Source organism: Streptomyces sp. NPDC005070, assembly GCF_053600395.1.
Window position 1 is genome coordinate 1 of the sequence record NZ_JBSFZS010000011.1, and the last position, 57,324, is coordinate 57,324.

Below are 57,324 nucleotides of genomic sequence, written 5' to 3' on the forward strand. Positions count from 1 at the left end.
TCTGCCGAGAATCCGGAACCCGGACCCGACCCGTACCACCCGGCGTACGTCATCCACACCTCCGGATCGTCCGGCCGCCCCAAGGGGCCCCCGGCCCCCCGCTCCTCAATCGCCGGAGGGGCTGAATTTTTCCTGCCGGAGAGTTTCAGCCCGTCCGGCGATTGAGGACGAGGCCGTTCAGGCCGAAGCGGGGGTCTGGGGGCGGCAGCCCCCAGGTACGGGACGGGCAGGGGCGGAGGGGGCGAGGACTGTCTGTGCGCGGGGCCACCCGGTCGGTGGGGGACGTGTCACAGACGGAGGCGGTTCCCCCGGCCGGGGGCGGAGCCTATCGTCAAGGTCATGTTCGCTGCCTATGCCGCCCGAATCGACCGTGACCAGCCGCTGAACGGCCTGGAGTTGGGGGAGCGCCCGGCCCCCGAACAGAGGCCGGGCTGGACGACCGTGAACGTACGGGCCGCCTCCCTCAACCACCATGACCTGTGGTCGCTGCGCGGAGTCGGCCTCGCCGAGGACAAACTCCCGATGATCCTCGGCTGTGACGCCGCCGGCGTCGACGAGGACGGCAACGAGGTCGTCCTGCACTCCGTCATCGGCCAGAGCGGGCACGGGGTGGGCCCCGAGGAGCCCCGCTCCATCCTCACCGAGCGCTACCAGGGCACCTTCGCCGAGCAGGTCTCCGTACCGACGTGGAACGTGCTGCCGAAGCCCAGGGAACTGTCCTTCGCCGAGGCCGCCTGTCTGCCGACCGCGTGGCTGACGGCGTACCGCATGCTGTTCACCAACGCCGGGGTGCGGCCCGGCGATTCCGTCCTCGTCCAGGGGGCCGGCGGTGGCGTCGCCACCGCCGCGATCGTGCTCGGCAAGGCCGCCGGCCTGCGGGTCTTCGCGACCAGCCGGGACGAGGCCAAGCGCAAGCGGGCCCTCGAACTCGGTGCCGTCGAGGCGCTGGAGTCGGGGGCGCGGCTGCCGCAGCGGGTCGACGCGGTCATCGAGACGGTCGGCGCCGCCACCTGGTCGCACTCGGTCAAGTCGCTGCGTCCCGGCGGCACCGTCGTCATCTCGGGCGCCACCAGTGGTGACCGTCCCTCGCACGCCGAGCTGACGCGGATCTTCTTCCTCGAACTCAAGGTGGTCGGCTCCACCATGGGGACGAAGGACGAGCTGGAGGATCTGCTGGCCTTCTGCGCGGCCACCGGTGTGCGGCCCGTCGTCGACGAGGTGCTGCCGCTCGACCGGGCCCGCGAGGGCTTCGAACGACTGGAGTCCGGCGACCTGTTCGGCAAGATCGTGCTGACGGCGAGCTGAGGTTCGGGGCGTGGGAACACACGAACGGCGGGTCCGGGTTTCCGGGCCCGCCGTTTCGTTTGGCATGGACGTCCGGGCGTCGACGGTGTCAATTTTGATTGACAGAGGTGGAGTGTCAACGTAAGTTGACGTCATGACCGAAGCAACGGATCTTGCCGAGCGCGCGGGTGATCGCGATCCGCGGATCGGGCTGCGAGCGGTCTCCGCGCTGCGGAGGCTGCTGGAGCAGTTGGAGGCGGTACAGGTGCGCAGTGCGCGCCATCAGGGCTGGTCGTGGCAGGAGATCGCCGCGGAACTCGGAGTGAGCAGGCAGGCCGTGCACAAGAAGTACGGGAGGCAGTGATGTTCGAACGCTTCACCAAGGATGCGCGTGCCGTCGTCGAGGGCGCGGTGGCGCACTCCGAGCGGGTGGGCGCCGGGACGGTCGAGGAGGAGCACATGCTGCTGGCCCTCCTGGACCGGGAGGGCAGCCGAGCCTCCTTCGCCCTCTCCTCGCTAGGGGAATCCGGGTTCCGGGAGTCGCTGGAGCGGGACCTCGCCGAGGCGAGGCGCAGGGGCGGGCTCTCGCGCGCCGACGCGGACGCCCTCTCCGGGCTCGGTATCGACCTGTCCGAGATCGTCTCCCGGATCGAGGAGGCGCACGGAGAAGGGGCGCTGGAGTCGGGCGAGCGCGGCGCGAACGGCAGGCGGGCCCGCCGGCGGCCCTTCGGGCAGGAGGCGAAGGACGTGCTGGTACGAGCCCTGCGGATCGCCGCCGCCCGACGGGACCGGCACATCGGGGACGAGCACCTGCTCCTGGCGGTCACCCTGCGGGGCGGGGTCGCCGCCGAGGTACTGGCCGACCACAACGTCACCTACGCATCGGTGACACGCGTGCTGTACGGCGAGACCGGACCGGCCGGCGAGACCGGGGTGGCGGAGGCCGGATGAGCGCCGGCCGCGGACCGGCGTGATCGGTGACGGGGCCGGTGTGAGCCGTGCGGGCCCGCCCGCGTGACCTGAGGGCGCGGCGGGGCGGGTCCAGGCGCGAGCCGCTGAACGCGACTGGGCGACGGTCGGCGGCGCCGGGGCAACCAGGTCGGCGGGGCCGGGGGCAACCGGGTCGGCGAGGTCACGCAGGTGACCCCGCCGAGCCGGTCCTCGGCGCCGGGGACCTACAGCCGCTTGCTTCGCAGCGTCGAGCCGATGTGGGCCGCCGCCGCCGACAAATGGCGGCGGACGTCGCGGAGCTGGTCCTCCGTGATCCCGTGGTCGCGGGACGTGTCGCGGATGTCGTCACGGAAGCGGTCCAGCAGACGGTCCAGGTCCCGGGCGGGGTCGCCCGTGGAGTCCTCGTGGGCCCAGGCCGGTTCGTACGCGGCGGGGAAGTCCTCCGGCGTGGCCGAGTACTCCGCGTCCACGGACGCTCCGGAAGGCGTGCGGCCGAAGCCGAACTCCTTGCCGAGATCCTTCCCGAAGTCCTTGCCGAAGTTCTTCCCGAAGTCGCCGAACTCCTTGGCCAGTTCGGTCAGCCCCTCGCGCACGCCCGTCGGCCAGTCACCCCGCGCGAAATGATCCTGGACCTGGTCCTGGACGCGCTTGGCCATGCGCTGCATCTCCTCCTGAGCCTGCGCACGGGCCTTCTCCTGGGCCTCCTTGGCCTGGCGGCGGGCACGCTGCGCCTCGTCGCGGGCGCGGCGGCTCTCGTCCTTCGCGCGGCGGGCCTGTTCCTTCCACTCCTGGCGGACGCGCCGCATCTCCTCCTTCGCCGCCCGCCACGACTCCTTGTCCTGGAAGTCGTCGAGGCCGGACCCGCCCGCCGGATCGTCGTGCTGCTTCGGCCGGGCGCTCGCCCCGGAGCCGTGGCGGGCCTCGGTGGCCGCCGCCCGCATCTCGCGGCGCAGATCACCGGCCGCGCCCCGGACGTCCGCGCGGATCTCCGCCGCGAGCTCCGCGACCGACTCGCGGATCTCCAGCTCCAGATCGGCCAGCTCGCCGCTCCGGTCGGCCAGTTCGGCGCGGCCCGCGTCGGTGATCGCGTACACCTTGCGGCCGCCCTCGGAGGTGTGCGTGACGAGTCCCTCGGCCTCCAGCTTCGCCAGCCGGGGGTAGACGGTGCCCGCAGAGGGTGCGTACAAGCCCTGGAAGCGCTCCTCCAGGAGGCGGATCACCTCGTATCCGTGGCGCGGGGCCTCGTCCAGCAGCTTGAGGAGGTACAGGCGCAGTCGGCCGTGGGCGAAGACGGGGGCCATGTCAGAGCACCTTCTTGTCGGTCGAGTCGGCCGGCCGGCCCTCGGTGGCGTCGTCGCCCGGTGTGTCGTCCGCCGCGCCGCCCGCCGTGGCGGTGGCGGTGGCCGAGTCGCCGGCCAGGTCGTCGGTGCTGTCGGTCGCGGAACCGCTCTCGTCACCGGTGCTGCCGGTCGCGGGGCCGCTCGCCTTGTCGTCCGCCGCGCCGCCCGTCGAGCCAGTCGTCGAGCCGTTTGCGGCGGTGTCTGCGGTCGGGTCCGGGGCGGTGTCCGGGCCGGTCTGGCGGGCCGTGTCCCGGGGTTCGGGGACGTCCTCGTACGGCTCGTCCTCCGTCGGGGGCCGGCGCAGCAGGGCGATCGAGCCCGAGACCGTCATCGCCCTCAGTCTGCCGTTGCCCGCGCCGAGCCGGCCGGTGATCTTCTTGGCGCCCCACTGGCCGTTGACCCGCAGGTCCTCGAAGGCGCTGGAGACGCTGCCGCTCGCGGTGTTCGCCTCCACCTCGGCGTCCGCGGGGTGGGGGAGCCGGATGGCGATCTCGCCCGAGACGTTCGACAGCCTGACGTCGGTGGGGGAGCCCGTCGCGTCGAGGTCCACGATCATCGAACCGCTCACCGACTCGGCCCGCACGGAGGTGCCGGAGCCCTCGACGACGGTCAGGTCGCCGGAGACCGAGTTGAAGTGGAGGTCGCCGGTGACGGCCTGGGCCTCCAGGTTCCCCGAGACGGTCTCCACGCGCACGGGGCCGGCGACACGGACGAGCGTGGTGTCGCCGGTGACGCCCTTGACCTGGACCCGTCCGTCTGTCCCCGAGACCACGGCGGCGGCGCCGACCACGCCCACCTCGACGTGCGTGCGGGTCGGGACGGTCAGGGAGACCACGGCCGCACGGCGCCAGCCCTTGCGGTCGAGCCACTTCAGGAAGCCCTTCCACGGAAGGTCGTCATAGGCCACCGTGAGCGTGCCGCCCTCCTGGGTGACCTGGAGCGGGGGGCCGTCCAGCTCGGACACCTCAAGCCGCGCGGAACCCTCGTCGGTCCCCACGACGTTCACTGTTCCGTTGACGATGCGCACGTGCAGCGTCTGGACGGGGCCGTCGAAGGAGAGCTTCCTCGGCTCTGTCACGGACCACTCGGACATGGTGCAGACCTCCTCGACCGGACCGGACCCTCGTACGAGCCCGAGCTCGACGCGGCATATCGCGTCTTCCGCATTCACGATATATCGCGGATGCGCAAAGTCAAGACACCCGTTCTGGGGATCATGGGTGCATCGAAGCGGGCAATTCGCCCTAAAGTGGGGCTATGTCGACTCCCTTCGGCGTGTCCAGGGGCGGCCCTCCGGCCCCCGGCGCCCTGTTGCTGTGCCGGGCCCGTCCGGAGTCGGTCGGCCCCGCCGTCCAACTGCTGCGCGAGCGGATGCTGCTCGCCGGAGCGGGCCCCGACTGGAGCGTGCTGGTCCCCGAGGGCAAGCCCTGGCAGGACGGCGCGGAACCCGTCGACCGCGTGCTCACCGGCTGGGCCGCGGCGCTCGCCGTCGGCGCGCCCTGGCCCGTCCTCGCGCTGTGGTGGGACACCGACCGCAGCGGCTTCACCCTGGCCTCGGGCTTCCGGCGCACCGTGGGCTACGAATGGCTGGCGAACGGCACGCCGGTCGGCGAGGACGAGGCGATGCGCACCTTCTCCGCCCGTCTGGGCCTCGATCCGGTGCTCGACATGCAACTGCTGGAGCCGCTGACGCAGCCCGACCCCGTGGCCGACGCGCACGCCCGCGTGAGCGGGCTGCTCGCCGTCCTCACGCGCGCGGGGGTGATCCTCCCGGCCGGGGTCGACCCCGGAGAACCCGCGGAACGGCTGCGTGACGCGGTCCGGATCCTGCCGGACGCCGAGCAGATCGAATGGAACGGCTGGCGCGCCGCCGTGGGCGCCGAACTCGACGTCGTGGAGAGCGGCGGCCTCGGGCCCTGGCTGCGCGGCCCCAGGGCCCGCACCCTCGCCTCGGCCCAGCTCGCCGTGGGCCTTCCGCTCACCGCCTGGGGGATCCGGCGGCACAGCGGCGGCTGGATCGTCGTCGGCGCCGTCCTGACGCTCCGCGGTGCCCTCGGTCTGGCGTACGACCACCTGCGCGCCTACGACTGACGGGTCCACGCGCGAAGACGGTGCCCGGAGCTCCCGCTCCTACTCCTCGTCGTCCTCGTCGTCCAGGCGGGCCAGCCAGGTCGCCAGCCGCTCCACCGGTACCTCGAAGTCCGGGTTCAGGTCGACGAACGTACGCAACTGCTCGGCGAGCCACTCGAAGGTGACCTCTTCCTCGCCACGCCGCTTCTCAAGTTCCTCGATGCCGCGGTCGGTGAAGTACATGGATGGTGCTCCGTGGGTGAAAGGGAAGTGGAACGCTGGGAAAAGGATAGGCGGGGGCGAGGAACGGGCGGAGGGTCTCCGGGGGCGAGGAACGCCGGGAGGGCCTCTGTCGTGCGCGGGCCGCCGCCGCTAGCCTGCAAGGTCGGCTCGGACCACGGGGGCGTGGGGGAACGGGGGATGCCATGAGCGACGCGGTGACACGCATCGCACGGATCGAGATGCCCGACGGAACACCGGTGTGGGCGCGGATCTCGGGAGCGGACGAACTGGAGGATCCCGGCGGCGAGCTGTCGCTGACGGACGTCGGCTTCGCGGAGCGCGTCGAGGCGCAGGTCGAGTCCCTGCAGTCGCTGATCACCGGGGTCGCCCGCTCGCTCGCCGCCCCGCTGCGCGCGGTGCGGCCCGACGAGGTCAGCGTCGAGTTCGGCATCGAGCTGACCGCGAAGGCCGGCAAGGTGGTCGGGCTGCTCGCGGACGGCGAGGCCAAGGCGGGCATCACGGTGACGCTCACCTGGAACGGAGCCCCACCCGACCTGGAAGGGAGCGGAATCGCGGCCCCCCACGCGGGGTCACCCGACCCGGACGGGGCCGGGACCATCCCGCACGTGAGACCCCCCGGCCCGCAAGGGGCCGGAATCGCCGCCCCCCGCGCGGGGTCACCCGACCCGGAAGGGCTCGGAACCGCCGCCCCGGACGCGGGGCCACCTGACCCGCAAGGGACCGGGACCACCCCGCACGCGGGCGCGTCTCCCGGCGCCCCGGCGCACGGCGCGGCCACCGACCCCTCCGGCGGGGGCGGAGCATGACGGACGGGCACGCCCCGGGCGCACCGGGCGGCCCCGGGAACGCTCACCGTGCGCTGCGTGATCTCGTCATGGCCGCCACCGTACGCATCCATCGCGCGGGCTCCGGGTATGCCCTCGACGAACCCGGCACGTTCCTCGGGAGCGGCTTCTTCATCGCTCCGAACTGGGTTCTGACCTGCGCGCATGTGGTCCGGAGCGGGGAGGGGAACGAGGTGACGGTGGTGTACGAGAGGGGGCCGGGCCGCGGTACGTCCGCCGTCACCGGCGAGGTCGCGACGGTCCTCCCGGACCGCGCCGGGCTGCCGGCCCGCGGCACGTGGCCGTCCCCCGACCTCGCCCTGGTGCGGCTGCGCGAGCCGGTGGACCACGACTGCGCGTACGTCACCGAGCGCCCGGCCGCCTACTACGAGGAGGCCGTCGTCCTCTACTCCGGCTGGTCCGTGGTCGGCGGGGAGCTGCGCCGGCTGAGCGGCACCTGCACGGTCCAGGGCACGCTCGGCGGCTGGTCCGACGACGAGCAGATCCGCCTCGGCGGCGACGTGCTGCCGCCCGGCGTCTCGGGCGGCCCGGTCGTGGACCCCGTACGCGGTGAGGTCGTCGGCGTCCTGAAGTCGCGCACCGACCGAGGGCTCGGCGGGACCTGTACGGGCGTGGAGCAGTTACGGTCGCTCCCGGTGCCGGCCGAGGAGCCGTCCGCCGAGCACGACGACCCGTACCACGCCGTCTTCCACGCGCACGACCGCTACCACCGGGACCGGCAGCGCCACCCGGACACCGACCGCAGCACCTGGGCCGACGTCCAGAACCAGCTCGGCGCCCGGCCCGGTCGGGCTCTCAGCCCCGAGGAACGGACCCAACTCCTCGGCAGGCTCGCCGATCTGCCGCCGCCGGCCAGCACCCGCGCGCTGCTCGGCCTCCTCGAATCCCTGCTGGGCGACCATGCGGCGATCCCTCACCCGGCCCCGCGCGGCTGGCGCGACGGGCTCGGGGCGCTGTACGAGAGCTCGCGCCAGGACGCTGCCCTCGACCTCGTCCTCGACTACGCCATGCGGGCGATGTCCGCCGAACGCCCCTTCGTCACACCGGGCACACGGGCCGCCGAACGGGCGCTGTGGGAGTGGGTGCGGCAGACCGCCGAGGGCCGTCCGGGCCCCGCCTACCGGCGCCGTCTCGGTCAACAGTGGATCGAACGGCTCCAGTTGGCGCCCCACGGCCCCGCGGCGGCGGAAGCAGAGGCGGCGCACGCCACCGCGCGGAGCGCCGATCGTGCGCCCCGCCTCTTCGTCCTGCTCGAACTGGAGCAGCTCGGCTGGGAGCCGGGCCGCTGCGACTGGCACGTCTCCGTGGGCCGTCCGACCGGGGAGGTGGTGCGGCTGCGGGACGGCGAACGCACCCCGCTGGAGGAGCTGCCGGCCGTTCTCGCGGCGCCCCTGACGGAGGCCTTCCGCCAGTGCGACGAACCCGGACGGCCCGTGGACCTCCAGGTGGCGCTGCCCCATCTGCTGCTCGGACTCGACGTCGACGCCTGGCAGTTCGGGCCGGACGAGGCACCGCTCGGCGCCCAGCGGCCCGTCGTCGTGCGCTGCGCCGACCGGGAGCAGTTCCCCGAACCCGCCGACATGGCGGCCCACGCCGGAAAGCCGCTCCCCGCCGACGAGGAGCGGCACGAGCGCGAGGCCCGCTGGCGATGGATCCACGCGCACGGCGCACAGACCGAGGTCCTCGACTGCGAGGACGGTCTGCGGGTACCGGTACCGGCGGCGGAGTCGCTGCGCGGCCTGCCGCACAAGACCGTTCCGGTGCTCTGCCGCTACGGGGACCACCGTTTCGAGGACGACCCGGTCGCGCTCGTCCGGATCGTGCACGGCGGATACGGCGTCGCGCTGTGGCGGCGCTGGCGCGGACAGCCCGAAGCGGTCTGCGGCGAGTTCCACCGAAGAGCCGGCGACACGGTGGCGGGCGCGGGCGGCGCGGACCGGCTCCCCGCCCTGGTGCACGCCCTGCGGGCCGGCCTGCGCGAGGGCCGGCCGGAGACCTACTGGGCGCATGGGATCGCCCTGTTCTACGACGACCCGCGCCGGCCCCTGCCCGGGACCGGAGACCTGCTGGAGGCGCCATGACCGCATCGGTGGAGCCGTTGTCGCGCGATGCTCGAAAGAGGCCGAAGTGGGCTGCCACGAGCCCCTCTTGGGGCCTTACGGGGCCCTCCGTGGATCGATACGGTGAGGCGACGATCGACGGCTTCCGGGGTGGACGAGTGACGACGAGGACTGGGCAATGACCGATTCCAGCGAGTGGCTCATCTACCGAGGCGCAGGCGAACCCCACGACGGCCTGAACCGGCTGCCGGCCCCGCCGCCGTGGCGCGACTTCGCGAGCCGGGTCACCGCCGGCGGTGACGGCGACGGCTCCGAGGACCGCAGGCTGGGCGCGTACCGGCATCTGGCCGAACTGCACAGGCCCGGCGCCGAGGAACTCGAAATGATCAACGCGGCGCTCTATCTGCGCCGGCCCCTGCTGGTCACCGGCAGCCCCGGCGCGGGCAAGAGCACGCTCGCGCACTCGGTCGCGTACGAACTCGGTCTCGGCAACGTCCTGCGCTGGCCGATCGTCAGCCGCTCCACACTGCGGGACGGCCTCTACCACTACGACGCGATCGCACGGCTCCAGGACGTGCAGCTCGCCGCCCCGCACGGCGCGGACCCCGCCGCACCCGGCGCGCCCGGTTCGGTCGAGGGCATCGGCAGCTACATCCGGCTCGGCCCGCTCGGCACCGCGCTGCTGCCCTCCGAGACCCCGCGCGTGCTGCTCATCGACGAGCTGGACAAGAGCGACATCGACCTGCCCAACGACCTCCTGAACGTGCTGGAGGAAGGCGAGTTCGAGATTCCCGAACTGCAGCGCGTCGCCGACCGGCTGCCCGGCGGCGAGGCCGCGGTCCTCACCGCCGACGGCACCAAGGCGCGAGTGCGCGACGGCCGGGTACGCTGCCACGCCTTCCCCTTCGTGGTCCTCACCAGCAACGGCGAACGCGACTTCCCCGCCCCGCTCATGCGCCGCTGCATCCACCTCGAACTGGGCCGCCCCGATCACAAGCGGCTCGCCACCTTCGTACGCGCCCACCTGGGTGACGAGGCCGCGCGCGCCGGGGACGACCTGATCACCCACTTCCTGGAGCGCTCGCGCAGCGAACTCGTCGCCGCGGACCAGCTCCTGAACGCCATCCACCTCACCGACGCCGCGGCCCCGCCCAGCCGCGACCGGCTCGCCGACCTGCTCATCCAGCGACTCGACCGCCCGAGGTGACGCGCTGATGACCGGCGGCGACCCGATCGCCGAACTCATCGCCCGGATACGGCGGACCGGGCTGGATCCCGATGCCCGGCAACTGGCCGACGCGCTGTGGCTGGCCCGCTGGTCGCGCCCGACCGACGGGACCGGCGACGGGCGGGGGAGCACGCCGCCCTCCGGCCACGGGACGGCGGCCGAGGACCCCGCCGCCGGACGCCAGGACCCGCGGGGAGAAGAAGGGCCGGCGCCCGGCGACCGGCCCGGACCGGCGTGGCGGGACACGGAGCCCGACCGGCGCGTCGCGCTCTACCCGGTGCCGCGCGACGGCGCGCCGCGCGGCACCGGGCAGGGCCGGTCGGCGGTGCTGCCGGTCGGCGTCCCGGCCGCGCCCGCGTTCCCCTCCCCCCTCGAACTCCAGCGCGCATTACGCCCGTTGCAGGCCTACCGCACCGCCGCACCACCCCTGCGCACCGTCCTCGACGAGACCGAGACCGCCGAACGGACCGCCCGGGCGGGCGGGTTGGTCCTGCCCGTGTTCCGCGGGGTGACCAGGGCCGACGCCGCGCTCCAGCTCGTCATGGACGCCTCCTCGTCCATGCGTGTGTGGGACCGGATGTTCGCCGAGCTGGAACAGGTTTTCAGCCGGCTCGGCGCCTTCCGGGACATTCAGATCAGCCACCTCCACCAGGGCCCGGACGGAGAACCCGCCGTCAGCCGCAGCCCCGAACCCGGCGCGGCCCCCCTGCACTCCGCCGACCGGCTGAGCGACCCGACGGGCCGCCGCGTCACCCTCCTCGTCAGCGACTGCGCCGGCCCCCTGTGGCACAGCGGCCACGCCCACCGCCTCCTGCACCACCTGTCCCGGCTCGGCCCCGCCGCCGTACTCCAGCCGCTGCCGCAGCGCATGTGGAACCGCACCCGGCTCCCGGTGTCGTACGGCGAACTGACACGCGGCGAAGCCCTCGCGGGCGCCGCCACCCTCAAGGTCCGGCTGCCCGCGGGCACCCCGCCGGAGGCACGCGGCGGCGCGCTCCCGGTGCCCGTCCTGCCGCCCGAGCCCGCCGCGCTCGGCGCCTGGGCGCGACTGCTGTCCGGAGCAGGTGCCGGACCCGTGGCCGGCGCCGTCGGCTGGGTGCGCAGGCAGCACGAACCCGCCCCGAGCGCCCGGCCCGGACGCCGGATGTCCGGGCTCGAACTGGTCAGCCGGTTCCGCTCCAACGCCTCCAAGACGGCCGGGCGGCTGGCCGGCTATCTGGCCGCGGCCCCGCTCAGCCTCCCCGTCATGCAGCTCGTCCAGCGCACCATGCTTCCCGACTCCGGGCCCGCTGAACTGGCCGAGGTCCTGCTCAGCGGACTGGTCTCCCGCGCCAAGGCGGAGGACTACGGCGCGGACGGCACCCAGTGGTACGAGTTCGCGCCCGGCGCGCAGGAGGCCCTGCTGTCCCCGCTGGGCCTCGACGAGGCCATGCTGGTGCTCAAACACTGCTCCGAATACATCGAGCACCGCTTCGGCAAGGGAGGCCCCAACTTCCCCGCCCTGGCCCTGGCACAGCTCGGCGAGGCCGGCTCAGGACCGCCGTTCTCGTCCGCCGGATACCCGGGCGAGAACGGCGACAACGGCGGCGCCACCCTCGTGCCCCAGCCCTTCGCCGAGGTCGCCGCACGGGTACTGGAGCGATTCATGCCGCTGCCTGAACACTTCGCGAGCTACGCGCCCACCCGCGGCCCCGACGGCCCGCCCGGCCGGCGGCCCACCCACCCCGCCGTGCTCAGGGCCCGCTCACTGGCCGGCCAGTTCGGCAGCGACCGCATGGTGCAGGACCTCATCGACGCCGTACAACTGCTGCGCGGCGCGACCGAACACGAGGTGCTCCCCGGCGCCGACCCGGAACTGTGGGCCGAGTACGCCAACTGCGTCCTGCTGCTGTGGGAGGTGCAGGGCGGCGCCGACCTGCTGCGCGAGGCGGAGGCCGCCGCCGAACGCGCCGTCGCGCACCCCCGGGCCCTGCGCGAGAGGGCCGTCCTGGCCCGGGTCCTGCACGCCGCCGCCACCGACCGCAGGCGGCGCGGCGACCGGCGCGGCGCGCTCGACCTGCTGCAACGCGCGGACCGCGAGTACGCGGTGGCCTGCGCCGCGCCCGACCTGGACGCCGCCGAGGCCCTGCGGCTCACCCTGGAACGGGTACGGGCGCTGGAGGCGCAGTGGCGCCTCGGCGGCGACAGCGCGCTCCTCCAGGGCGCCGTCGGCATGCTGGAGGCGTTCGCCGACGCCTGGCCCGACCGGCGAAGCCGCCCCTCCGGGCTCCCGCTCGCCCACGGCCGTGTCCTGCTGCGCCTGTCGGGCGCCACGGCCGACCACGAACAGGCCAGGCTGTACGCGGAACAGGGCGCGCGCTCCCTGCGCGCCGCCCTGGAGACCGGCCCCGAGGACCCGCCCGCGCCCGACGGCGCGTCCTCACGCGTCCGCATCCTCCTCGACCTCGCCGACGCGCTCCTCAGGTCCGGCGGCGCACTGGACGACGCCCGGGACCACGTGGAGGAGGCGCTCGCCCTCACCCGCGACCAGGGGCTGCGCTCCGCCCTGCTGGTGCGCGCCGGGCGCGTCCACGTCGCCCGGTACGCCGACACGGGCGACCCGCGCGAACTCCAGGACGCCGCCGCGCGGTTCGAGCAGGCCTCACGCGGAGTGCCCCGGGACGCCCCCGCGCACGCCGACGTCCTCGCCGAATGGGGCGAGGTCCTGCTGCGCCACGCCGTGGCGGACAGCGGACGCGTCCCCGGCGAATCGCTGTACCGGGCCATCCGGGTGCTGCGGGACTGCCGTACCGAGACGCCCGCGGGCAGCGGTGAACTCGCCCACCGCCTGCTGCTTCTCGGCCGCGCGCTGATGCTGCGCTACCGCGCCCGCGGTGACCGGGTCGACCTGCGCGAGGCCGAGCACCTCTTCGGCCTCGCGGCCCTGGAGGACGGCCCGCCGCTCACCACCGCCCGCTGCTGGCTGGAGCTCGGACAGGCCCAGTTCGAGGCGTACCAGAGCCTCGGCCGCAAGGCGCGGCTCGACGACGCCATCGACGCCTTCCGGGCCGCGGCCGAGTCGGCCCGCGAGGCCGAGGAGGACGCGGAGACGGACCGCACGCGCCAGGAAGCCGTGGAACTGGCCGCTCGGGCACAGCACTGGCGGGGTATGTCCTACGAAGCGGCGGCGCGCCCGCGTGCCGCGCGCGAGGCCTACCGGGCCGCACGGACCGAGTGGTCCAGGCTGCCGGAGGGCGTCGCGAGCACGGGAGAGCCGACGGCCCGGCAGACGGCACAGCGGCTGGCCGAGCTGGAGTGAGAGCGCCTGCCGGCGGCCGCCGGGGCGGAGTCAGGGAAGGCGAGGGAGAAGACATGGGCGTACGGGACGACGTACCGGACGGCGCACAGGACCGCGATGCCGCGGGGGAGCGGCAGCCGTGGTCACCGGGCCCGCCGAAGACCCCGGACCCGTCACAGGTGCCGAGGCCCGAAGGAGCGCCGGGCGGTCCGACGGAGGCTCCGGATCCTGCGGAGCTCCCCGAACTGCTGGACCTGGACCTGGCGGAGCTGCGGACCGTTCAGCACCCGGTGCTGGCCGAGGTGCTGTCCGAACTGCGGACGCGGTCCGGACAGCCGAGCGAGATCCTGTGGGGGTTCAACAGCGCTTTCTGAGCGGCAAAGCGAGGGAGAACTCGATCAAATATCGCTCACGAGCAGTCGGTTCCGGTCTCTACTTATGGCTTAACCGGACAACTTCGAAGGGGTGACGTTTGTGTCCGGTCCGCGTCCGGGAATGTCGCCCCGTACGGGCAGGGGGCCGTGGCGCGGTTCGCGGCGTGGGATCGCGCGGCCGTACATCATGGGGGTGCCGGAGTGTCTGCAGAGGTGACCTCCCCGATCCCCGTGATCTCCGTGCCGCATCTCGAACCGCCCCTGCCCGAACGAGCCCTGCCCGAACGAGCCCTGCTCGAACCGCCGGTACCCGAACCGTCGTTCCCCTTCCGCCAGTTCATCGTGAAGATGCACGGCCGCTGCAACCTCGCCTGCCGCTACTGCTACCTCTACGAGGGCCCTGACCGCGGTTGGCGCACCCGCCCCGGCGCCGCCCCGCCCGGCGTCCTGGAGCGGACCGCGCGGAGGATCGGCGAACACGCCGCCGCCCACGGCCTGAAGGATCTGTCCCTGGTCCTGCACGGCGGCGAACCCCTGCTGGCCGGCGTGGACACCCTCACCCGGTTCACCGGCCTCGTCCGCGACCGGGTCCCGGACGACTGCACCGTGCACGCCACCGTCCAGACCAACGCCACCCTGCTCACCGAACGGCGGCTCGCCGTCCTGGCCCGGCACTCCGTCCGGGTCGGCATCAGCCTGGACGGCGGCCTGCCCGAGCACAACACGCTGCGCACCGACCACGCCGGCCGCCCGTCCTGGCCCGCCGCCGCGCGCGGCGCCCGGCTGATCGCCGAACGCCACCCGGAGGCGTACGCCGGGATCCTCACCGTCGTCGACCCCACGACGGACCCGGTCGAGCTGTACGAGTCCCTGCTCGCGCTCCGGCCACCGGCCCTCGACCTGCTGCTCCCGCACGGCAACTGGTCCGCGCCCCCGCCGCACCGGCAGGGACCGGGAACCCCCTACGGCGACTGGCTGTGCGCCGTCTTCGACCGCTGGTGGCGAGCCGGGCGGCGCGAGACACGCGTGCGGCTCTTCGAGGAGTGCCTCGCGCTGCTCCTCGGGCTGCCCGCCGCCACCGAGTCCCTCGGCCTCGCGCCCTTCGACGCCCTCGTCGTGGAGACGGACGGCTCCATCGAGCAGGTCGACTCCCTCAAGTCCTGCTACGAGGGGGCCGCCAGGACCGGCCTCGACGTCTTCCGGCACCGTTTCGACCAGGCTCTGCGCCACCCCGGAGTCGCGGCCCGGCAGGCGGGCGCCGCCTCGCTGGCCGCGCGCTGCCGGGCCTGCCCGCTGCTCCACGTCTGCGGCGGCGGACACTACGCGCATCGATACCGGGCCGGACACGGATTCGCCAACCCCTCCGTGTACTGCGCCGACCTCCAGCGCTTCATCCACCACGTCGCTCGCCGGCTGGCCGGGGCCACCGCCCCCGCCGCTTCCGAAGGAGGCGTCCCGTGATCCTGCCGGCGGTCCCGGAACGGGCCCTGACCGAACTCGGCCGCACCGAAGGCGGCCCCGAGACCCTCCGGCTCCTCGTCCGCGACCAGCACACCCGACGGCTGCTCCTGCTCCGTGCGGTCCTCGACGCGGCCGAGTCGGCCGGCCCGGACGTCTGCCCCGCCGCCGCCCTGACCCGGCTGCGCGAGGACTGGGCCCTGCTGGAGGAGGCCGAACGACGGGAGCCGTCCGCCCACCGCCGAGGACGGACCCACGGGGACGGTCCGGGGGCGCGGCGGCCGGGTGGCCGGGTACCCGCGCTGCGGGACGGTTCCGCGCGGAGACCCGTCCGGCCAGGTGCGGCCTCGCCGGTGTCCGAGGGGCCGGCCGGTTCCGCCGCGGAGTTCGCGGGAGCGGGCGACTCCGCGCCGGGGACCGGCCGGTCCGGTGGTTCCGGGCCGGTGTCCGAGGGGGACGCGGCGTCCGGGACCGGCCCTCCGGCGTCCCCCGTCCGGGCCCTCCTCCTTCACCCGTTCATCGGCCCCTGGGCACGGGACACCCTGCGCGCGCTCGGGTCCGGAACGGGCCCGAGCACCGACCGTGACACCCGTGAACCAGCCCGGGCGCTCGCCCACTTCGGGTCCCTCGCCGCCGTGGCCGCCGCCCGTGCCGGGGTGTCCTACGCGGTGCGGCTGACCGCCCACGACGGCGTGCTGGCGCTGCCCTCGCTCGGCGCGCTGCGGACGGGCGGTTCCGGTTCCGGGGACACGGAGGTGGGTGTCGTGCACCGGCGGGGACGGCTGACCCTCCGGTGGCCCGGCGAGGCGGACGTGGTCGTTCGCCTGCAGAGCGGTGCCGGCGCCTGGTCGGAGGCCGCGGCCTGGACGCCGGCGTACGCGCTGCCCGGTCTGGTGCCGGGCTCCGCCGCCGTACCGCTGGACGACCTCGACCCGTACCGGACCGCACGCGGCGGACCCCGCCCGGACACGCTGAGCGGCCCGGCCGTCCTCGACGACGCCGACCGCAAGCACTGGCTGCACACATGGTCGGGCACCGCGGCGGCGCTCGGTCTCGGCGGCGAACGGCGGCTCGCGGAAGCGGTGACGCTGTTGCGCTGTCTGGTCCCTCTGGCCGCCCCGCCCGGCTCGGTACCGGGCGGCGGCGGAAGCTGCAGCGGCACTCGGCGCGAGGCCTTCGGCGCGGTCCTCAGCAGCGCGCCGGCGACGGCGACCGCCTTCGCGGCCACCCTCGTCCACGAGATCCAGCACGCCAAACTCGCCGCGCTCAGTGACATGGTGACGCTCCATCACGCAGGCTCGGAAGCGCGCCACTTCGCGCCCTGGCGCCCCGATCCCCGCCCGTACGACGGCCTGTTGCAGGGCGCCTACTCCCACCTCGCGCTCGCCGACTTCTTCCAGCGCAGCGCGCTCGCCGCCTCGCTTCCCACCCACCGCGACGCCGCCTGGGCGCAGCACGCGCGCTGTCAGGCACAGGTCGGGGCGGTCCTGCCGGCGCTCGTCGGATCGGGTGATCTCACCGTGCGGGGACGCCGGTTCGTCGACCGCATGGTCGAGGTGTACGAACAGCTCGCCGAACAGCCGCCGCCGCGCGGACACGCGGCGCGCGCGACGGCGTACGTACAGGCCGCCCGGTCGCTGTGGAACCGGCGCCACGCACCGGGCGAATGAGGCCCGCACCCCAAGGGGGGGCGCGGCGGAAGCCGATCGAGTCGCGTCGCCCCCTCGGTACGCGCCCCGCGCGCCGGTCGAACCGGCCACGACCCGTCACGATTAAGCCATCCTCGCCGAAAGAAGTGGGTTCCCGGACGCGGGGCGGACCGTGCGCCAAGATCGGCGCTGAACACCTTGGAAAAGGAACCGTGGAGCAAGCGACTGGTGTGCGTCGGCGCCCTATCGCCGACCCTCGCGGCGGTTCTAAAATCACGCGCGGGGAGGCCGCTGCATGTCTGGAGCTCGTACACCGGTCGGGCCAGCCGAGAGGGGGTCCGCGAAGCAGACCGTCACCATCAGCTTCGCCGGTTTCAACCGGGCCTGGGCGGCCTGGATCGGGGACCGTCTGGAGCGGCGTGGACATCGAGTGGTGTACCAGCGCTGGGACTCCCCGGCCGAGGTGCCCCTCGTCGACCTGCTGCGCGACCTGACCCTGGCCAAGGGCCGCATCTTGATCGTCGTCAGCGAGTGGTACTTCCAGCTCGGCCCGCGCACCCACGAGGAGTGGAACGCCGCGCTGCGCGAGGTCGTCGCGCCCGACCCGTCCCGCTTCGCGGCCGTCTCCGTCACCAACAGCACCCTGCCGACGGCCACCACCGTGCTCGGCGCGGTCGACCTGAACAACATGGGCTCCGACGAAGCCGAGCGCCGCGTTCTCGAACGCCTCGACCTGCCCTCGGAACCGCTGCCCGAGTCCGTCGAAGGAGCCCGGCGCGGTCCCCGCTTCCCGGCCGCCATGCCCGAGGTCTGGGGCGGAGTGCCGCGCCGCAACACCCGCTTCACGGGCCGCGAGCCGCTCCTGAACGACGCCTACCACCTCCTCCAGGGCGCCGAGGCGGGCGCGGGCGTGGTCACGCTGCACGGCATGTCCGGCGTCGGCAAGACGCAGCTCGCCGCCGAGTACGTCTACCGCTTCGGCTCCGAGTACGACGTGGTGTGGTGGGTCAACGCCGAGAAACGGGTCACCTACCGGCGCCGACTGGCCGAGCTGGCACCGCAGTTGGGCCTCAGCACCGGCGCCGAGTACGGCGAACGGCTGCGTGCCGTACGCGACTCGCTGCGCCGGGGCGCCCCGTACTCGCGCTGGCTGCTGATCCTGGACGGCGCGGACGAGCCCGACCAGATCTACGACCTCGTCCCCACCGGGCCCGGCCACGTCCTGATCACCTCGCGCAACCCCGAGTGGAGCGAGCACAACAGCAAGCTGCTGGAGGTGCCGGTCTACGCCCGCGACGAGTCCGTCGCCTTCATCCGCCGCCGCGCGCCCCGCCTGACCGAACCCGAGGCGGACCAACTCGCCGAAGCCCTGGAGGACTTGCCCCTCCTGCTGGACCAGACGGCCGGCTGGCTCAACGACTCGGACCTGTCCGTCCAGGAGTACATCGCCCTCCTGGACGGCGGCATCGACCAGGACGTCGTCAAGATCTCCGCCGACTTCCCGGTCGCCTTCCAGACCGCCTGGTCGATACTGCTGAACAAACTCCGCGACACCGTCCCCGAGTCCGTCGACCTGCTCCGCCTGTGCACCTTCTTCGCGCCGGGCTTCATCCCCGTACGCCTGCTGAAGGAGATGCCGCACGACCAACTGCCGGAACAGATCGCGGGTCTGCTCAACGATCCGCTGCTGTGGAACAAGGCCATCAATCAGCTTCGCCAGTACTCCGTCGTCCGCCTGGAGTCCCACGAGGCGGCCGGCGACGAGGCGGCCTCCTCCGGCGAGTCCCTGTACCTGCACCGCATGGTCCACCAGATCGTCCACAAGGACATGCCCGACGAGGACCGCCGCGAGTTCATCGACGTCGTCCGGCGCGCCCTGGCCGCGGCGGACCCGCGTCGGCCTACGGACACCCGGCTGTGGAGCGGCTACGCGGAGATCGTGCCCCACCTCAAGTACGCGGACGTCCTGCAGAGCAAGGACCCGGCGGTGCAGGGGCTGGTCTTCAACTGCCTTCGCTACATGTACCTCTCGGGCGAGTACGTGGCCGGCATCAAACTCGGCGAACGCGCCATGGAGGCCTGGCGGATCCTGCTCGGCGAGAACCACCCACGCGTCTGGGAGCTGACGCACCACTACGCCAACCTGCTGCGCGTGGTCGGCGACTACCAACGCACCGAGGCCATCGAACGCGCCGCCGTCGAGCACCTGCGCGAGGAGCGCGGCTCCCAGGACCTGGAACATCTCCGCGCCGCCACCGGCCTCGCCGCCGACCTGCGCGGTCTCGCCCGCTACGACGAGGCACTGGAGATCTCCCAGTGGATCTTCGCGGCCTACCGGGACCTCCTGGGCGACGCCGACTCCCGCACCCTGGGCGCCCAGAACAACCTGGCGGTGTCCCTGCGCCTGCTCGGCCGTTTCGAAGAGGCCCTGGACATCGACCGGCGCACCATGGAGTCGCGCAGACAACTGCTGCGCGGCCGGCACCTGTGGACCCTCTCCTCCCAGATCCACTACGCGACCGACCTGCGCTACCTCGGGCGCTACTCCGAGGCGGAATCCGTCCAGACGGAGAGCGTGCGCGAACACCGCATCGTCATGGGGGCCGACAACCCGCAGACCCTGGACGCCGAACACAACCTGGCCCTGTGCCAGTACCGCAGCGGCGACCGCCCGGCCGCGGGGGCCCTGTTCGCCCGCGTACTGGAGCGCTGTGAACGCGTGCTGGGCGAGACCCATCCGCAGACCCTGCGGTTCGCCGCCAACACGAGCTGCTTCGTGCGCGAGCACGGCGACATCGACCAGGCGCGGGAGATCGGCGAGTCCGTCATCGCCCGCTACGAGATGATGCTCCAGGAAGGGCACCCCTACAACGCAGGCGTCCGCGCCAACCACGCCCTCGTCCTGCGGAGCGTCGGCGAACGCGATCACGCCCATGTCGTCATCGAAGAGGCGTTGGCCGACATGACCGTGGCGGTCGGCGAGAACCACCCCTGGACGTTCGGCTGCGCCATCAACGCCGCCGCCCTGCGCAACCTCATCGGCGACCCGGAGTCGGCCGCGGCGCTCACCCAGGACACGGTGACCCGCGCCACCGAGGTCCTCGGCCGCACCCACCCGCTGACCCTCTCGGCCCGCATCGCCCTCGCGGCGGATCTGCGCGGCCTGCGGGACCGCCAGCAGGCGGAGAAGGTCGAACAGGCGGCTCTCGACGACCTGGCCGCCACCCTGGGCGCCCAGCACGTCCACACCATCTCCGCCCGCTCCCGCAACCGGCCCTTCTGGGACTTCGAACCGCAGGAGACGTGACGTAGGAGAACGGGGGACCGGAACACCGAAAGGGCCCGGCCCCGAGTTCGGACGAACTCGGGGCCGGGCCCTTTCGTGCTGCCGTGCCGGAGGCCTACGCCTCGAACACCTCACGCACAAGCTGCTCCTGCTCCGCCTGGTGCCGCTTCGCGGAACCGACGGCGGGGGAGGAGGAGTGCGGACGCGAGATGCGGCGCAGGCGCTCGGCGCCCGGGACGTCCGCGCCGACCGCCAGGTCCAGGTGGTCGATCAGGTTGAGCGCGATGAACGGCCAGGCACCCTGGTTCGCCGGCTCCTCCTGGGCCCACAGGTACTTCTCGGCGTTCGGGTACTTGGCGATCTCCGCCTGGAGCTCGGCACCCGGCAGCGGGTACAGGCGCTCGATACGGATGATCGCCGTGTCCGTGGAGCCGCGCTTCGTCCGCTCGGCCTCCAGGTCGTAGTACAGCTTGCCGGCGCAGAACACGACCTTGCGCACGGCGGAGGCCTCGACCGAGTCGTCGCCGATGACCGGGCGGAACTGGCCCGTCGTGAACTCCTCCGCCTTCGACGCGGCGGCCTTGAGGCGCAGCATCGACTTCGGGGTGAAGACCACCAGCGGCTTGTGGTGCGGGTTGTGCACCTGCCACCGCAGGAGGTGGAAGTAGTTCGCCGGGGACGTCGGCTGGGCGACCGTCATGTTGTTCTGGGCGCAGAGCTGGAGGAAGCGCTCGATCCGGGCCGAGGAGTGGTCCGGGCCCTGGCCCTCGTAGCCGTGCGGGAGCAGCAGGGTGACGCCGGACGTCTGGCCCCACTTCTGCTCGGCGGCCGAGATGTACTCGTCGACGACCGTCTGGGCGCCGTTGACGAAGTCGCCGAACTGCGCCTCCCACATCACCAGCGCGTCCGGGCGGGCCAGCGAGTAGCCGTACTCGAAGCCCATGACCGCGTACTCGGAGAGCAGCGAGTCGTAGACGTTCAGGCGGGCCTGGTCCTCCGAGAGGTACTGGAGCGGGGTGTAGTCCTCGCCCGTGACCCGGTCGATCAGCACCGCGTGACGCGTACCGAACGTGCCGCGGCGCGAGTCCTGGCCGGACAGCCGGACCGGCGTGCCCTCCAGGAGCAGCGAACCGATGGCGAGGGTCTCGCCCATGCCCCAGTCGATCGTGCCGTCCTCGATCATCGCCGCGCGGCGCTGGAGCTGCGGGAGCAGCCGCGGGTGCACGGTGACGTTGTCGGGGATGTTGACCTGGGACTCGGCGATCCGCTTCACGATCTCCTGGGAGACCGCGGTGGCCACGGCGACCGGGAACTCGGCCTGCACGTCCGGGACGTGAGCCTCGGGTGCCTGCGCGACGGCCTCGCGGACCTCGGTGAAGACCTTCTCGAGCTGGCCCTGGAAGTCCTGGAGCGCCTGCTCGGCCTCTTCGAGGGTGATGTCGCCGCGACCGATCAGGGACTCGGTGTAGAGCTTGCGCACCGAGCGCTTCTTGTCGATCAGGTCGTACATCAGCGGCTGCGTGAACGCCGGGTTGTCGGACTCGTTGTGGCCGCGGCGGCGGTAGCAGATGAGGTCGATCACGACGTCCTTGTTGAACGCCTGACGGAACTCGAAGGCCAGACGCGCGACACGGACGACGGCCTCGGGGTCGTCACCGTTCACGTGGAAGATCGGCGCCTCGATCATGCGGGCCACGTCGGTGGCGTACATGGACGAGCGCGACGACTCCGGGGCGGCCGTGAAGCCGACCTGGTTGTTGATGACGATGTGGACCGTGCCGCCCGTGCGGTAGCCGCGGAGCTGCGACATGTTGAGCGTCTCGGCGACCACACCCTGGCCGGCGAAGGCCGCGTCACCGTGCAGGGCGACGGGCAGGACGGTGAAGTCCGTGCCGCCCTTGTTGATGATGTCCTGGCGGGCGCGGACGATGCCCTCGATGATCGGGTCGACCGTCTCCAGGTGGGAGGGGTTCGCCGCCAGCGAGACCTTGATCTGCTCGCCGTCCAGGCCGGTGAAGGTGCCCTGGGCGCCCAGGTGGTACTTCACGTCGCCGGAGCCGTGCATCGACTTCGGGTCGAGGTTGCCCTCGAACTCGCGGAAGATCTGCGCGTACGACTTGCCGACGATGTTCGCGAGGACGTTCAGGCGGCCGCGGTGGGCCATGCCGATGACGACCTCGTCCAGGCGGGACTCCGCGGCGCTGTCGATGACGGCGTCGAGGAGCGGGATGACGGACTCGCCGCCCTCCAGGGAGAAGCGCTTCTGGCCGACGTACTTCGTCTGCAGGAAGGTCTCGAAGGCCTCGGCGGAGTTCAGCCGGCGCAGGATGCGGAGCTGCTCCTCGCGCTCGGGCTTGGAGTGCGGGCGCTCGATGCGGTCCTGGATCCACTTGCGCTGCTTCGGGTCCTGGATGTGCATGAACTCGATGCCGGTGGTGCGGCAGTACGAGTCGCGCAGCACGCCGAGGATGTCGCGCAGCTTCATGAGGGACTTGCCGGAGAAGCCGCCGACGGCGAACTCGCGCTCCAGGTCCCACAGGGTGAGCCCGTGCTCGGTGATGTCCAGGTCGGGGTGCTTGCGCTGCTTGTACTCCAGCGGGTCGGTGTCGGCCATGACGTGGCCGCGGACCCGGTAGGAGTGGATCAGCTCGAAGACGCGGGCGGCCTTGGTGACGTCGTCGTCGTGGCTGGCGTCGATGTCCTTGAGCCAGCGGACCGGCTCGTAGGGGATCCGCAGCGACTCGAAGATCTCGTCGTAGAAGCCGGTCTCGCCGAGCAGGTAGTTCGCGACGACGCGCAGGAACTCGCCGGAGGCGGCGCCCTGGATGACCCGGTGGTCGTAGGTCGACGTGAGCGTCATGACCTTCGCGATGCCGAGCTTGTTCAGGGTGTCCTGGGAGGTGCCCTGGAACTCCGCCGGGTAGTCCATCGAGCCGACGCCCATGATGACCGACTGTCCGGGCATCAGACGCGGGACCGAGTGGACGGTGCCGAGGCCGCCGGGGTTGGTCAGCGAGACCGTGACTCCGGTGAAGTCGTCCATCGTCAGCTTGCCGTCACGGGCGCGGCGGACGATGTCCTCGTAGGCCTGCCAGAACTCGAAGAAGTTCAGCGTCTCGGCCTTCTTGATGCCCGCGACGACGAGCTGGCGGTCGCCGTTGGGCTTCACCAGGTCGATGGCGAGGCCGAAGTTGACGTGCGCGGGCTTGACGAGGGTGGGCTTCCCGTCCTTCTCCGCGAAGTGCCAGTTCATCGACGGCATGGCCTTGATGGCCTGCACCATCGCGTACCCGATGAGGTGGGTGAAGGAGATCTTCCCGCCCCGGGCGCGCTTCAGGTGGTTGTTGATGACGATGCGGTTGTCGAAGAGCAGCTTCACCGGGACCGCGCGCACGGACGTGGCCGTGGGCACCTCCAGCGAGGCGTTCATGTTCTTCGCGACGGCACCGGCGGGACCGCGGAGGGTCACGTACTCGGGGCCCTCGGGCGCCTCGGCGGCCGGAGCGGCCTTCGGCTTCGCGGCGGCCGGAGCGGCAGCGGCGGGAGCCGGCGCGGCGGCAGCGGGCTTCGGAGCCGCGGGAGCGGCGGCCGGAGCGGGCGCAGGCGCGGCCGGGGCCTGGGGAGGAGCCTGGCGCGCCGCGGGCGGCACGGGAGCCGCCGGCGCGGCCGTGGTGGTGGTCCCTGCGGCCCCCGCGGCCGCAGTACCCGCCGTAGCCGAGGCGGCGGGCGCCCCGGGCTTGTAATCGGCGAAGAAGTCCCACCAGGCTCGGTCTACCGAATTCGGGTCCTGGAGGTACTGCTGATAGATCTCGTCGACGAGCCACTCGTTGGCACCGAAGGCGGCCGCGGGGTTCTTCCCGGCGGCTTGGTCATCGGTCGAGATACTCGAGTTACTGGGGGACTGTGGCGACACGGCGCTAACCGCCCTCTTCCGCTTCGCAAGGTGATGGACAGCGGGAATAAAGGCTACGCCTCCCTGGCCGAGAAGGTCAGGCCGGGCCCGTCCAACGTCGCGTAAGTCACATCGGAATCCGTGTTTCGCCCATGGAAATGGCGGGAAACAAGCGAGGTTCCGCTTCGGAATGGGTACGTCGACCACGGGTCGCGGCATGCTTCACGCGGCCCTGTGCCTGATCACACGTGTACGCACCCGGCGACAGCAGTGGATCTTGCGACTCCGGTTCGAACTTTACGTCAACTTGGCAGGGAAGGGAGGCCCGGAAGGATGACCTGGATCCGGCAGCCCCGCTGAGATTCGGCCACACCTATGCGTCCGCCGTGCAGATCCACCGCCCAGCGGGCGATCGCGAGCCCCAGTCCCGTACCGCCGTCGCTGCCCGGACCGTGCGGCGCGGGTACCCCGCCGCGGTTGAACCGCTCGAAGACGCGGTGCCACTCCGACTTCGGGATGCCGGGCCCCTCGTCCAGGACCTCCAGGGCCAGCGACTCGGGATGGTCGCCCCGCCGGGCCCGTACCGTCACCCGGCCGTGCGGCGGGCTGTGCTTGACCGCGTTGTCGATGAGATTCGCCACGACCTGGTGGATCCGCTCCGGGTCCGCGTGCGCGGTCAGCTCCGGCGGGGACACGTCGAGGTGCAGATGGACGTCCGTGCGGGTGTGGCCGCCGCCGGAGCCCGAGGCGAGGTCCGCGCGCGCGGAGGCGACCATGTTGGCCTCCTTCAGCACCCCGGACAGATACGGCCACACCTCGAAGCGCCGCCTGCGCAGCGGTACGACGCCGTTGTCCAGCCGCGACAGGTCGAGAAGGGTCTCCACCAGCCGGCCGAGGCGCTCCGTCTGCTTCAGCGCGGTGCGCATCGTCTCGGGATCGGCCTCCGAGACACCGTCCACGACGTTCTCCAGGACGGCGCGCAATGCCGCGATGGGGGTACGCAGCTCGTGCGAGACGTTCGCCACGAGCTCCTTGCGCTGACGGTCCTGGGCCTCCAGCTCGTCGGCCATGAGGTTGATCGTCTGGGCAAGGTCGCCCAGCTCGTCCCGCCGGTCGTCCCGCACCCGGCGGGTGTAGTCCCCGTGCCAGATCGACCGGGCCACCGCGTTCATCTCGTCCAGCGGCGCGGTGAGCGAGTGCGCCACGAACTGGGTGATCAGCAGCGTGGCGATCATCGAGAAGACCGTGATGAAGCGGAGCTCCGTCTTCGTGTGCACCGCGATCATCGACAGACCGGTGGTGATGAGCACGGAGATGACGACGAGCGCGCCCAGCTTGGTCTTGATCGAGAAGGGCCGCACCTCGCCCCAGCCCGAGCTCCTGCGCTCCGCGGACGCGCGCTCGCCGAGCCCGCGCCCCCGCTCTCCAAGTCCGCTCATCACATCAGCCCCTCACGCGGGACCCGCTCCCACGGGTCCCGACGGTCCTCCGGAGGCCCCGCTCAGGGAGTCGGGGTCTCCAGTGCGTAGCCGACGCCGTGCACCGTACGGATCCGCTCGGCACCGATCTTGCGGCGCAGCGCCTTGATGTGACTGTCGACGGTCCGGGTACCGGAGGCGTCCGCCCAGTCCCACACCTCGGCGAGCAACTGCTCGCGCGAGAGTACGGCACGCGGGGTGTTCGCGAGACAGACCAGCAGGTCGAACTCGGTCGGAGTGAGGTGTACGTCCTCGCTGCGCACCCGCACCCGGCGCTGCGCGTGGTCGATCTCCAGCTCGCCGAGCCGCAGGATGCCGCTGCGCGGGGTGGAGGCCGCGACGACCGCGCGCTCGACCCTGCGGAGCAGGACGTGCACCCGCGCGGCCAGCTCGCGCATCGAGAACGGCTTGGTCATGTAGTCGTCGGCGCCGACCCCGAGCCCGACCAGCATGTCGGTCTCGTCGTCGCGCGCGGTGAGCATCAGCACCGGCACCGGGCGGGCGGCCTGCACGCGCCGGCAGACCTCCAGACCGTCGAAGCCGGGCAGCATGATGTCGAGGATCAGCAGATCGGGCTGCCATGCCTCGGCGGTGTCGACGGCGGCAGGGCCGTCACCCGCGGTTTGCACGAGGAATCCCTCGGCTCGCAGACGGGCCGCGATGGCGTCGACGATCGTGGGGTCGTCCTCGACGACCAAAACCCGGCGCTGAGCGCCCGGAGTCGCCGCCGTGCCGTTCTGGGAGGTGTGTGTCTGCTCCATCGCCCGCCCCTGAAGTGTGCTTTCCGGAATCCGTGGGGTGATCCCATGACTGCGCTTGACGCTTGAATGATCCGCGTCAGGCAAGCAGGGTACGGGCAGTGGGTGCGGCTCGGCTATCCAGGCCTCACCGCGAGATGCACCACGTCGGGAACGCCCCGGGCAACGGGGACCACTTCGGTACGGACCCGTCGGAATCCGGCATTCCGCAAGGTTCCTTCAAATTCCGGAGAGGGCTGCGCCGACCACACCGCGAGGACGCCCCCCGGCCTCAACGCCCTTGCGCAGCTTGCCAGTCCGGACGCCCCGTACAGTCCCGCGTTGCCGTCGGTGACCGTCCAGTCCGGTCCGTTGTCGATGTCGAGGCACAGGGCGTCGAACGTGTCGGAGATCTCATTGACGTAGTCGACGAGGTCTCTCTCGACGATGTCGGTACGCGGGTCGGCGAGCGCCCGGGCCGAGAGCGCGGCGAGGGGACCGTCCCGGTGCCAGTCGATGATCGCCCGCTCGCGCTCGACAACGGTGATGCGCCCCCAGCGGTCACCGGCCGCGGCGTGCGCCAGCGAGAACCCGACGCCGAGGCCGCCGATCAGCACGCTCGGCTCCGGGCGCCCGTCCAGGGCGTCGTACGCCGCGTCCATGAGAAGCCGCTCGGAACGCCCGTCGGAGGTGTCCATGAGGAAGCATCCGTTGGCGATGATCTGCAGAAGGCCGCCGTGGCGCCGCAGCACGACCTCGCCGTACGGGCCCTGTCGGCGGTCGAGGACTTCGGGAGTCTCGTACGAGGCGGTCATGGCCGCCATCCTGGCATTTTCACCTGTACGGGTCGCGGGAATTGCGGGGGAGCGGCTCCCCCCGTCCCCGGGGTGACGGCGGGCCGCACGAGATTGACGCGACCCCCGGTCGGCGGCTGCCGCGGGCCTCGCCCGAGACTCCGGCCCCGGCCGCGCGCACCCTTTCTTGAGGAGTTGCTGCGAATCGCCCGTCTTGCTTCCGTGTCCGCCGGGCCGGAGCACGGCGCTTCTCCTTTGAATCCCCTCCCCGCTGTGCCCCGGCAGCGCGCGTCCTGCTCCGGCCGCGCCGGTCGGCGTCGCGACCTGGCCCGCGATGCGGCGACGGCGCCGGTATGGCCGCACAGCCGGCGTAGGCAGCGCAGACCGCACGGGTCGCATGGCCCGTGCGGCTATACCGGCCCTGAGGCGCGGGCTCCCCGACGAGCCCGCGCCTCAGGGCCGGGCCACGCCTCAGGGCCGGGCCACGCCTCAGGGCCGGGCCACGCCTCAGGGCCGGGCCACGCTTCGACCGGGCCACGCTCCGGTCGGCTCACGGGCCTCTTCCTCGCCCCGGCGCACTGGAGCGGACAGGAAGCGACCCGTTGAGCCATCGGAGGGAGGGCCGAGGGAGGGCCGGCTAACGGATGGGCGCCCCGTTCTGGGCGTCGGACGCGGACTGCCATGCCTGCATGCCCGCCAGGGAGGCCTCCTTGGCCTGCCGCCACTTGATGGCCGCCACCTGCGACGGAGGCACATCCATGGCGCGGATCAGGCGCCGGCCCGCGGTGAACACGGCGGCGGCCGCGATGACCATGCCGGTGCACGCGACCAGGGCACCGGCCGCGGTCAGCACGGCACCGGTCGTGACGAGCCGGGTGTCGATCTCGAGCTTGTTCTGGGCGAGGTGATGGTTCATGACTCCACGATCCGAGCCGGACGGCCACCCCGCATCCCGGGCGGTGTTCGCGACGGCCACGAGGCCCGGACAGCGGCCCGAGGATCAGCGGCCCGGAGCCGATCGCTCACAGCGAACGCCCCCCGGGGAACATTGCGAGCCCGCCGTGCATTGAGCCGACATAGCTCAACTTGACTGCCGAAGGGGAGATCATGGCTTCGACGTCCGCATCACTCACCCTGCCCGTGCTGCCGCTCGATGACGAGGTCGTGCTGCCCGGAATGGTGGTGCCGCTGGATCTGAACGACACCGACGTGCGTGCCGCGGTGGAGGCCGCTCAGGCCGCTGCCCGTTCAACGCCCGGAAAGCCTCAGGTACTCCTGGTGCCACGCATCGACGGGACCTACGCGAGCACCGGCGTGCTCGGCACGGTCGAGCAGGTCGGCCGGCTGGCCGACGGTGACCCGGGCGCGCTGATCCGAGGGCGCGGGCGCGTGAGGGTGGGCGCGGGGACCACCGGTCCCGGTGCCGCACTGTGGGTCGAGGGCACCCGGGTCGAGGAGACCGTGCCCGACCCGCTGCCCGGCCGGGTCACCGACCTGGTGAAGGAATACAAGGCCCTGGCGACGAGCTGGCTGCGCAAGCGCGCCGCCTGGCAGGTCGTGGACAGGGTGCAGCAGATCGACGACGTTTCCGCCCTTGCCGACAATTCCGGTTACTCACCGTTCCTCACCGTGGAGCAGAAGGTCGAACTGCTGGAGACCGCCGACCCGGTGGCCCGGCTCAAGCTCGCCACCGAACACCTCCGCGAGCACCTCGCCGAGCAGGATGTCGCCGAGTCCATCGCCAAGGACGTCCAGGAGGGCGTCGACAAGCAGCAGCGCGAGTTCCTGCTGCGCCGCCAGCTCGAAGCCGTACGCAAGGAGCTGCGCGACCTCAAGGGAGAGGACGGCGAGGACGAGTCCGACGACTACCGCGCCCGTGTCGAGGCCGCCGACCTTCCCGAGAGCGTCCGCGAGGCCGCCCTCAAGGAGGTCGAGAAGCTGGAGCGCTCCAGTGACCAGTCGCCCGAGGGAAGCTGGATCCGGACCTGGCTCGACACCGTCCTGGAACTGCCGTGGAACGAACGGACCGCGGACGCGTACGACATCAGGGGCGCCCAGGCCGTGCTCGACGCCGAGCACGCCGGTCTGGAGGACGTGAAGGAGCGCATCACCGAGTACCTGGCGGTGCGCAAGCGGCGTTCCGAGCGCGGTCTCGGAGTCGTCGGCGGCCGGCGTGGCGGCGCCGTGCTCGCGCTCGTCGGCCCGCCCGGCGTCGGCAAGACCTCGCTCGGTGAGTCCGTCGCGCACGCCATGGGCCGCAAGTTCGTCCGCGTCGCCCTCGGCGGCGTCCGGGACGAGGCCGAGATCCGCGGCCACCGCCGTACGTACGTGGGCGCGCTGCCCGGCCGGATCGTCCGCGCGATCAAGGAAGCCGGGTCGATGAACCCGGTGGTCCTGCTCGACGAGATCGACAAGGTCGGCTCCGACTTCCGGGGCGACCCGGCGGCGGCGCTGCTCGAAGTCCTCGACCCGGCGCAGAACCACACCTTCCGCGACCACTACCTGGAGGTCGAACTCGACCTCTCCGACGTCGTGTTCCTGGCCACGGCCAACGTCCTGGAGGCCATCCCGGAGGCCCTGCTCGACCGTATGGAGCTGGTCCGCCTGGACGGCTACACCGAGGACGAGAAGGTCGTCATCGCCCGGGACCACCTGCTGCCGCGTCAGCTCGAGCGGGCGGGCCTGGAGAAGGACGAGGTCGTCCTCGACGAGAGCGCGCTGCGCAGGCTCGCTGGGGAGTACACCCGGGAAGCGGGCGTACGGAACCTGGAGCGGGGCATCGCCCGGCTGCTGCGCAAGGTCGCGGCCCAGCACGAACTGGGGCGCAGGGAGCTGCCGTTCACGGTGACCGACGCCGATCTGCGCGAGCTCATCGGGCGCCCGCACCACGTGCCCGAGTCGGCGCAGGACCCGGCCGAGCGCCGTACGGCGGTGCCCGGTGTCGCCACCGGCCTGGCGGTCACCGGCGCGGGCGGTGACGTCCTCTACGTGGAGGCGTCGCTGGCCGACCCGGAGACGGGCGCGGCCGGTCTGACCCTCACGGGCCAGCTCGGCGACGTGATGAAGGAGTCGGCGCAGATCGCGCTCTCCTTCCTGCGCTCGCACGGCGCGGAGCTCGAACTCCCCGTCGGCGACCTGAAGGACCGCGGCGCGCACATCCACTTCCCGGCGGGCGCGGTCCCGAAGGACGGTCCGAGCGCGGGTGTCACCATGACGACCGCCCTGGCGTCGCTGCTGTCGGGCCGGCTGGTCCGCACGGACGTCGCCATGACCGGTGAGGTCTCGCTGACCGGGAGGGTCCTGCCGATCGGCGGGGTGAAGCAGAAGCTGCTCGCCGCGCACCGGGCGGGTGTCACGACCGTGATCATCCCCAAGCGCAACGAGGCCGATCTGGACGACGTCCCGGCCGAGGTCCTGGAGAAGCTCGACGTCCACACCGTCACGGACGTCCGCCAGGTCCTGGAGCTGGCACTGGCGCCGGCGACGAACGGTGCCGTGTCGGAGGTTCCGGTAGCGGCGTGACGGACGCTGCCGGAAGGGAAGGCCCGGGTCCCGTGAGGGAGGCCCGGGCCTTCGCCGTGCCATGCGCCGAGCGCCATGCGCCGAGCGCCTTCTCCGTACGGCGGCGCCTCCGCCGGGCGTGCCGCCGTACGGGGAAGGCGCGCCTCAGCCGTTGGCCAGTGCCTGCACCCGGTCGAGCGCCCCGTTGAACTTGTCGTGGTCCCCGACCGTCGGTCCCGACGACGTGTACTGCCACATCGTGTAGTAGTCCCAGCCCGCCGGGAGCGTTCCCGGATCGGAGGCGTACCGCGCGATCCAGAGAGGACTGGCGGAGGCGAAGCCGCCGTAGTTGCCGGTGCACTGCGTCCACCAGCTCGCGGCCGTGTAGATCACCGCGTCACGGCCGGTCCTGGCCCTGTACTGGGTGAGGAAGCTGCTGATCCAGCTCACCATCGCGCTCTGGGTCTTGCCGTAGCAGGCGGCCCCGTACGGGTTCCACTCGATGTCGAGCGTGCCGGGCAGTGTCCTGCCGTCGCCCGACCAGCCGCCGCCGTGGTCGACGAAGTAGTTGGCCTGGGTGGCGCCTGTCGTGGTGTCCGGGGTCGCGAAGTGGTACGACCCGCGGATCATGCCGATGGTGTAGGCGCCGTTGTACTGCTGGGCGAAGTACGGGTTCGTGTAGTACGTCCCCTCGCTGGCCTTGGTGTAGGCCCACCTGACCCCGCTGTTCCACAGCGTCGACCAGGCGACGTTGCCCTGGTACCCGGCGACGTCGACCCCTTCCGTCTGGGTGGCGTCACCGGTGGTCGGCGTGCCGCCCTGACCGTCGTGGGCGACGACTCCCATGCCCATCCGGGCGGTGCCCCGGGCGGGGATGTCGGCGGCGGAGGAGGGGAGGGTGGAGAGGAGGGAGAAGGCGGCGAGCAGGGTTCCGGCCGCGAGCACGCGCAGGCGGCGGGCCGTTCCGGATCTGTGCACGGACATGTGCGTGCCTCCGAAGGGCGAGGGAGCTCCGGAGCCCGGGGGGAGCTCGGCGGAGCTCGGTGGGGGGAAAGCGCGGGCATGCGTGCCCCGGGGGGATCAGGTCGTCCTTGACCTGGGAGTGGCGTGCGCATGCCAGTAAATGTGTCTGATAAAGAAGCTACGCACGTAGACGACGGCGTGGGAAGAGGGGCCGGAGGCTGCCGTTGGTCTACGCCTGCGAAATACTGGCGGAGCTGCGGCAACGGTGAGTTCTGGCAGAAACTTTCAGGATCGGGAAACCGGGTCAGGGGTGCTGACGTGCACGAGGGCGGGAACGACGGCGGACGTCCGGTCGAATCCGGCGTGTCGGGAAATGGTGTGGACCGGCCCGAGGTGCCCGGAGTCGGGGACCGCGAGTTCCTGTCCCTGGAGCGCGAGTTGACCGTGTTCCTGCGCCGCGCCCGGGCCAACCAGGGGGAGATGGCCCGCGAGGTGCATCCGGACCTGGAGTCCGCCGCGTACGGACTCCTCGTCCGTCTGGAGGAGTGCGGCCGCCAGCGTGCCACGGAACTCGCCGCCTACATCGGCGTCGGCAAGGCCACGATGTCCCGGCAGCTCCGCGCCCTGGAGGAGCTGGGCCTGGTCGCGCGCGAACCCGACCCCGGCGACGGCCGCGCCTGGCTCGTCCACCTCACCGACGAGGGCCGCGGCCGTGTCTCCAGTGTCCGCGAGGCCCGCCGGGCCCGCTATGTCCGTCAACTCGCCCACTGGGACCAGGACGAGGTGGCGGAACTCGCCCGGCTGCTGAACCAGCTCAACCGCGGCATGGAGAAGTAGCCCCCGCCCGCCCGGCTGCCGCAGATCTTCCCTTCCCCTCTCCTTTCCCTCCGCAGCTCGACTCCCCTTCCCCCCCCGCAGCTCGACTCGCCATCCCCGGGCTGCTCACCACCCCCTGGCTGCGCGCACCCTTCGGCTGCTCACAACCCCTCAGGGCCCCTGGCCACCCCGTTCGGCCCCTCTCCCAGCTCCACGAACACCACCGTCGCGTCGTCGTGCGCCTTGCCGCGCCGCGATCCCGGCCGCTCCGCCGCGTCCGCGCGCTCCAGACGCCGTACGCGCTCGACGAGCGAGGCGGAGCCCTCCTCGCGCACCAGCGCGAACAGCTCGGACCAGTCACCCGCGTCGAACCTCTCCACCCAGCGGGTCGCGCCGTCCGTGAGAGCCGTCAGGGCGCGGACCGAGGACCGGGGAAGCGTGCCCGTCACCGCGCGCGAGGCCACCGAGGGGTCCGCGGCCGCCGTGAAGAACCCGCCCTCCTTGTTGCGGACGGTGGAGTCGGCGACGGCGTCCGAGACGAGGGACGCCCGGGGGAGCCGGGAGAGGCGGTCATCCAGGAGGACGGTGACCTCGCCGGCGGGGGATTCCACCAGCAGCGCCGAGTCCGAGAGGATCAGGTACTCCACCTGCGACGCGGACCACCGGGTGAGGACCACGGTTGCCTGAGGCGTGCGCGGGTGAGAAAGGTCACAGGAGTCGGCGTGCGCGTCGGCGACGCGGCGAATCGCCCGGGACAGGACCTCCGCCAGGGGCAAATCCCCTTGCGAAACGGACAGTTCGGTCAGTGCTCCGCCGAGCCGTGCGCAGAACCAGGGGACCGAATGCAGACAGCCGTCGTCACCCCGGGGCGGTGTCACCCCGTCGAGCACGACCAGTGAACCGCCTTGTCCTGGGGCGGGAAGCCCGACCGATGCGAAGTCCTCATTGGGGCGGTCCGGGTCACCGGGCTCCGACACGAGTTCAGTGCGCATTCCGCCAGTCTGCACGAGCCCTTCACAAGGGCTCCGAAAGAACGCCGGGGAACGCCCGACGTGCGGTTCAGCCGTGCGGGCGCCGGGTTTGGCCTGGAATGATCGACTCCGGCAAGACGTGGCGGCGAATACTGCCAAAGCCCGTCCCCGACGTCCAACCGGCCCGCCGTGCGGGCCGGTCGCGAGCACCGGGGAGACTTGCCCGCCAACTCCCCTCCGATGTTCACTCCTTCGGGTGGCGGGTCAGATGATGCGGGGCCACTGCCCACCGGCACTGGGAGGGTCGGGAGCCGTACCGGGCGTACGCCGCGATTGACGGGACGTCACCCGGGCCCCAAATGGGTACACGAGTCAGGAATGCGAGCACCGGTGCAGAAGACGCGGCCGAGGCGCACAGGCAAGAAGACGGCCTCCAACTCCACAGAGGGTGGCGCCGTCGGCGACGCCGCCGACTCCACGGGCCGGGGCAGGACCGCCCACGTACGCAACCGGCTGATCGTGGCCGTGGCGGTCGTCGCGGCCGCCATCGCCGGAGCCGGGGCGCCCATGGTGCTGTCCGCCTCACAGCAACTGAACGACTCCCAGAACCTGGTGACGCTCGCCGAGCGCACCCAGCAGGCGCTGACCCTCGCGCACGCGCTGGCCGACGAGCGCGACGAGGTCACCTCGTACGTCGCCGCCGGCAGGCCCCAGGCCAAGGCCCCCTCCGAGAAGCGCAGCGCCCTGGTCGACCGGCAGGTCGACGAGCTGCGCGCGGACGCGGACGCCCCCGCCGCCCTGCTCACGGACCTCGACGGCATCGCGACGCTCAGGCGAGCAGCGCTCACCGGCAAGAGCACCGCTCTCGAAGCGCACCAGTCGTACTCCGACGCCATCGCCGAACTCCACGCCCTCGCCGAGGACCTGGCCGACCGGATGCCGCCGCGCGCGGGCTCCGGCGCGCACTCCCTCGCCGAGCTGGACACCGCCGTCCAGCAGTCCGCCGCCGCCCGCGGACTGCTCCTGGCGGCCCTCGGCATCCCCCACACCACCCAGAGCGTCTACAACCCGGTCACGGGTCTGACGGGCACCACGAACGTCTCGTCGGCCGCCGACACCAAGCGGCGCGACGCGCTGAGCGCCGCCGCCCAGCAGGCGCGCCTCCGCTCCGACGCGGCCATTGCGAACTTCCGCGAGACCGCACCCAAGCAGGCCGTGACGTCGTACGACTCCACGGTCACCGGCCCCGACGTCGGCTCCGCGGAGAAGTACCTTGCGAACCTCACCGGGCAGTCCACGCTCTCCGACTCCACGCTCGGCACCAACACCAAGAAGCTGGACGCGGCCCTGTCCGCCCGGATCGAGCTGATGCGCGGCGCGGAGGCCTCCCTCAACGACCACCGCACCAAGGACCTCGCGAAGCTGCGGGACGACGACGTCACCGCGCTGGAGCTGCGCGTCACCCTCCTCGGCGTCCTGATGCTCGTCGCGGCCGGCATGACGACGGCCATGGCCCGCAGCCTCACCCGACCGCTCGCCGTCCTGCGGCTCGGCTCGGCCCGGCTCGCCGCCGACCCGGCCGCCGCGGAACCGGTCAAGTTCACCGGCCGCAACGACGAGTTCGCCCAGGTCGTCCGCTCCGTCAACGCGCTGCACCGGCACGTGACCACGCTGCACGAGCGGAACGCCACCCTCGAAGGCGACCGCAAGCATCTCATCGGCCAGCGCCAGCAGATGGCCGACGAGCGCGACCGGCTGCGCGGCGAACTCGCCCAGGCGGCGGCCAACCTGGAGCAGGTGCGCGGCACCATCCACAGCACCTTCGTGAACCTCGCGCTGCGCACCCTCGGCCTCGTCGAGCGCCAGCTCGGCGTCATCGAGGGCCTGGAGGAGCGCGAGCAGGACCCGGACCGCCTCTCCACCCTCTTCAAGCTCGACCACTTCGCCACCGTCATGCGGCGGCACAGTGAGAACCTCCTCGTCCTCGCGGGCGCCGAGCACGTCCAGCACCACGCGGGCCCGGTCCCGCTCATCGACATCGCGCGGGCCTCGGTCAGCGAGATCGAACGGTACGAACGGGTACGGATCGCCGCGCTGCCCCCGCACGCGCACATCGCCGGGTACGCCGCCGACGACATCAGCCACCTGGTGGCCGAACTCCTGGAGAACGCCACCTCGTTCTCGCCGCCCGACGTGCCCGTCGAGGTCTCCGGCTGGCTGCTGGAGAGCGGTGACGTGATGCTCTCCGTGCAGGACGAGGGCATCGGCATGACCGACGACCGGATGAGGCATCTCAACGCCCGCCTCTCCGAGTTCGACCCCGAGGACACGTACGACCAGGAGAGCGGCGAGGGACTCGGCCTCGGCCTGTACGTCGTGGCCCGGCTCGCCCACCGGCACGGCGTACGGGTGAAGCTGCGCGAGCAGAAGCAGGGCGGGGTGGCCGCCGTGGTCGTCCTCCCGAAGACACTGCTCGCCGCCGCGCCGTCGTCCACCGTCCCCGCCTCCGTCCGGCTGGCCGGCGGCGCCCCCGCGGTGGCCCTGCCCGGAGCGGACGCCGAGGCCAACTCCAACGTGCTGCGCGGCCGTTCGATCCTGCGTGGCTCGGTGACGGCCTCGGCCGGCGCCGAGGACCCGCTGATCGCGGCGGCCGAGGCGACCCTTCAGGGCTCCGTCACCGAACCGCGGACGGCGCCCGAGCCGACGCCGGCCCCCGAGTCCGGGCCGGCCGCCCGGATTCCGGTCATCCCGGCGCCCCGCGAGCCCGAGCCGGAGCTCAGCTCCGAGACGACGATGGAGCTGCTGCTCCCGGAGCTGGCCCCCGAGGCCCCCGCCCCGGCCGCGGCCGAAGAACCGACCGGCACGATCGACGCACCCGCCCCGGCCACCTTCGAGGCGCCTGAGACGCCCGGCCCCGTCGCCGAGGTGCCCGCGGACGCTGCCACCGGCACCGCCCACGCCGTCGGCACCACCGGCACGACCGCCGCCGCACCGCACCCCGCCGGCACGACCGCGGATCCGGCGGCCGCCGACCCGTATGCCATCGGCCCCGACGGCCACGAGCGTGTCTCCGACGACCACGAGCGTGTCACCGACGGCCACGAGCGGGTCTCCGACGAACACCCCAGGCTCACCGACAAGGGCCTGCCCAAACGCACACCGAAGATCTCCGCCCCCGCCGCCGCCCCGCGGCCCCGCGCGGGCGGCGTTGACGCTGAGGCCCTGCGCCGCAGGCTCGGCGGGTTCCACCGGGGTGCGATCGAAGGCCGTCGCGACGTGGAGGCCGAGATCGCCGACCGGACGGCGGAGACCCCCACGCCCGAAGGACAGACCCCGCCGGCCCCCACACCCGCACACGTGCCCGCAGGACCCGCGCCCACCGGGCACCAGCCCAGCGCACAGGACGTGAAAGCACCTGGGGGCACCGTCGAGGAGGCAAGCAGTTGACCGCGACCAGTACCTTCGGCCTGAGCAGCGAAGCACGTAACCTGCACTGGCTTCTGACCAATCTCGTCGAGGAGGTGCCCGGCCTCCAGTCGGTCGCGGTCGTCTCCTCCGACGGCCTGCTGCTGCTCTCCTCCGACCCCGGCCGCAACGCCGAGGCGAGGACGGCCGAGAGCGCCAGGCCGACCGGACCCAAGGGCTCCGCGGCCGACCTCGCCACCATCGTCTCCGGCATCGGCAGCCTCACCCTCGGCGCCGCCAAGCTGATGGACAACGGCGGCGTCAAGCAGACCATGGTCGCGATGGACGAGGGCAGCCTCTTCGTCATGGCGATCAGCGACGGTTCCCTGCTCGGCGTGCACGGTTCCGCGGACTGCGACATGAGCGTGGTGGCGTACCACATGGCGCTCTTCGTCGGCCGGGCCGGACACGTCCTGACCCCCGAGCTGCGCATCGAGCTCCGAAAATCCCTCGAGGCCGACGCTCCCGGGAGTGCCTGATGACCGCGTCGAACGGCGTCAGGAAGCTTCCGGTCCGCGGCGGCGACCGCAAGCCCGCCCGCGTACGCCCCTATTCGCTCACCGGCGGACGGACGCGCTTCGGCCACGTCCTGCTGGTCGAGACGTTCGTGGCCGCGCTGGACGCTCCCGAGGCGCGCAAGGAGCTGACCAACGGCTCGCTCACCACCCGGGTCATGCCCGAGATGCGGGCCATCGTCGAACTCTGCCGCCGGATGCGTACGGTGGCCGAGATCGCCGCGCTTCTCAGGATGCCGCTCGGAGTGGTCCGCGTGCTCTTGAGTGATCTGGCGGACCAGGGAAAGATCCGCGTGTACGGAACAGGCCACGGTCCGGGACAGCCCGACCGTGCCCTGCTGGAAAGGGTGCTGAGTGGACTCCGTCGTCTCTGACGCCGAACCTGGCGTCGCTCCCCTCCTCGACGATGAGGAGAATCTGCAGGCCTGGCAGACGGACCGCACGCGCGCGCCGATCGCCACGAAGATCGTGGTGGCCGGCGGCTTCGGCGTCGGCAAGACCACGCTCGTGACGTCCGTCTCGGAGATCACGCCTCTCCAGACGGAGGCGCTGATGACCCAGGCCAGCGAGGAAACCGACGACCTCTCGGGTACGCCGGACAAGCTGACCACCACCGTGGCCATGGACTTCGGGCGCATCACGCTCGACGACGACCTGGTGCTCTATCTCTTCGGCACGCCGGGCCAGCAGCGGTTCTGGTTCATGTGGGACGACCTGGTGCGCGGCGCGATCGGCGCGGTGGTCCTCGCCGACACCCGCCGCCTCTCGGACTGCTTCCCGGCACTCGACTACTTCGAGAGCTGCGGGCTGCCGTACGTCGTCGCCGTCAACCACTTCGACGGAACCGACGAGTTCGAGCCCGACGATGTGCGCGAGGCCCTCACGGTTCCTCCGCACATACCTGTCATGATCATGGACGCGCGCCGCAAGATCTCGGTCGTCGAGACCCTGCTCGCGCTCGTCGGCCACGCGCTCGAAGTCAGCCCCGAATAGGGACGCCCGACTCCTAGGAGAAGCACCCCGCATGCGGAAGATACTCGTCGTGGGGGCCGGCCAGTCCGGCCTCCAGCTCGCCCTCGGACTCCAGTCGCAGGGGTACGAGGTCACCCTGATGTCGAACCGGACGGCGGACGAGATCCGTTCCGGCCGGGTCATGTCGACGCAGTGCATGTTCGACACGGCGCTCCAGCACGAGCGCGATCTGCAGCTCAACTTCTGGGAGTCCCAGGCCCCGAAGATCGAAGGGCTCGGGGTCTCCGTCGCGGTCCCCGGCTCGTTCGACCCGGGTCCCTCGCAGCGCGCCATCGACTGGGTCGGCAGGCTCGACGGTTACGCGCAGTCCGTCGACCAGCGGGTCAAGATGGCCGGCTGGATGGAGACGTTCGCGCAGCGCGGCGGCCAGTTGGTGATCCACGGTGCCGCGGTCTCCGACCTCGACTACTTCTCCCGCGCGTACGACCTGGTGCTGGTCTCGGCGGGCAAGGGCGAACTCGTCTCGATGTTCGGCCGTGACGCCTCCCGCTCCCCCTACACCGAGCCGCAGCGCGCCCTCGCGGTGTCGTACGTGCACGGCCTGGGCCCGCGTCCGGAGCACCCGGACTACGACGCGGTCCGCTGCAACCTGGTCCCCGGTGTCGGCGAGCTCTTCATCATGCCGACCCTCACCACGTCGGGCCGCGCCGACATCCTCTTCTGGGAGGGCATCCCCGGCGGGCCGCTGGACGCCTTCAACGGTGTGAAGGACCCCGCCGAGCACCTCGCCCTGACCCTGGAACTCATGGAGCGGTTCACGCCCTGGGAGTACGCGCGCGCCACCAACGTCGAACTGACCGACGCGGGCGGCACGTTGTCCGGCCGGTACGCCCCCACCGTCCGCAACCCGATCGGCCGTCTCCCCGGCGGGGGACTGGTCCTCGGGGTCGCCGACGTCGTCGTGGCCAACGACCCGATCACCGGCCAGGGCTCCAACTCGGCCTCCAAGTGCGCCGCCGCCTACCTCGCCTCGATCGTCGAGCAGGGCGAGAAGCCCTTCGACGAGGAGTGGATGCAGGCGACGTTCGACCGCTACTGGGACACCGCGCAGCACGTCACCAAGTGGACCAACGCGATGCTGGGCGTCCCGCCGGAGCACGTGCTCAACCTGATCGGAGCGGCGGGCCAACTCCCGCCCGTGGCCGACCGTTTCGCCAACGGCTTCAACAACCCGGCCGACTTCGAGAACTTCTTCTTCGACCCCGAGAAGACGAACGCCTACCTGGCCTCGGTCACCGGGGCCTGACGCCCCTCCGGCCCGCGGTTCAGCCGTCGTCGCCTGTCGCCGTCGGTTCTTCTCGGACAGCTCATGGACGGCCCCAGGGGTAACCCTCTGGGGCCGTCCGTGTTTTCCGTCGCCCGACCCCCTCGATGCGCATAGGTGTTCCCGAGTCTTCACGGACGAACGCGGATGATCGTCTTCCCCTTGCGTCGCTCGCTCGGGTTGAGGGCGGCGACGGCGTCGTCGAGGGTCGAGACGTCACCGATGTTCGTCCGCAGCCGTCCGTCCCGCACCCGCTGCACGATCTCGCCCAGTTCTGCACGATCGGCCTCGACGACGAAGTCCACCGCCAGCCCCTCGGCGGGTCGCGCCTCGACCGGGCCGACGATGGACACCAGCGTTCCTCCAGCCTTGATAAGGGCAGCGGACCGCTTCTGAACGTCGCCGCCGATGACGTCGAAGACCAGATCGACGTCGCCGACGTCTTTCAGCGCGTCATTCTCAAGGTCGACGAACTCATGCGCGCCGAAGTCGAGTGCCTTCTCACGGTCGGCGGCGCGTCCGGTGCCGATGACGTAAGCGCCGGCCTCACGTGCGAGCTGGGTCACCATCGTCCCGACCGCCCCGGCCGCGCCATGGGCGAGGACGGTCTGGCCGGACTGAAGGCGGCCGTGCTGGAACAGCCCCTGCCACGCGGTCAGACCTGAGATCGGCAGGGACGCGCCTACCGTGAAGTCGACGTCGCCGGGCAGCGGCGCGAGGTTGCGTGCTTCGATCGCCACGTACTCCGCCAGGGTGCCGTCACGGTGCCAGTCGGCGAGGCCGAACACCCGCTGCCCGACCGACAGCCCCGTCGTGCCGTAGCCGAGGGCGGTGACCACTCCGGCCAGCTCATGGCCGGGGATCGACGGTGTCTTGTCACGGCCGGCGCGATCGGTCCAGGTCGATGGCCACTCCATCTCGGTCGGGACGAAGCCCGATGCGTGAATCCGAACGATGACGTCGTTGATCGATGCCTGGGGCTCCGGCCGCTCCACCAGCGTCATCCCCGCCGTTCCCGCAGCCTGGTCCGTCACCACGATCGCTTTCATGGGAATTGCCTCCTCGGTCATCTGTCTCTTTGGTGGAAACGTTGCAGGGATGGAGAGCCCGTTCGACATCCCCTCGGCGGGGCTGATGGGACGCGGCCGGCCGATCTGGACAGCGTCGGCCGGACTGCTATTCGCTCGTCGTCATGTCTTCGACCCTAGGAGCGGAGCAGCCCAGGAGTATGGTCCATTTTCATGGCGAAACCTTGGGCCACTCCGGGGTTCGACCTGCTGGTCGACGACCGGGCCGGGCCTGCGCAAAGGACTGAGAAGTCGCTGCCGAACGCCGTAGCCATGGGGGCGTTCAGGGTGCGGATGGTGCCGTCCGGGTACAGCGGAGGCGAGGATTCGGCGGTCGAAGGAGCCATCCGAGGCGTCCTTTCGGGCGGGCCAGGTGCAAGGCGCCACTGCGCTCGTTGTCGGCCTGGCCATGCTGGTGTACGGCGCTACGGCACGGTGAATCCCTTCGCTGCCGGATCTCAACGGCTCCGCCCACTGCCACTGAGGGTCTTACGTATGCGCTGCCCTCGGTCCGTGTAGCACCGCGACCGTGCTGACCACACAAGAATGCTCACCAACCCACCATCCACCTCAGCTCCCAACTGCGCCGAACGAAGAGGCGTGGAAGCCCGCTCTCGTTTCGGCCGGAGTCGCTACCGTCTACGACGAGGCCCAGCGCCCGGGCTGACGGCCCACAGACGGTCCACGGCCCGTCCGTCAGCAGCCCGCCTGTTGGCGAGGAGGTGCAGGTAGATGACCTACGGGTTCGTGGGTCGGCCCTCTCGCGGGGCAGTGCGGCGGCGGACCCACGCATCCACGCATCGCATCCACCCACCCGCCAGCCCGGCGGTCTACTCACAGCCGGGCGGGTTCTTCGTGGCCGGGACGAACTGCAGGGTGGGCATCCCGGCGGCGTCGAAGTTCGCGGTGTCCGGGCCGATCAGGGTCATGTAACCGGGGAGGGACTGGGCGTACGGCGAGGACCGCTTGCCCCGGACCTGTTCGACACCGGGGAAGACCGTGTCGAGGACCCACCAACGGCCGCCGAACCTGACCCACTTGATTCCGCAGTGCGTGTAAATGTCGTACGGATAAGGCTTGTTCCGCACGGGCTTCGCCGGCCCTTCGTTCCCCTCGCCCGCCTCGGCGGAGCGGGCGGGCAGGGTGGGGCCGCGGTACCCCTCGGAGGCCGGGGTGTCGGTCAGGGACGAGCAGCCGGTGAGCAGCAGCCCGGCGCTCAGGAGCAGGACGGCGGCTCGGCGCGATGTCTTCATGGTCCCAGGACGCCCGGGGTTCGCGTTCCGTTCGATGCCCCCCGGTATCCCGCCCTGCCGTGCGCCCGTCCGAGCCCGACCGGCACTACTCCGTCACGGTGGCCGGTCCGGCCGAGGCGTAGCCCTCGTCGGATCCGTCCGCTCCGTCCGTCGCGTGCTCGGGGAGTTCGGGCGGGGTGTACCGCGGCAGGGGTTCCCCGTCCGGGTCCGGGCGTACGGTGCCCAGCAGGGGGTTGGCCGCGATGGGGGACACCTTGATCTTCGCTCCGGGCCGCGGCGCCTGCACCACCATCCCGTCGCCCAGGTACATGGCGACGTGCGTGGCCTCGGGGAAGTAGATCACCAGATCGCCGGGACGCAGCTCGTCCAGCGGGATTCTCGGAAGCTCGGCCCACTGTTCCTGGCTGGTGCGGGGGATGGGCCGGCCGGCCCGCTCCCAGGACTGGGACGTCAGCCCCGAGCAGTCGTAGGCCTTCGGGCCCTCCGCACCCCACTCGTACGGCTTCCCGATCTGCTCGACGGCGTAGCGCAGCGCCTCCTCGCCCTCCCGCGTGGGCGGACGCACGCTGCTGAGGGAGCCGGACGCCATGATCTTCTTCTGGGCCGCGTCGGTTCCCGACTTCTCCACCCGGCCCATTTCTGCGAGCTGTTCCGCGGTCAGTGAGGCCAGCAGCCGCTCCACGTCGTCAAGACGCTCGCGCACCTCGTCCCGCTCCTTCTTCTGCCGCGCGGCGAGGGAGAGCTGTCCGTCCAGTGCCTTGCGGGCCGCACGCGCGAGCCCGTCGGTCCGCTTCTCGCCGCCCGCGACCCGCCGCACGGTCTGGGCCCGCTCCAGCGACAACTGCCCGATCAGGTGCCCCTGGTCGAGGGCGTGCTGCGGATCCCGGGCGAGCAGCAGGCGTACGTACGGGGAGATCTCGTCGCCGCCCTGGTACTGCTGCCGGGCCAGCCGTCCGGCGGCGATCCGGCTGTCCTCCAGCGACAGGCGGGCCCGGGCGAGGCGGGCGTCGAGCGCGGCGACCTCCGCGCGCTGCTTCTTCAGCTTCTCGGCGGTGCCGTTGTACGTCTCGGTGGCGCGTTCGGCGTCCCGGTAGAGCCGCTGAAGGTCCGTCAGCAGCGAGGCGACGGACTGCCGGGCGTCGGGACCGGGCTCGGGTGCGGCCATCACGGGTGCGGAGGGGAACAGCGCCCCGACCGCCACAGCCCCCGTGCAGACCAGACGCAGAAGCCTTCCTGACATGTCATCACCTCCGGTGCCGGGGTGGTCCGTCCACCACCCGTCTCGCACCGGAAGGATCGGACCACCGCACCCCGGACGCCCGCCGGGAGAGCGCTTCGGCCCAAGAACATCACTCGTCGGCGTTGCCGCCCGGCGTGGCGCCGCCGGGGCCCCCGCCCTTGTGCGTGCCAGGAGACCAGGGCAGCTTGAACCGGCGTCCCGAGGCGTCGCCCTCGGGGTCGTACTCGTACTTCCACCCCTGATGCAGCCCGAGCCGCTTGCTGGTGGCCGCCTGGACGCGCCGGTAGACAACCACGGTGGACGAACCACCGTCGACGCCGGGCACCGGGATGCGGTACGTCTTCGGCGGGTGCCCAGTGATCCCGAGCAGGACCGGCAGGACGCGCCCGTCCAGCGGGCCGCCGACAAAGGGGGTGTCTTCGCTCTTCACCGGACCAGTGTCACAGCAGGTGGGCCGCATTCTCGACAACGGGCAGCATCCGGCGGACCAGCGCTCCCGCGATGCCGTCGGGGCGCTCCATCGTGAGCGCGGCCCGGACCACCGCCGCGGTCTGCGGATCACTCCCCGCGCTCGCCGCCAGCGCCGCCGTGAACTGCTCGACGAGCCAGTCCCGCAGCTCGTCCAGCGGTGGTTCCTTGTCCTCGTCGAGCCAGATCAGCGAGGCGGCCTCCACGGCCGTGATCCACATCCGTACGGTCATCCGCAGCCGGGGCCCGGGATCCTTGACCGCCAGATGATCGAGGATGTGCTCCGCCGCCGCCCGGCGGACTCCGTCGACTATGGCCGTGGTCCGCGAGGTCTCGATGACACTCCCGCCCTGCAGCAGGGCGCTGAATCCCGCGTCGTGCTGATCCACGAACGCGAGGTACCGGTCGAGGGCCCTGGAGAGCCGTTCGGTCAGCGGCCCCTCGGCGGGCTCCGCGAAGCACTGCTCCAGCTCCTCGGCGGCGGACCGCAGGGCAGCCTCGTACAACTGCTGCTTGCCGCCCGGAAAGTACCGGTACACGAGCGGCCGCGACACCCCGGCCGCCTCCGCCACGTCGTCCAGCGAAACGTCCTCGGGCACCCGCTGGGCGAACAGGGAGAGCGCGGCTTCGAGCAGTTGACTGCGCCGCTCCTCGACACTGAGCCGACGGTAAGCGGGGGTGGAAGCCTGCGAGGTCATGTCGGGCAGCGTAACCGCCCACCAGCACACCATCACGTACGGAGCGGGACTGCGGACGCGGGGACGCGAGTCACGTACCACCCGCAGCCGCCGTACAACGCGAGGGGACGTGCCGGTACATCAAATGCCCGCAGGCCGGACGGATCACCACCCGCCCGCACCTCGAAACGCCGCTGGGATCCGTTCGGATGCGGGCGGATGTACCGGCGCGGCCCCGCCCCCACGGAAGGCCCGGCGCCGCTCCCCGGGCAAGAGCCCCGCCACGAAGCCCGGCCGAGTCCGGAGCCGCCCGGAGTCGGCCGGGCTCCACCCGGACTCGATGCCGGCCGGGCCCCACCCGGACTCGATGCCGGCCGATCCCCACCCGGAGCACCCCGCGACCCTCGCGGGCAGGCGCGGCTTCAGGCCAACAACCCCGACGACTTCCACAACCGCCGCCCGGCCCCCCGCAGCACCCCGATCTCGTCCAGGAAGTCGGTCAGCTTCTTGGCCCCGGTCTGCATCACATCCCGCCGATGCCCACTGGCCTTCACCTGGGCCAGAGCCTCACGCTTGTCGAGCCCGACGTTCGTGTAGACCTCGGGATTGACGAAGGCCACCGAGAACACCCGGGCGAACTCGCCCGAGGTGACCCGGGTGAACTCCTGGGACCACCGCGGAGCGGTCAGCATCTGCCGCCGCAACTCCTCCCGGGCGTACCGGACATGCCGCGCCTCCTCCACGACGTGGATCCGCGTGACCCCGCGGACGAGGGTCTGCACCCTCTCGTCCGGGAACGTCAGCCGCTGCATCCAGTCGAGGATCTCCTCGCCGAGCAGCGTCGCCGTGAACGACCCCGGAGTGGTCGAGATGGTCTTGAACAACCGGCCCAGATTCAGATGCGCCCGGCTCACCGGGTAGTGCGGCGTGCCCCCGCGCGTGATCAGCCGCGCGAACATCTTCGAGTGCCGGCACTCGTCCTCGATCTCCGTCAGCGCGTACCGGACGTGCGCGCTCGTCGCCGCCTTGTCGTAGATGTGCCGCACCAGCAACTGCATCAGGATGATCTCGAACCAGATGCCCAGCGAGGCCAGCGCGGCCGCCTCGTGCCGGGACAGCGCGATCCGCTGCTCCTCGCCCATCGTCCGCCACAGCGGAGTGTCGTACAGCGACACCAGCTCGGGGGGCCAGAACCACTTGCCCTCCTCGAAGGGCACGTCCCAGTCGAGCTCCTTGTCGGGGTCGAAGGAGTGCTTGGCGGAGGAGTCGAGGAGGCGCTCGGCCACCTGCTCCCGGTCCTTGAGCAGACCGAGCGCGTCACGGAGCACATCGGCTTCGGGCACCGTCGTCATGGCTGTTCCCACCTCGTCGTACGGGATCACTGCAGAAGTTACCGGCGGTCACAACTTATGAGACTGCTTGTCAGCAAGCTCGTCAATCCCCTGTGCCGGACTTGTTGACGACGCGTCTACTCCGTGTGAGCCTGCGAGGTATGCCGACGCATGAGCTGTACGCCGCGGACTCGGGAGATCCCCTCTGGCAGATACCGGCCTCGGGGGCGGCCCGCTTCAACTGGGAGTACGACGACGGTCGTGACCGGCTGCTCGCCCTCTACCAGAAGGGCAAGGACAAGCAGTGGGACGGCCAGAAACGCATCGACTGGAGCCTGGAGGTCGATCCTGAGGACCCGCTCGGCACCCCGGACGAGGCGCTGACCCTGTACGGCACCCCGTACTGGGCGAAGATGACCGACCGCGACAAGGGCGAACTGCGCAAGCACTACGCGTCGTGGCAGTTCAGCCAGTTCCTGCACGGCGAGCAGGGGGCGATGGTCTGCGCGGCGCGGATCGTGGAATCGGTCCCCGACCTCGACGCGAAGTTCTACTCGGCCACGCAGACCATGGACGAGGCCCGCCACGCGGAGGTCTACGCCCGCTTCCTGCACGAGAAGATCGGGATGCTCTACCCGATCAACGACAACCTCCAGTCCCTCCTCGGGGACACACTCCGCGACGCGCGATGGGACATGCCGTACCTGGGCATGCAGGTCCTGATCGAGGGCCTGGCACTGGCCGCGTTCGGGATGATCAGGGACACCACCGACAAGCCGCTGCCGAAGCAGATCCTGTCCTACGTGATGCAGGACGAGGCACGCCATGTCGCCTTCGGCCGCATGGCCCTGCGCGACTACTACCGGCAGCTCTCCGACGCCGAGCTCCGCGAACGCGAGGAATTCGTCATCGAGGGCTGCTACTTGATGCGGGACAGGCTGCGCGGGGTCGAGGTCCTGGAGAACTTCGGGATCCCCAAGGCGGAGGCCGAGGAGTTCAGCGAGAACTCCGAATTCCTGCACCTTTTCCGCCAGTTGCTCTTCAGTCGCATCGTGCCGTGCGTCAAGGACATCGGCCTGTGGGGCGAACGCCTCCAGCGGGCCTATGTGGACATGGGCGTCTTCGAGATGGGCAACTCCAACCTGGACCTCCTGATGGCACAGGACGAGGAGATGGCCGAACAGCTCGACGCGGAACGATTCGCGGCCGAGGAACGGGACCGCATCGCGGAGATAGGGACGACGATCGACGAGGGCCGCGCGTGACGGCGGCGCCGCAGGCGACGAACCGCCCCCCGCCCCGCACCCGCCGGACCGGGGATCACGCTCGAATCGGCCTCCTCGTACCCACCTCCGCCCCGGGACGATCCCCTCGTGACCCCGTCGATCACCCCGAACCGCACAGCCGCCCGACGCAGCCCGGAGGGGCCTGCCCCGGCGCTCGCGGGCCGAATACGGCTACGGAACCAGGACGTCCGGCCCCGAGGGATCGGAGCCGTCCACGGTCCCCGGCGGGAAGGAGGTCCGCAGGCTGAAGGCGTGCGGGGTGGGTCCGTGTTCGCGCAGGTGCAGCAGACGGGACTCGGCCTCGGCGACCGTCGGGCGGTGACCGGCCGGGACCCACCACAGCGCGGTCATCGCCTCCTCCAACCGCTCGAACCACTCGCGGCGCCGAGCCAGCAGCTCTCGATGCTGTCCCCGGTACATGAAGGCCGTCAGGGCGTCGATGTCCTGCCACACGGTCAGGTTGATGATCAGCCAGTGATCGCCGAGGACGGGAACATCCGTGGCATTGCCGGAGTCGCTCTGCAGACGCCAGACGAATCCGTCCGCCGCGTCGGCGACGGCGTTCACCGAATCGAGGGCGTCGACGAAATCCTTCAACAGAGGTGAATCCAAAGGTGCTTTGAGGCGGGCGATGTTGACCTGGGCGAGCTCGAACGAGGCTGTCGGCTGAGTCATGTCCGAACGCTAGGCGGGCCGGCCGGATGGTCACACCCCCTGTCTCAAGAAGTGGTCCGCCCCCACGAGCCGACCACGCCCACGGAGTGGTCCCCGGCGCGGGAACCTCAACTCCCCAGCACTGCCTCCATCACCCCCCGGGCGATCGGCCCCGCGAACCCACCCCCCGTGATGTCCCCGCGGTTCGCCGCCGCGTCCTCGACGACCACGGCGACGGCCACCGCGGGCTCCAGGGAGCCGTCGGCGCGGGCCCAGGAGACGAACCAGGCGTACGGCCTGCCGGAGTTGCCGATGCCGTGCTGGGCGGTGCCGGTCTTGCCGCCGACGATGGCACCGGGAATGGCGGCCACGGTTCCCGTGCCCTTCTCCACCACGTCGGTCATCAGTTCCCGCATGCGCTGCGCGGTGGACGCGCTCATCGCCCGATGGAGGGTGCGCGGACCGGTCGTGGTCAGTGTCGCGCCAGTGTGCGAGGACGTCCGCTCCACCAGGTAGGGCGTCTTGACCGAACCGTCACCCGCGACAGCCGCGGCGATCATCGCCATCTGCAGCGGCGTCGCCCGTGTGTCGAACTGGCCGATGGAGGAGAGTCCCAACTGGGCCTGGTCGAGCCGCAGATCGAAGTTGCTGGGCGCCACGGAGAACGGGATGCGCAGCTTGCGGTCGTTGAAGCCGAAGTTCGCCGCCGTCCTCGTCATGCCGTCGAGCCCGATGTCGACGCCGAGCTTCGCGAAGACCGTGTTGCAGGACCAGGTGAACGCGTACCGCAGGGAGGCGTCCTCGCAGCCCTCGATCTCATTGGTGAGCCTCGTCGTCGTGCCGGGGAGCCGGTACGGGTTCGGTGACCTGGTCGGCGCGTCCACGTCCTCGACGACCCCGGAGTCCAGCGCCGCCGCGGCGGTCAGCACCTTGAACGTCGACCCCGGCGGGTACGTCTGCCGGACGGCCCGGTTGAGCATCGGCTTGTCGACCCGGGCGTTCAGCCCCGCCCACGCCGTGGACGCGGCCGCCCCCGTCCCGGAGAGCAGGGCGGGATCGTACGACGGGGTGGAGACCAGGGCGAGGATCCGCCCGGTGGACGGCTCGATCGCGGCGACCGCGCCCCGGCGGCCGTCGAGCCCCTCGTAGGCGGCCCGCTGCGCGGCCGTGTTGAGGGTGGTGTCGACGCTGCCGCCGGTGCCGCGGGCCCGGGTGAGGCCGTCCAGCAGGGGGAGCGGGGCGAGCAACGGGTCACTGCCGGACAGGATGCCGTCCTCGGTGCCCTCCAGCAGGGTGGTCCCGTAGAGCTGTGAGGCGAAGCCCGTGACGGACGCGTACAACGGGCCGTCCAGGTAGGTCCGTTCGTAGCGGAACTGTTCGCCGGTGTCCTTGGAGCCGGTGACCGTGCGGCCCTCGACGACGATGTTCCCGCGCGGCTGGCCGTAACGGGCGATCGTCGGACGGCGGTTGGCGGGATTGCGGTCGTACGACGGGGCCTGGACGACCTGGACGCGGGCGGCGTTGACCAGGAGGGCCACGAGCAGCACGGCGCAGAGTGCGATGGCCCGGCGGATGTACTTGGTCATGGCGCCGGCGTCCCGTCGTACTGACCGCGGGCGCAGTCGCTGATCCGGATCAGCAGGGCGACGATGATCCAGTTGGTGACGACGGACGAGCCGCCCTGCGCGAGGAACGGCATCGCCATGCCGGTCAGCGGGATCAGGCCGGTCACGCCTCCCGCGATGACGAAGACCTGGAGGGCCACGATCGAGGCGAGGCCGATCGCGAGGAGCCGGCCGAAGGGGTCGCGCAGCGCGAGGCCCGCGCGGTAGCCGCGTTCGACGAGGAGGGCGTAGAGGAGGAAGACGGCGGACAGTCCCGCCAGTCCGAGTTCCTCGCCCGCGGTCGCCAGGATGAAGTCGGACTTGGCGGCGAACCCGATGAGGACCGAATGGCCGAGTCCGAGGCCGGTGCCGAGCATCCCGCCGGCGGCGAACGCGAAGAGGGACTGGGCGAGTTGGTTGGGTCCCAGCCCCGCGGTGATCGAGGCGAACGGGTCGAGCCAGTCCTCCACCCGGCTGTGCACATGCGGTTCGAGACGGCCGACGGCGACCGCGCCGACGGAGGCGAGCAGCAGCCCGACCGCGATCCATCCGGTGCGGCCGGTGGCGACGTAGAGCAGGATCACGAACAGGCCGAAGAAGAGCAGCGAGGTGCCGAGGTCCCGCTCCAGGACCAGGACCAGGACGCTGAGCAGCCAGATCGTCACGATCGGGCCCAGAACGCGGCCGGTGGGCAGTTGGAGCCGCCGGAACCGCCAGATCTGACGGCCGCTGTAGGCGAGCGCGTTGCGGTTGGCGGCGAGGTAGCCGGCGAAGAAGACGGCGAGCAGGACCTTCGCGAACTCGCCCGGCTGGATGGAGAATCCGGCGATCCGGATCCAGATGCGGGCGCCGTTGACCGCCGGGAAGAAGATCGGCAGGACGAGCAGGGCGAGCGCGCCGACCACCGACACGTAGGTGTAGCGCTGAAGGACGCGGAGGTCGCGCAGGCAGAGCACGACGACGATGAAGAACGCGACGCCGAGGGTCGACCAGACGAGCTGGATGGGGGCCGCCTGGTCGCCCGGGGTCTCCAGGTCGAGCCGGTAGATCAGCACCAGGCCCAGGCCGTTGAGGAGGACGGCGATGGGCAGCAGCAGCGGATCGGCGCACGGGGCCCGCAGGCGTACGGCGACGTGGGCGAGGAGCGCGAGCACGCCGAGCCCGGCGCCGTAACCGGCGGCGCCGGGCGGGACGGTGCCGTGCTTGGCAAGGCCGACGGCGCAGTAGCCGTACACGCAGAGCAGGACGGCGACGACGATGAGGGCGAGCTCGATGCCACGGCGCCTGGGCAGGCGTTCAGCGGGTGGGGCCGGGTCCGCCGCCACGGCCGTTCCGGACATTCCGGGCTGGATCATGTCCGGAACGTAGCAAGCGGGCGACCCGATGTCCCGTTAGGGGAGGACGGAGCCCCGGGTGTCAGCACCAACGGGGGGACGGGCCGATGTTGTCGATGTAGCGCGCGGCGCCCCAGGCCCAGGTGCCGTCCGTGAGGAGGTACCAGAGCGGGTTGCCGTCGACGGCCTCGCCCGGGGTCTTGCAGAAGATGGAGACGATCTCCCCCTGCCGCGCGACCCGGATGAGCTGGCCGCCGCGGGTCGGGGAGCTGCGCAGGGCCAGCCCGCCACGGGCGGTGACCCGGCCCTGGTACAGCTGCTGGTTGTTCTGGTTGTTGCCGTTGCCGTTGCCGTTGCCGTTGCCGTTGGTGTTGGTGTTGGCGTTCCCGTTCCCCGGTTGGTGGCCACCGCCCCCGCCCCCGCCGCCCCCGCCACCGTTGTTCCAGTTCTGATTACCGCCCCCACCGTTGTTCCAGTTCTGGTTGCCGCCACCGTTGGACCAGGTGTTGTTGCCGCCCCCGCCGTTGTTCCAGTTCTGGTTGCCACCGCCGTCACCGCCACCGCCGCCGTTGTTCCACGACTGGCCGCCGCCGTCGCCACCGGTGCCCTGCTCGTGGCCGCCGTCGCCGCCGCCCCCGCCACCGTTGTTCCAGTTCTGGTTACCGCCGGTGCCGTCGCTCCACTGGTGGTTGTCGCTGCTTCCGGTGCCGCCGTCGTTGTCGGCGAGGGCGGGGGTGGCACCGGCGAGGGCGAGGCTGCCGGCGGCTAGGGCCATACCGATTCGGGTGTATGTGGACCGCAGGGACATGGAGGGCTCCTCCAGGAAGGGGGTGAAGCTGACTTATCGCCACATTAGGAGCGGGAGCCGGGGAGCGCAGTTCACAGTCCGCCATCGGAGACGCCCGGCTCCCGTCGCCCGTCCTGAGGGAGCGTCAGCGTCGCCACCGCTCCGCCGTCCGGGGCGTTGGCGAACTCCAGACGGGCCCCCAGGACCTCCGCCTGGCCGAGCGCGATGGTCAGACCGAGACCGTGCCCCTGGGCGCCGCCCTCCGTACGGAAGCGCTGCGGGCCGTGCTCCACGAGGTAGCCGGGGTATCCGTCCCCGTGGTCCCGTACGGTGACGACCGGGCCGTCCAGGGTCAGCACCACCGGCGCCCTGCCGTGCTTGTGGGCGTTCGCCACCAGGTTCCCGAGCACCCGCTCCAGCCGCCGCCGGTCGGTCTCCACCCGCGTGCCCCGCACCACTCGGACCGCGGTGTCGGTCCCCGACGCGCGCACCACCCGTTCGGCCAGGGGCACCAGCGGTTCCGAGTCCAGTTCCAGACGCTCGCTGCCGGCGTCCAGCCGGGAGATCTCCAGCAGGTCCTCGGTGAGGGTGCGCAGCGTGGCCACCCGGTTGCGCACCAGCTCCGTCGGCCGCCCCGGCGGGAGCAGTTCGGCGGCCGCGTGCAGCCCGGTCAGCGGAGTGCGCAGCTCGTGCGCCACGTCCGCCGTGAAGCGCTGCTCGCTCAGCAGCTTGCCCTGCAACGACGACGCCATCGTGTCGAGCGCGCCGGCGACCGCGGCCACCTCGTCCTGCGGGCGGGTCGGATCCTGGGCGCGCGGGTCGTTGACGCGCGCGTCGAGGTCGCCCGCGCTGATCCGCCGTGCCACGCGCGCCGTCGCGTGCAGCCGGCGCGTCACCCGGGTCACCGCGAACACCCCGACCAGCAGCGTCACACCGATCGCGAGGGCCGAGGACCACACGATCGCCCGGTCCAGGGCGTCGATGGCGTGCGCGCCCTGGGCGTAGTCGAACCGGACGGCGAGCGCGCGCCCTCCGCCGGCGGGCCCGGCGGCCCACATCGTGGGGTGCGTGTCGTGCTCGCCGACCATCGTGCCGCGCTTTCCGTCGTCCGCCAGCTCGCGCAGCCGTGCGGGCAGCCCGGGAGGGTCGACGCCCGCGTCCGGCGGCAGCCGGTCGCCCGCCTCGTAGGCCGTCGTGACGTCGGCGAGCCGGTCGAGCGCGCGGCCGCGGGCCTCGCCGACGGTCTGGTCGGTCACCGAGACATGCACGAGGGCACCGAGCAGGGCGACGAGGCCGCAGCACATCACCGCGATGAACGCGGCCGCCTTCCAGGTGAGGGTGGCGGTCCAGCGCGGCAGACGCAGCGACCGCCTCACCGGGCGCTCGCGGCTGGGGAGAGGGCAGGGGATCGTGCCGGGGGGACCGCGGGGGAGGCCTGGCGTGTGGAGGGGGTTTGTGCCGGGGGGACCGCGGGGGAGGCCCGGCGCGCGGAGGGGGATCGTGCCGGGGCGGGTGAACCCGTCGGAGTCGGCGGTCCGACCCGCAGGATCTCGTCACGGGCCGCCAGCATCGCGTTCTGGTGCGGGTCCCAGGACCAGACCGTACGGAACTCGTATCCGGGCAGGGTCGAGGGTGAACGGATGATCACGTCGCGGCCCGCCAGTTCCACGCTGACGACACTGTCCGCGGTCCCCATGACCTGCACCAGCCGGTGGCCGAGGAACGTGTACACGCGCACCGCGAGCTGGTGGGCGGGGAAGCGGATGCCGAGCACCATGTCGGCCTTCCCGTCGCCGGTGAGATCGCGGTAGTACGCCCGGAGGACCGGGCACTTCCTGCCCCGCGCGCCCGGCTTCCCGCAGTCCGCGAGCAGCCGCGCCGTCTCGGCGTACGCCGCGTGCGGTCCGGTGTACTCGTCCGGATGGGCCGCGACCTGGGCGCGTACGACGGTCACCGGGTCCAGGGCGTGGATGTCGTCGCCGGGTGACGCGACGCCCTTGACCGTCTCGGTGTCCGCCTCGCCGTAGTCGATCGCGGGTGTCGCGGCGGGCGGGAGCTGCGGCCACAGCCGGGTCGGGCCGATCGCGGTGGGGGTCGCGCCGGCGCTGTGCGGAGCCCCGGTGTCGCCGCAGCCGGCCAGGGCTGTCGCCAGGAGGGCGGCGACGGCGCAGAGGAGAGCACGAGCGGTCCGGCCGTCCCCGCCGGTATGACCGGCCACCCGGGACCGGAGGCGGAGCCCTCGCGCGAGGCGGCTGCGGATCACTGGGCTCCCGGGTCCGGGCGGCCCCGTCCGCGGGGCGCTGCCGCGCCGCCTACCGCACGAGACCGGCGAAGGAGAAGGAAGGGAGGCCGTCCGAGGGGTGCCCGCCGAGGACGGGCGCACCCCGGGCGACCGGGCACGACACGGGACGACCGACCGCCCCGTACCCCTTATTCATACAGAAATCCTTTTTGTTCGCACGTATGGAACGACTTGGAACGGCCCGGCGGGGCCGCCCGGCTCCTCTCCCGCCCGTTGCGGATCCCGCTCCCGGCCCCCTGCTCAGAGTCTCCGCGTCTCCGCGTCTCCTCCGTCCCCGCGTCCTCCCCGCGTCTCCGCCGTGGCTACTCCGCGAGTTCCTCGAGAAGGCGTGCCGTGGGGAGCCCGGCCCGCAGGTACTCCACGAACAGCTCGTTGTGCAGCGCCCAGGGCGAGCGCCGGGCCCGGATCAGCCGTATCGCGTCGTCGGCGCTGTGCCCCGCGAGGATGAGCGCGTGCGCGATGACCAGCCCCGAGCGGTTGTACCCCTGAAGACAGCGGACGAGCACCCGGCGCCCGTCCTCCAGCGCGTCGTCCGCGGCCCGCGCGAGCCGCATGACCCCGGTGAGCTGCGTACCGTCCAGCGGCCCGTCCGGTATCGGCCACACATGATGCTCGACCCCCGGATCGGGCCCGTGCCCCGGCTGCCGCAGCAGCGTCAGAACCAGGTCGAACTCATCGTGTACGACGGCGGATTGCCGTTGTCCCGAACGCCCCGCGAACTCGTGACCGCCCATCCACAGGCCGGGCACGATCTCACTCCACGGGCTGTCCGGGGCCGGAACATCCGTATACCTTCTGCGAGTTCGCAACAGCGCCTCCCACCCAACCGCCCCAACTCCTGCCAAAGGTAACCGGGTTCTTGCCCCTGGAGCACCCCGCCTGTTCCCATGGTCATGGGGTGATGGCTCATGAACGGACTGCGCGTCGTACCGGCCCGGCGGCACGGACAGGAGCGCCTGTACGTGTGCCTGACCGACGGCAGAAGCGTCGCCTGGTACGACCGTGACACGGCCAGGGTCAATCTGCTCAGCGAGGACCGGCGCGAGGACGTGCTCGACGTTCTGCGCCCCTTCCTGACCGGCCCGGTGACCGTCGGACCACCGCCCGTCCCGACCTCGGCCGAGCTGGCCCGGCTGGCGCTCCACCCCGACGACGACCTCGCGCCCAACCGGCCCGGCGAGGCCCTGGTGATCGACCTCGACCGGGAGCCCGGCCCGGCGCACCGGCTGCGCCCCGACCCGCGCCGCCGCGAGCTCGCCGCCGAGCAGGCCGTCGGCACGGCGCTCGACCGGCTGGAGGGAGGCGGCTGGCACACCCTGCACTCGGTCCCGCTCCCGGGCGGCGACCGCATCCACCACCTGCTGATCGGCCCCGCCGGCCTGTTCTGCCTGCACGTCCTGCCCGCCCACAAGCAGCGCGTCCTGGTCACCGACCCGATGGTCACCGTCGGCCGCCGCGCAACACGCCCGCTGCTCCGCCGGGTCCGCGCGGACGCCGCCCGCGCGTCGCATGCCCTGACCGCCGAGGTCCACGCCGTCCTCGCCGTGGCCGGCCCCGCCCGCCTGGACATCCCGGCGCCTCTGCGCGAGATCCGCGTCCTGCGGGACACCGACCTCGCGGGCCTCGCCCGGCTCGGAGGGGTGCTGAAACCGGCGGACGTGGAGTCCCTGCACGCGTTGGCCCGCGACCGGCATACGTGGCTCAGCGTGTGAACGCCGATCGAGTCCTGCCGGACCGCGGACACCGCGCCGCACCCGGCACCCGCGCCCGCACCCGGCGCCCACCCGACCTCACCCCCCCTCACACCTCACCTCACCTCACCTCACCCCGCCCCACCCCACCTCCGCACTCCTGTTGTTCCGGCGTTCACGGCAGCGTGCCGGCGCGCTCCACGTCGAACAGTGGCGCCAGGAGATCACCGAAGTCCTGAACGCGGGGCGGGACGTCCGCCGCCTGGAAGGCCAGTCGGTCCGGCGACCCGCATTCCTCGACCTCGTCCCAGGTCACGGGAGCGGACACCGTCGGCTCCTCCCGGGCCCGTAGCGTGTAGGGGGTGGCGGTCGTCTTGCGGCCGGCGTTCTGGCTCCAGTCGACGAACACCTTTCCCGGCCTGAGGCTCCGTGTCATCCGGTGCACGACCTGCCGGGGCAGCGCCCTCTCCGCCTCCACGGCCAGCTCCTTCGCGTACGCGCTGACGTCGGCGGACGGCGTCGGCGCGACGGAAGCCAGCAGATGCAGCCCCTTCGACCCGGACGACTTCGCGTACGCCTCGATCCCGTCGGCGGCCAGCCGCTCGCGCAGCCACAGCGCGACCTCGCAGCACTCCACCACCGTGGCCGGGGCCCCCGGGTCGAGGTCGAAGACGATCCGGTCGGCGATCCCGGGCGTGCCGATGGTCCACTGCGGTGTGTGGAACTCCGTCACGAGGTTCGCCGCCCACATGAGGGAGGCCAGATTCTGGACGAGGACCATGCGCGCGGGCCCCTCCGTGCGCGGAACCTCGGCGGTGGTGACCCAGGAGGGTGTACCGGGCGGCACGTTCTTGGTGAAGAAGACCTGCCCGTCCGGCCCGTCGGGATAGCGCAGGAAGGAGACCGGCCGGTCCAGCAGATGGGGGAGCAGTACGTCCGCGACGGTGGCGTAGTAGTGCAGCACCTCGCCCTTGGTGAATCCGGTGGCCGGATGGAGGACCTTGTCCAGATTGGTGAGCGTGAGCCTCCTGCCCTCCACCTCCGTGATCGGCGTCATACGATGACAATCCCACGAAAATGGCACAAATCTTGCTCAAAGTGATCGGAAGGGTGCTGCACGTGCGATCCATCTGGAACGGCGCCATCTCCTTCGGCCTGGTGAGCATCCCCATCAAGGTCATGAACGCCACGGAGAGCCACGCGATCTCCTTCCGTCAGATCCATCTGGACGACGGCGGCCGTATCCGCTACCGCAAGGTCTGCGAGCTGGAGGACAGCGAGGTCTCGTCCGCGGAGATCGGCAAGGCGTACGAGGACGTGGACGGAACCCTGATCCCGATCACGGACGAGGACCTCGCCTCGCTGCCCGTCCCGACCACCCGGACCATCGAGATCGTGGCCTTCGTCCCGGCGGAGCGCATCGACCCGCTCCAGATGGACACGGCGTACTACCTGGCGGCGAACGGCGTCCCGGCGGCCAAGCCGTACATTCTGCTGCGCGAGGCCCTCAAGCGCAGCCAGAAGGTCGCCGTGGCGAAGTTCGCGCTACGGGGGCGGGAGCGGCTCGGCATGCTGCGGGTCGTCGACGACGTGATCGCCATGCACGGTCTGCTCTGGCCGGACGAGATCCGGGCCACCGACGAGGTCGCCCCCGACACCGCCGTCACGGTCCGCGACAAGGAACTCGACCTGGCCGACGCCCTGATGGACACCCTCGGCGAGGTCGACCTCGAAGACCTGCACGACGACTACCGCCAAGCCGTGGAGGAACTCGTCACCGCCAAGGCCGAGGGACACGAGGCACCCACCGCTCCCGCCGGGGACGAGGACGGCGGCAAGGTGCTGGACCTGATGGCGGCCCTGGAGAAGAGCGTGCGCGCGGCCAAGGAGTCGCGCGAGGACACCACCGGAACCGGCGAGGACGCCGAGGTCACCGAACTGCCGTCGGCGTCCGGCACGACGCGGGCCCGCGGATCGGCCCGTACGGCGCCCAAGGAGATCGGCGGAAAGAAGTCGACGTCGACGGCGAAGAAGCCGGCGGAGAAGAGGACGACGGCGAGGAAGTCGACGACGAGGGCGACGGCGGCGAAGCAGACGCCCGAGAAACGAACGACGAAGTCGACCACGGCGGCGAAGG

The 57,324-nt window shown here is 71.8% G+C and carries 46 protein-coding genes (1 of these 46 only partly in view); 22 read left to right on the forward strand and 24 right to left on the reverse strand.

Annotated elements, in window-relative coordinates; genetic code table 11:
• Positions 1-339: 339 nt before the first annotated feature.
• From ACWEBX_RS06005 to ACWEBX_RS06015, 3 genes are all read left to right on the forward strand, one after another.
• On the forward strand, positions 340-1,305 hold the full coding sequence (locus ACWEBX_RS06005; protein WP_451883695.1) for a zinc-binding dehydrogenase: 966 nt from the start codon (positions 340-342) through the stop codon (positions 1,303-1,305).
• A 133-nt stretch (positions 1,306-1,438) separates the two neighbouring features.
• Complete coding sequence (locus ACWEBX_RS06010) at positions 1,439-1,648, forward strand: helix-turn-helix domain-containing protein (protein ID WP_148010429.1); 210 nt, start codon at positions 1,439-1,441, stop codon at positions 1,646-1,648.
• On the forward strand, positions 1,648-2,235 hold the full coding sequence (locus ACWEBX_RS06015; protein ID WP_451883696.1) for a Clp protease N-terminal domain-containing protein: 588 nt from the start codon (positions 1,648-1,650) through the stop codon (positions 2,233-2,235). Before ACWEBX_RS06010 ends, ACWEBX_RS06015 begins: the two co-directional genes overlap by 1 nt.
• A gap of 224 nt (positions 2,236-2,459) precedes the next feature.
• Here ACWEBX_RS06015 and ACWEBX_RS06020 read toward each other — a convergent pair whose 3' ends face one another.
• A complete protein-coding gene (locus ACWEBX_RS06020; RefSeq protein WP_451883697.1) occupies positions 2,460-3,536 on the reverse strand; it encodes a helix-turn-helix transcriptional regulator in 1,077 nt (358 codons plus the stop codon).
• A gap of 1 nt (position 3,537) precedes the next feature.
• A complete protein-coding gene (locus tag ACWEBX_RS06025) occupies positions 3,538-4,668 on the reverse strand; it encodes a DUF4097 family beta strand repeat-containing protein (RefSeq protein WP_451883698.1) in 1,131 nt (376 codons plus the stop codon).
• Positions 4,669-4,832: 164 nt separating this feature from the next.
• On the opposite strand from ACWEBX_RS06025, the gene ACWEBX_RS06030 reads away from it, so the two are divergent.
• On the forward strand, positions 4,833-5,666 hold the full coding sequence (locus ACWEBX_RS06030; RefSeq protein ID WP_451883699.1) for a hypothetical protein: 834 nt from the start codon (positions 4,833-4,835) through the stop codon (positions 5,664-5,666).
• A 39-nt stretch (positions 5,667-5,705) separates the two neighbouring features.
• Here ACWEBX_RS06030 and ACWEBX_RS06035 read toward each other — a convergent pair whose 3' ends face one another.
• Positions 5,706-5,888 carry a DUF6104 family protein gene (locus ACWEBX_RS06035; RefSeq protein WP_005312030.1) on the reverse strand — a complete coding sequence of 61 codons (183 nt, stop codon included), beginning with the start codon at positions 5,886-5,888 and terminating at the stop codon, positions 5,706-5,708.
• A 182-nt stretch (positions 5,889-6,070) separates the two neighbouring features.
• Between ACWEBX_RS06035 and ACWEBX_RS06040 the strand changes: the two genes are divergently transcribed.
• The 8 genes from ACWEBX_RS06040 (at position 6,071) to fxsT (ending at position 20,086) form a co-directional block, all read left to right on the forward strand.
• The gene (locus ACWEBX_RS06040) at positions 6,071-6,694 is read left to right on the forward strand and encodes a CU044_2847 family protein (RefSeq protein WP_451883700.1); all 624 of its coding nucleotides are present in this window, start codon (positions 6,071-6,073) and stop codon (positions 6,692-6,694) included.
• Positions 6,695-6,762: 68 nt separating this feature from the next.
• A complete protein-coding gene (locus tag ACWEBX_RS06045; protein ID WP_451883701.1) occupies positions 6,763-8,814 on the forward strand; it encodes a VMAP-C domain-containing protein in 2,052 nt (683 codons plus the stop codon).
• A 157-nt stretch (positions 8,815-8,971) separates the two neighbouring features.
• On the forward strand, positions 8,972-10,000 hold the full coding sequence (locus ACWEBX_RS06050; protein ID WP_451883702.1) for an AAA family ATPase: 1,029 nt from the start codon (positions 8,972-8,974) through the stop codon (positions 9,998-10,000).
• A gap of 7 nt (positions 10,001-10,007) precedes the next feature.
• Positions 10,008-13,319 carry an SAV_2336 N-terminal domain-related protein gene (locus ACWEBX_RS06055; RefSeq protein ID WP_451883703.1) on the forward strand — a complete coding sequence of 1,104 codons (3,312 nt, stop codon included), beginning with the start codon at positions 10,008-10,010 and terminating at the stop codon, positions 13,317-13,319.
• 53 nt (positions 13,320-13,372) lie between these two features.
• On the forward strand, positions 13,373-13,672 hold the full coding sequence (gene fxsA, locus ACWEBX_RS06060; protein ID WP_451883704.1) for an FxSxx-COOH cyclophane-containing RiPP peptide: 300 nt from the start codon (positions 13,373-13,375) through the stop codon (positions 13,670-13,672).
• Positions 13,673-14,020: 348 nt separating this feature from the next.
• On the forward strand, positions 14,021-15,133 hold the full coding sequence (locus tag ACWEBX_RS06065) for an FxsB family cyclophane-forming radical SAM/SPASM peptide maturase (RefSeq protein WP_451883761.1): 1,113 nt from the start codon (positions 14,021-14,023) through the stop codon (positions 15,131-15,133).
• Entirely contained in the window at positions 15,130-16,800 is a 1,671-nt protein-coding gene (locus ACWEBX_RS06070) for an aKG-HExxH-type peptide beta-hydroxylase (protein ID WP_451883705.1), read from the forward strand. The genes ACWEBX_RS06065 and ACWEBX_RS06070 overlap by 4 nt, the downstream gene beginning before the upstream one ends.
• Positions 16,801-17,074: 274 nt before the next feature.
• Positions 17,075-20,086, forward strand: coding sequence for an FxSxx-COOH system tetratricopeptide repeat protein (gene fxsT / locus ACWEBX_RS06075; protein ID WP_451883706.1), 3,012 nt, complete (start codon positions 17,075-17,077; stop codon positions 20,084-20,086).
• Between the two features lie 94 nt (positions 20,087-20,180).
• On the opposite strand, the gene ACWEBX_RS06080 is transcribed toward fxsT, so the two are convergent.
• From ACWEBX_RS06080 to ACWEBX_RS06100, 5 genes are all read right to left on the reverse strand, one after another.
• Complete coding sequence (locus tag ACWEBX_RS06080; protein WP_451883707.1) at positions 20,181-23,978, reverse strand: multifunctional oxoglutarate decarboxylase/oxoglutarate dehydrogenase thiamine pyrophosphate-binding subunit/dihydrolipoyllysine-residue succinyltransferase subunit; 3,798 nt, start codon at positions 23,976-23,978, stop codon at positions 20,181-20,183.
• A 281-nt stretch (positions 23,979-24,259) separates the two neighbouring features.
• Positions 24,260-25,396, reverse strand: coding sequence for a HAMP domain-containing sensor histidine kinase (locus ACWEBX_RS06085; protein ID WP_451883708.1), 1,137 nt, complete (start codon positions 25,394-25,396; stop codon positions 24,260-24,262).
• A gap of 62 nt (positions 25,397-25,458) precedes the next feature.
• Complete coding sequence (locus ACWEBX_RS06090) at positions 25,459-26,196, reverse strand: response regulator transcription factor (protein WP_037620929.1); 738 nt, start codon at positions 26,194-26,196, stop codon at positions 25,459-25,461.
• 113 nt (positions 26,197-26,309) lie between these two features.
• Positions 26,310-26,987 (reverse strand): spermine/spermidine synthase domain-containing protein, encoded by a 678-nt coding sequence (locus ACWEBX_RS06095; RefSeq protein WP_451883762.1) that lies wholly within the window; start codon positions 26,985-26,987, stop codon positions 26,310-26,312.
• A gap of 616 nt (positions 26,988-27,603) precedes the next feature.
• The gene (locus ACWEBX_RS06100; RefSeq protein WP_451883709.1) at positions 27,604-27,882 is read right to left on the reverse strand and encodes a hypothetical protein; all 279 of its coding nucleotides are present in this window, start codon (positions 27,880-27,882) and stop codon (positions 27,604-27,606) included.
• 191 nt (positions 27,883-28,073) lie between these two features.
• On the opposite strand from ACWEBX_RS06100, the gene lon reads away from it, so the two are divergent.
• Positions 28,074-30,488: an endopeptidase La gene (lon, locus tag ACWEBX_RS06105; RefSeq protein ID WP_451883710.1), complete on the forward strand. Its 2,415-nt coding sequence runs from the start codon at positions 28,074-28,076 to the stop codon at positions 30,486-30,488.
• Between the two features lie 144 nt (positions 30,489-30,632).
• Here lon and ACWEBX_RS06110 read toward each other — a convergent pair whose 3' ends face one another.
• Complete coding sequence (locus tag ACWEBX_RS06110; RefSeq protein WP_451883711.1) at positions 30,633-31,451, reverse strand: lysozyme; 819 nt, start codon at positions 31,449-31,451, stop codon at positions 30,633-30,635.
• 297 nt (positions 31,452-31,748) lie between these two features.
• Here ACWEBX_RS06110 and ACWEBX_RS06115 point away from each other — a divergent pair, with 297 nt between their 5' ends.
• Positions 31,749-32,267: a MarR family winged helix-turn-helix transcriptional regulator gene (locus tag ACWEBX_RS06115; protein ID WP_451883712.1), complete on the forward strand. Its 519-nt coding sequence runs from the start codon at positions 31,749-31,751 to the stop codon at positions 32,265-32,267.
• A gap of 140 nt (positions 32,268-32,407) precedes the next feature.
• Here ACWEBX_RS06115 and ACWEBX_RS06120 read toward each other — a convergent pair whose 3' ends face one another.
• A complete protein-coding gene (locus ACWEBX_RS06120; RefSeq protein ID WP_451883713.1) occupies positions 32,408-33,238 on the reverse strand; it encodes a protein phosphatase 2C domain-containing protein in 831 nt (276 codons plus the stop codon).
• 369 nt (positions 33,239-33,607) lie between these two features.
• On the opposite strand from ACWEBX_RS06120, the gene ACWEBX_RS06125 reads away from it, so the two are divergent.
• Genes ACWEBX_RS06125 through ACWEBX_RS06145 form a run of 5 tightly spaced genes read left to right on the forward strand, consistent with a single transcriptional unit; the run spans position 33,608 to position 39,475 of the window.
• Complete coding sequence (locus ACWEBX_RS06125; RefSeq protein WP_451883714.1) at positions 33,608-36,664, forward strand: nitrate- and nitrite sensing domain-containing protein; 3,057 nt, start codon at positions 33,608-33,610, stop codon at positions 36,662-36,664.
• A complete protein-coding gene (locus ACWEBX_RS06130) occupies positions 36,661-37,161 on the forward strand; it encodes a roadblock/LC7 domain-containing protein (RefSeq protein ID WP_451883715.1) in 501 nt (166 codons plus the stop codon). Before ACWEBX_RS06125 ends, ACWEBX_RS06130 begins: the two co-directional genes overlap by 4 nt.
• Positions 37,161-37,571, forward strand: coding sequence for a DUF742 domain-containing protein (locus ACWEBX_RS06135; protein ID WP_451883716.1), 411 nt, complete (start codon positions 37,161-37,163; stop codon positions 37,569-37,571). The genes ACWEBX_RS06130 and ACWEBX_RS06135 overlap by 1 nt, the downstream gene beginning before the upstream one ends.
• Positions 37,552-38,190 (forward strand): GTP-binding protein, encoded by a 639-nt coding sequence (locus ACWEBX_RS06140; RefSeq protein ID WP_451883717.1) that lies wholly within the window; start codon positions 37,552-37,554, stop codon positions 38,188-38,190. The genes ACWEBX_RS06135 and ACWEBX_RS06140 overlap by 20 nt, the downstream gene beginning before the upstream one ends.
• Positions 38,191-38,221: 31 nt before the next feature.
• A complete protein-coding gene (locus ACWEBX_RS06145) occupies positions 38,222-39,475 on the forward strand; it encodes a styrene monooxygenase/indole monooxygenase family protein (RefSeq protein WP_451883718.1) in 1,254 nt (417 codons plus the stop codon).
• A gap of 149 nt (positions 39,476-39,624) precedes the next feature.
• On the opposite strand, the gene ACWEBX_RS06150 is transcribed toward ACWEBX_RS06145, so the two are convergent.
• The 6 genes from ACWEBX_RS06150 to ACWEBX_RS06175 form a co-directional block, all read right to left on the reverse strand.
• Positions 39,625-40,542: an NADP-dependent oxidoreductase gene (locus ACWEBX_RS06150; protein WP_451883719.1), complete on the reverse strand. Its 918-nt coding sequence runs from the start codon at positions 40,540-40,542 to the stop codon at positions 39,625-39,627.
• 848 nt (positions 40,543-41,390) lie between these two features.
• Positions 41,391-41,813 (reverse strand): hypothetical protein, encoded by a 423-nt coding sequence (locus ACWEBX_RS06155; protein WP_451883720.1) that lies wholly within the window; start codon positions 41,811-41,813, stop codon positions 41,391-41,393.
• 85 nt (positions 41,814-41,898) lie between these two features.
• Positions 41,899-43,053: an NlpC/P60 family protein gene (locus ACWEBX_RS06160; protein ID WP_451883721.1), complete on the reverse strand. Its 1,155-nt coding sequence runs from the start codon at positions 43,051-43,053 to the stop codon at positions 41,899-41,901.
• A 109-nt stretch (positions 43,054-43,162) separates the two neighbouring features.
• Complete coding sequence (locus ACWEBX_RS06165) at positions 43,163-43,483, reverse strand: hypothetical protein (protein ID WP_451883722.1); 321 nt, start codon at positions 43,481-43,483, stop codon at positions 43,163-43,165.
• 10 nt (positions 43,484-43,493) lie between these two features.
• On the reverse strand, positions 43,494-44,219 hold the full coding sequence (locus ACWEBX_RS06170) for a TetR/AcrR family transcriptional regulator (protein ID WP_451883723.1): 726 nt from the start codon (positions 44,217-44,219) through the stop codon (positions 43,494-43,496).
• Positions 44,220-44,620: 401 nt separating this feature from the next.
• Positions 44,621-45,550 carry an AurF N-oxygenase family protein gene (locus tag ACWEBX_RS06175; protein WP_451883724.1) on the reverse strand — a complete coding sequence of 310 codons (930 nt, stop codon included), beginning with the start codon at positions 45,548-45,550 and terminating at the stop codon, positions 44,621-44,623.
• A 140-nt stretch (positions 45,551-45,690) separates the two neighbouring features.
• On the opposite strand from ACWEBX_RS06175, the gene ACWEBX_RS06180 reads away from it, so the two are divergent.
• Positions 45,691-46,794 (forward strand): ferritin-like domain-containing protein, encoded by a 1,104-nt coding sequence (locus ACWEBX_RS06180; RefSeq protein WP_451883725.1) that lies wholly within the window; start codon positions 45,691-45,693, stop codon positions 46,792-46,794.
• Between the two features lie 192 nt (positions 46,795-46,986).
• On the opposite strand, the gene ACWEBX_RS06185 is transcribed toward ACWEBX_RS06180, so the two are convergent.
• The 7 genes from ACWEBX_RS06185 to ACWEBX_RS06215 form a co-directional block, all read right to left on the reverse strand.
• Positions 46,987-47,490, reverse strand: coding sequence for a DUF3291 domain-containing protein (locus ACWEBX_RS06185; RefSeq protein WP_451883726.1), 504 nt, complete (start codon positions 47,488-47,490; stop codon positions 46,987-46,989).
• A 107-nt stretch (positions 47,491-47,597) separates the two neighbouring features.
• Positions 47,598-49,055 carry a penicillin-binding transpeptidase domain-containing protein gene (locus tag ACWEBX_RS06190; RefSeq protein ID WP_451883727.1) on the reverse strand — a complete coding sequence of 486 codons (1,458 nt, stop codon included), beginning with the start codon at positions 49,053-49,055 and terminating at the stop codon, positions 47,598-47,600.
• Positions 49,052-50,428: an FtsW/RodA/SpoVE family cell cycle protein gene (locus ACWEBX_RS06195; RefSeq protein WP_451883728.1), complete on the reverse strand. Its 1,377-nt coding sequence runs from the start codon at positions 50,426-50,428 to the stop codon at positions 49,052-49,054. The genes ACWEBX_RS06190 and ACWEBX_RS06195 overlap by 4 nt, the downstream gene beginning before the upstream one ends.
• A gap of 61 nt (positions 50,429-50,489) precedes the next feature.
• Positions 50,490-51,215: an SH3 domain-containing protein gene (locus tag ACWEBX_RS06200; RefSeq protein ID WP_451883729.1), complete on the reverse strand. Its 726-nt coding sequence runs from the start codon at positions 51,213-51,215 to the stop codon at positions 50,490-50,492.
• A gap of 71 nt (positions 51,216-51,286) precedes the next feature.
• Positions 51,287-52,498 (reverse strand): ATP-binding protein, encoded by a 1,212-nt coding sequence (locus ACWEBX_RS06205; protein WP_451883763.1) that lies wholly within the window; start codon positions 52,496-52,498, stop codon positions 51,287-51,289.
• A 68-nt stretch (positions 52,499-52,566) separates the two neighbouring features.
• A complete protein-coding gene (locus ACWEBX_RS06210) occupies positions 52,567-53,457 on the reverse strand; it encodes a hypothetical protein (RefSeq protein ID WP_451883730.1) in 891 nt (296 codons plus the stop codon).
• Positions 53,458-53,798: 341 nt separating this feature from the next.
• The gene (locus tag ACWEBX_RS06215) at positions 53,799-54,305 is read right to left on the reverse strand and encodes a protein-tyrosine phosphatase family protein (protein ID WP_451883731.1); all 507 of its coding nucleotides are present in this window, start codon (positions 54,303-54,305) and stop codon (positions 53,799-53,801) included.
• Between the two features lie 99 nt (positions 54,306-54,404).
• Between ACWEBX_RS06215 and ACWEBX_RS06220 the strand changes: the two genes are divergently transcribed.
• The gene (locus ACWEBX_RS06220) at positions 54,405-55,208 is read left to right on the forward strand and encodes a nuclease-related domain-containing protein (RefSeq protein ID WP_451883732.1); all 804 of its coding nucleotides are present in this window, start codon (positions 54,405-54,407) and stop codon (positions 55,206-55,208) included.
• 154 nt (positions 55,209-55,362) lie between these two features.
• Here the strand turns inward: ACWEBX_RS06220 and ligD are convergent, their stop codons facing one another.
• Entirely contained in the window at positions 55,363-56,244 is an 882-nt protein-coding gene (gene ligD / locus ACWEBX_RS06225) for a non-homologous end-joining DNA ligase (protein WP_451883733.1), read from the reverse strand.
• Positions 56,245-56,306: 62 nt separating this feature from the next.
• Here ligD and ku point away from each other — a divergent pair, with 62 nt between their 5' ends.
• Positions 56,307-57,324: the 5' portion of a non-homologous end joining protein Ku gene (ku, locus tag ACWEBX_RS06230; protein ID WP_451883734.1), read on the forward strand. Its footprint extends 101 nt past the window's final position; only the first 1,018 of its 1,119 coding nucleotides appear in the window; the start codon lies at positions 56,307-56,309; its stop codon lies off the right edge, out of view.

Coding starts and splice junctions, on each gene's coding strand:
- ACWEBX_RS06190 (WP_451883727.1), bottom strand. CDS start 49,055: ATGACCAAGTACATCCGCCGGGCCATCGCACTCTGCGCCGTGCTGCTC.
- ACWEBX_RS06150 (WP_451883719.1), bottom strand. CDS start 40,542: ATGAAAGCGATCGTGGTGACGGACCAGGCTGCGGGAACGGCGGGGATG.
- ACWEBX_RS06195 (WP_451883728.1), bottom strand. CDS start 50,428: ATGATCCAGCCCGGAATGTCCGGAACGGCCGTGGCGGCGGACCCGGCC.
- ACWEBX_RS06185 (WP_451883726.1), bottom strand. CDS start 47,490: ATGACTCAGCCGACAGCCTCGTTCGAGCTCGCCCAGGTCAACATCGCC.
- ACWEBX_RS06050 (WP_451883702.1), top strand. CDS start 8,972: ATGACCGATTCCAGCGAGTGGCTCATCTACCGAGGCGCAGGCGAACCC.
- ACWEBX_RS06045 (WP_451883701.1), top strand. CDS start 6,763: ATGGCCGCCACCGTACGCATCCATCGCGCGGGCTCCGGGTATGCCCTC.
- ACWEBX_RS06170 (WP_451883723.1), bottom strand. CDS start 44,219: ATGACCTCGCAGGCTTCCACCCCCGCTTACCGTCGGCTCAGTGTCGAG.
- lon (WP_451883710.1), top strand. CDS start 28,074: ATGGCTTCGACGTCCGCATCACTCACCCTGCCCGTGCTGCCGCTCGAT.
- fxsA (WP_451883704.1), top strand. CDS start 13,373: ATGGGCGTACGGGACGACGTACCGGACGGCGCACAGGACCGCGATGCC.
- ACWEBX_RS06040 (WP_451883700.1), top strand. CDS start 6,071: ATGAGCGACGCGGTGACACGCATCGCACGGATCGAGATGCCCGACGGA.
- ACWEBX_RS06220 (WP_451883732.1), top strand. CDS start 54,405: ATGAACGGACTGCGCGTCGTACCGGCCCGGCGGCACGGACAGGAGCGC.
- ligD (WP_451883733.1), bottom strand. CDS start 56,244: ATGACGCCGATCACGGAGGTGGAGGGCAGGAGGCTCACGCTCACCAAT.
- ACWEBX_RS06145 (WP_451883718.1), top strand. CDS start 38,222: ATGCGGAAGATACTCGTCGTGGGGGCCGGCCAGTCCGGCCTCCAGCTC.
- fxsT (WP_451883706.1), top strand. CDS start 17,075: ATGTCTGGAGCTCGTACACCGGTCGGGCCAGCCGAGAGGGGGTCCGCG.
- ACWEBX_RS06110 (WP_451883711.1), bottom strand. CDS start 31,451: ATGTCCGTGCACAGATCCGGAACGGCCCGCCGCCTGCGCGTGCTCGCG.
- ACWEBX_RS06005 (WP_451883695.1), top strand. CDS start 340: ATGTTCGCTGCCTATGCCGCCCGAATCGACCGTGACCAGCCGCTGAAC.
- ACWEBX_RS06010 (WP_148010429.1), top strand. CDS start 1,439: ATGACCGAAGCAACGGATCTTGCCGAGCGCGCGGGTGATCGCGATCCG.
- ACWEBX_RS06180 (WP_451883725.1), top strand. CDS start 45,691: ATGCCGACGCATGAGCTGTACGCCGCGGACTCGGGAGATCCCCTCTGG.
- ACWEBX_RS06020 (WP_451883697.1), bottom strand. CDS start 3,536: ATGGCCCCCGTCTTCGCCCACGGCCGACTGCGCCTGTACCTCCTCAAG.
- ACWEBX_RS06065 (WP_451883761.1), top strand. CDS start 14,021: ATGCACGGCCGCTGCAACCTCGCCTGCCGCTACTGCTACCTCTACGAG.
- ACWEBX_RS06035 (WP_005312030.1), bottom strand. CDS start 5,888: ATGTACTTCACCGACCGCGGCATCGAGGAACTTGAGAAGCGGCGTGGC.
- ACWEBX_RS06120 (WP_451883713.1), bottom strand. CDS start 33,238: ATGCGCACTGAACTCGTGTCGGAGCCCGGTGACCCGGACCGCCCCAAT.
- ACWEBX_RS06200 (WP_451883729.1), bottom strand. CDS start 51,215: ATGTCCCTGCGGTCCACATACACCCGAATCGGTATGGCCCTAGCCGCC.
- ACWEBX_RS06155 (WP_451883720.1), bottom strand. CDS start 41,813: ATGAAGACATCGCGCCGAGCCGCCGTCCTGCTCCTGAGCGCCGGGCTG.
- ACWEBX_RS06085 (WP_451883708.1), bottom strand. CDS start 25,396: ATGAGCGGACTTGGAGAGCGGGGGCGCGGGCTCGGCGAGCGCGCGTCC.
- ACWEBX_RS06025 (WP_451883698.1), bottom strand. CDS start 4,668: ATGTCCGAGTGGTCCGTGACAGAGCCGAGGAAGCTCTCCTTCGACGGC.
- ACWEBX_RS06090 (WP_037620929.1), bottom strand. CDS start 26,196: ATGGAGCAGACACACACCTCCCAGAACGGCACGGCGGCGACTCCGGGC.
- ACWEBX_RS06055 (WP_451883703.1), top strand. CDS start 10,008: ATGACCGGCGGCGACCCGATCGCCGAACTCATCGCCCGGATACGGCGG.
- ACWEBX_RS06100 (WP_451883709.1), bottom strand. CDS start 27,882: ATGAACCATCACCTCGCCCAGAACAAGCTCGAGATCGACACCCGGCTC.
- ACWEBX_RS06095 (WP_451883762.1), bottom strand. CDS start 26,987: ATGACCGCCTCGTACGAGACTCCCGAAGTCCTCGACCGCCGACAGGGC.
- ACWEBX_RS06160 (WP_451883721.1), bottom strand. CDS start 43,053: ATGTCAGGAAGGCTTCTGCGTCTGGTCTGCACGGGGGCTGTGGCGGTC.
- ACWEBX_RS06015 (WP_451883696.1), top strand. CDS start 1,648: ATGTTCGAACGCTTCACCAAGGATGCGCGTGCCGTCGTCGAGGGCGCG.
- ACWEBX_RS06030 (WP_451883699.1), top strand. CDS start 4,833: ATGTCGACTCCCTTCGGCGTGTCCAGGGGCGGCCCTCCGGCCCCCGGC.
- ACWEBX_RS06175 (WP_451883724.1), bottom strand. CDS start 45,550: ATGACGACGGTGCCCGAAGCCGATGTGCTCCGTGACGCGCTCGGTCTG.
- ACWEBX_RS06135 (WP_451883716.1), top strand. CDS start 37,161: ATGACCGCGTCGAACGGCGTCAGGAAGCTTCCGGTCCGCGGCGGCGAC.
- ACWEBX_RS06205 (WP_451883763.1), bottom strand. CDS start 52,498: ATGTGCTGCGGCCTCGTCGCCCTGCTCGGTGCCCTCGTGCATGTCTCG.